The sequence below is a fragment of the Ruegeria sp. AI2 genome, from assembly GCF_056541275.1.
On record NZ_JBQFYB010000006.1, the window covers coordinates 57,672 to 112,178 of the forward strand.

General features: G+C 57.1%; 66 protein-coding genes (2 of these 66 running past the window's edge). 26 read left to right on the forward strand and 40 right to left on the reverse strand.

The window, feature by feature from the left end; genetic code table 11:
- The 4 genes in view from ACR0LL_RS12625 to ACR0LL_RS12640 are tightly spaced (at most 38 nt apart) and all read right to left on the reverse strand, a layout consistent with a single transcriptional unit that may run on beyond the window.
- Nucleotides 1-407, reverse strand: partial view of a MarR family winged helix-turn-helix transcriptional regulator gene (locus ACR0LL_RS12625; protein ID WP_267363106.1) — the 5' portion only. 34 nt of this gene lie to the left of the window's left edge; the window shows 407 of its 441 coding nt (coding positions 1-407); it begins with the start codon at nt 405-407; the stop codon falls past the left edge of the window.
- A gap of 12 nt (nt 408-419) precedes the next feature.
- Entirely contained in the window at nt 420-1,250 is an 831-nt protein-coding gene (locus tag ACR0LL_RS12630) for a carbon-nitrogen hydrolase family protein (protein WP_480587197.1), read from the reverse strand.
- Nucleotides 1,250-1,507 carry a glutaredoxin 3 gene (gene grxC, locus ACR0LL_RS12635; RefSeq protein WP_209507200.1) on the reverse strand — a complete coding sequence of 86 codons (258 nt, stop codon included), beginning with the start codon at nt 1,505-1,507 and terminating at the stop codon, nt 1,250-1,252. The genes ACR0LL_RS12630 and grxC overlap by 1 nt, the downstream gene beginning before the upstream one ends.
- A 38-nt stretch (nt 1,508-1,545) precedes the next feature.
- The gene (locus ACR0LL_RS12640) at nt 1,546-2,310 is read right to left on the reverse strand and encodes a double zinc ribbon domain-containing protein (protein WP_480587200.1); all 765 of its coding nucleotides are present in this window, start codon (nt 2,308-2,310) and stop codon (nt 1,546-1,548) included.
- Here ACR0LL_RS12640 and ACR0LL_RS12645 point away from each other — a divergent pair.
- Genes ACR0LL_RS12645 through ACR0LL_RS12655 form a run of 3 tightly spaced genes read left to right on the forward strand, consistent with a single transcriptional unit; the run spans nt 2,291 to nt 4,392 of the window.
- Complete coding sequence (locus ACR0LL_RS12645) at nt 2,291-3,121, forward strand: methyltransferase domain-containing protein (protein WP_480587203.1); 831 nt, start codon at nt 2,291-2,293, stop codon at nt 3,119-3,121. The genes ACR0LL_RS12640 and ACR0LL_RS12645 overlap by 20 nt on opposite strands.
- Before the next feature lie 57 nt (nt 3,122-3,178).
- Nucleotides 3,179-4,228 carry a ferrochelatase gene (hemH, locus tag ACR0LL_RS12650; RefSeq protein WP_480587205.1) on the forward strand — a complete coding sequence of 350 codons (1,050 nt, stop codon included), beginning with the start codon at nt 3,179-3,181 and terminating at the stop codon, nt 4,226-4,228.
- Nucleotides 4,216-4,392, forward strand: coding sequence for a hypothetical protein (locus ACR0LL_RS12655; protein ID WP_480587209.1), 177 nt, complete (start codon nt 4,216-4,218; stop codon nt 4,390-4,392). The genes hemH and ACR0LL_RS12655 overlap by 13 nt, the downstream gene beginning before the upstream one ends.
- Here ACR0LL_RS12655 and ACR0LL_RS12660 read toward each other — a convergent pair.
- Complete coding sequence (locus ACR0LL_RS12660; RefSeq protein ID WP_117870963.1) at nt 4,389-4,571, reverse strand: hypothetical protein; 183 nt, start codon at nt 4,569-4,571, stop codon at nt 4,389-4,391. The two genes, ACR0LL_RS12655 and ACR0LL_RS12660, sit on opposite strands and share 4 nt — an antisense overlap.
- 139 nt (nt 4,572-4,710) lie before the next feature.
- The gene (locus tag ACR0LL_RS12665; protein WP_267363097.1) at nt 4,711-5,310 is read right to left on the reverse strand and encodes a L,D-transpeptidase; all 600 of its coding nucleotides are present in this window, start codon (nt 5,308-5,310) and stop codon (nt 4,711-4,713) included.
- Nucleotides 5,311-5,479: 169 nt separating this feature from the next.
- On the opposite strand from ACR0LL_RS12665, the gene dalA reads away from it, so the two are divergent.
- Nucleotides 5,480-5,995, forward strand: coding sequence for a divisome-associated lipoprotein DalA (gene dalA / locus ACR0LL_RS12670; RefSeq protein ID WP_480587212.1), 516 nt, complete (start codon nt 5,480-5,482; stop codon nt 5,993-5,995).
- 54 nt (nt 5,996-6,049) lie between these two features.
- On the opposite strand, the gene ACR0LL_RS12675 is transcribed toward dalA, so the two are convergent.
- From ACR0LL_RS12675 to ACR0LL_RS12705, 7 genes are all read right to left on the reverse strand, one after another.
- The gene (locus tag ACR0LL_RS12675) at nt 6,050-6,514 is read right to left on the reverse strand and encodes a PTS sugar transporter subunit IIA (protein ID WP_480587215.1); all 465 of its coding nucleotides are present in this window, start codon (nt 6,512-6,514) and stop codon (nt 6,050-6,052) included.
- A gap of 57 nt (nt 6,515-6,571) precedes the next feature.
- Complete coding sequence (gene hpf, locus ACR0LL_RS12680; RefSeq protein WP_267363094.1) at nt 6,572-7,135, reverse strand: ribosome hibernation-promoting factor, HPF/YfiA family; 564 nt, start codon at nt 7,133-7,135, stop codon at nt 6,572-6,574.
- A gap of 252 nt (nt 7,136-7,387) precedes the next feature.
- Nucleotides 7,388-8,146: an LPS export ABC transporter ATP-binding protein gene (lptB, locus tag ACR0LL_RS12685; RefSeq protein WP_480474775.1), complete on the reverse strand. Its 759-nt coding sequence runs from the start codon at nt 8,144-8,146 to the stop codon at nt 7,388-7,390.
- Entirely contained in the window at nt 8,146-8,637 is a 492-nt protein-coding gene (locus ACR0LL_RS12690) for an LptA/OstA family protein (RefSeq protein WP_480587218.1), read from the reverse strand. The genes lptB and ACR0LL_RS12690 overlap by 1 nt, the downstream gene beginning before the upstream one ends.
- A 3-nt stretch (nt 8,638-8,640) precedes the next feature.
- Entirely contained in the window at nt 8,641-9,240 is a 600-nt protein-coding gene (lptC, locus tag ACR0LL_RS12695) for an LPS export ABC transporter periplasmic protein LptC (RefSeq protein ID WP_480587222.1), read from the reverse strand.
- Nucleotides 9,241-9,251: 11 nt separating this feature from the next.
- Nucleotides 9,252-10,220, reverse strand: coding sequence for a KpsF/GutQ family sugar-phosphate isomerase (locus tag ACR0LL_RS12700; RefSeq protein ID WP_480587224.1), 969 nt, complete (start codon nt 10,218-10,220; stop codon nt 9,252-9,254).
- Nucleotides 10,217-10,831 (reverse strand): ribonuclease D, encoded by a 615-nt coding sequence (locus tag ACR0LL_RS12705; RefSeq protein ID WP_480587227.1) that lies wholly within the window; start codon nt 10,829-10,831, stop codon nt 10,217-10,219. Before ACR0LL_RS12705 ends, ACR0LL_RS12700 begins: the two co-directional genes overlap by 4 nt.
- Before the next feature lie 133 nt (nt 10,832-10,964).
- On the opposite strand from ACR0LL_RS12705, the gene ACR0LL_RS12710 reads away from it, so the two are divergent.
- The 8 genes from ACR0LL_RS12710 (at nt 10,965) to ACR0LL_RS12745 (ending at nt 18,128) form a co-directional block, all read left to right on the forward strand.
- On the forward strand, nt 10,965-11,222 hold the full coding sequence (locus ACR0LL_RS12710) for a metal-sensing transcriptional repressor (RefSeq protein WP_480587230.1): 258 nt from the start codon (nt 10,965-10,967) through the stop codon (nt 11,220-11,222).
- 3 nt (nt 11,223-11,225) lie between these two features.
- Nucleotides 11,226-12,545, forward strand: a complete 1,320-nt coding sequence (locus ACR0LL_RS12715) for an MFS transporter (RefSeq protein WP_480587233.1) — start codon at nt 11,226-11,228, stop codon at nt 12,543-12,545.
- 51 nt (nt 12,546-12,596) lie between these two features.
- A complete protein-coding gene (locus ACR0LL_RS12720) occupies nt 12,597-13,025 on the forward strand; it encodes an Lrp/AsnC family transcriptional regulator (protein ID WP_480474766.1) in 429 nt (142 codons plus the stop codon).
- Between the two features lie 72 nt (nt 13,026-13,097).
- Nucleotides 13,098-13,796, forward strand: a complete 699-nt coding sequence (locus ACR0LL_RS12725; protein WP_480587236.1) for a transglycosylase SLT domain-containing protein — start codon at nt 13,098-13,100, stop codon at nt 13,794-13,796.
- 9 nt (nt 13,797-13,805) lie between these two features.
- Nucleotides 13,806-15,893 carry a flagellar biosynthesis protein FlhA gene (gene flhA, locus ACR0LL_RS12730; protein ID WP_480587239.1) on the forward strand — a complete coding sequence of 696 codons (2,088 nt, stop codon included), beginning with the start codon at nt 13,806-13,808 and terminating at the stop codon, nt 15,891-15,893.
- The gene (locus ACR0LL_RS12735; RefSeq protein WP_480587243.1) at nt 15,890-16,663 is read left to right on the forward strand and encodes a flagellar biosynthetic protein FliR; all 774 of its coding nucleotides are present in this window, start codon (nt 15,890-15,892) and stop codon (nt 16,661-16,663) included. The genes flhA and ACR0LL_RS12735 overlap by 4 nt, the downstream gene beginning before the upstream one ends.
- A complete protein-coding gene (locus tag ACR0LL_RS12740) occupies nt 16,660-17,748 on the forward strand; it encodes an EscU/YscU/HrcU family type III secretion system export apparatus switch protein (RefSeq protein WP_480587246.1) in 1,089 nt (362 codons plus the stop codon). The genes ACR0LL_RS12735 and ACR0LL_RS12740 overlap by 4 nt, the downstream gene beginning before the upstream one ends.
- Nucleotides 17,745-18,128 (forward strand): hypothetical protein, encoded by a 384-nt coding sequence (locus ACR0LL_RS12745; protein ID WP_480587249.1) that lies wholly within the window; start codon nt 17,745-17,747, stop codon nt 18,126-18,128. The genes ACR0LL_RS12740 and ACR0LL_RS12745 overlap by 4 nt, the downstream gene beginning before the upstream one ends.
- A 34-nt stretch (nt 18,129-18,162) precedes the next feature.
- Here ACR0LL_RS12745 and ACR0LL_RS12750 read toward each other — a convergent pair whose 3' ends face one another.
- From ACR0LL_RS12750 to ACR0LL_RS12790, 9 genes are read right to left on the reverse strand one after another with little or no spacing between them, the layout of a single operon-like run.
- Nucleotides 18,163-18,663, reverse strand: a complete 501-nt coding sequence (locus tag ACR0LL_RS12750; RefSeq protein ID WP_480474759.1) for a flagellar basal body-associated protein FliL — start codon at nt 18,661-18,663, stop codon at nt 18,163-18,165.
- Nucleotides 18,664-18,672: 9 nt separating this feature from the next.
- On the reverse strand, nt 18,673-19,404 hold the full coding sequence (flgH, locus tag ACR0LL_RS12755) for a flagellar basal body L-ring protein FlgH (protein WP_480483916.1): 732 nt from the start codon (nt 19,402-19,404) through the stop codon (nt 18,673-18,675).
- Complete coding sequence (flgA, locus tag ACR0LL_RS12760) at nt 19,404-19,820, reverse strand: flagellar basal body P-ring formation chaperone FlgA (RefSeq protein WP_480587252.1); 417 nt, start codon at nt 19,818-19,820, stop codon at nt 19,404-19,406. Before flgA ends, flgH begins: the two co-directional genes overlap by 1 nt.
- Nucleotides 19,820-20,605 (reverse strand): flagellar basal-body rod protein FlgG, encoded by a 786-nt coding sequence (gene flgG / locus ACR0LL_RS12765; protein ID WP_480483915.1) that lies wholly within the window; start codon nt 20,603-20,605, stop codon nt 19,820-19,822. Before flgG ends, flgA begins: the two co-directional genes overlap by 1 nt.
- Before the next feature lie 21 nt (nt 20,606-20,626).
- Nucleotides 20,627-21,337, reverse strand: coding sequence for a flagellar hook-basal body complex protein (locus ACR0LL_RS12770; protein WP_480587254.1), 711 nt, complete (start codon nt 21,335-21,337; stop codon nt 20,627-20,629).
- Nucleotides 21,337-21,609 (reverse strand): flagellar biosynthetic protein FliQ, encoded by a 273-nt coding sequence (locus ACR0LL_RS12775; RefSeq protein WP_480587257.1) that lies wholly within the window; start codon nt 21,607-21,609, stop codon nt 21,337-21,339. Before ACR0LL_RS12775 ends, ACR0LL_RS12770 begins: the two co-directional genes overlap by 1 nt.
- 4 nt (nt 21,610-21,613) lie before the next feature.
- On the reverse strand, nt 21,614-21,904 hold the full coding sequence (gene fliE, locus ACR0LL_RS12780; RefSeq protein WP_480483912.1) for a flagellar hook-basal body complex protein FliE: 291 nt from the start codon (nt 21,902-21,904) through the stop codon (nt 21,614-21,616).
- Nucleotides 21,905-21,915: 11 nt separating this feature from the next.
- On the reverse strand, nt 21,916-22,302 hold the full coding sequence (gene flgC, locus ACR0LL_RS12785; RefSeq protein ID WP_480587260.1) for a flagellar basal body rod protein FlgC: 387 nt from the start codon (nt 22,300-22,302) through the stop codon (nt 21,916-21,918).
- A gap of 12 nt (nt 22,303-22,314) precedes the next feature.
- Nucleotides 22,315-22,701 carry a FlgB family protein gene (locus tag ACR0LL_RS12790; RefSeq protein WP_480587263.1) on the reverse strand — a complete coding sequence of 129 codons (387 nt, stop codon included), beginning with the start codon at nt 22,699-22,701 and terminating at the stop codon, nt 22,315-22,317.
- A 132-nt stretch (nt 22,702-22,833) separates the two neighbouring features.
- On the opposite strand from ACR0LL_RS12790, the gene ACR0LL_RS12795 reads away from it, so the two are divergent.
- From ACR0LL_RS12795 to ACR0LL_RS12820, 6 genes are all read left to right on the forward strand, one after another.
- Nucleotides 22,834-24,126 carry a FliI/YscN family ATPase gene (locus ACR0LL_RS12795; RefSeq protein WP_480587435.1) on the forward strand — a complete coding sequence of 431 codons (1,293 nt, stop codon included), beginning with the start codon at nt 22,834-22,836 and terminating at the stop codon, nt 24,124-24,126.
- Nucleotides 24,127-24,214: 88 nt separating this feature from the next.
- Entirely contained in the window at nt 24,215-25,054 is an 840-nt protein-coding gene (locus tag ACR0LL_RS12800; RefSeq protein ID WP_480587266.1) for a flagellar motor protein MotB, read from the forward strand.
- 91 nt (nt 25,055-25,145) lie between these two features.
- Nucleotides 25,146-26,441: a flagellar hook protein FlgE gene (locus ACR0LL_RS12805; protein WP_480587269.1), complete on the forward strand. Its 1,296-nt coding sequence runs from the start codon at nt 25,146-25,148 to the stop codon at nt 26,439-26,441.
- A 33-nt stretch (nt 26,442-26,474) separates the two neighbouring features.
- Complete coding sequence (gene flgK / locus ACR0LL_RS12810) at nt 26,475-27,926, forward strand: flagellar hook-associated protein FlgK (RefSeq protein WP_480587272.1); 1,452 nt, start codon at nt 26,475-26,477, stop codon at nt 27,924-27,926.
- Between the two features lie 2 nt (nt 27,927-27,928).
- Entirely contained in the window at nt 27,929-28,936 is a 1,008-nt protein-coding gene (locus tag ACR0LL_RS12815; RefSeq protein WP_480587274.1) for a flagellin, read from the forward strand.
- The gene (locus ACR0LL_RS12820) at nt 28,933-30,027 is read left to right on the forward strand and encodes a flagellar basal body P-ring protein FlgI (RefSeq protein WP_267365189.1); all 1,095 of its coding nucleotides are present in this window, start codon (nt 28,933-28,935) and stop codon (nt 30,025-30,027) included. The genes ACR0LL_RS12815 and ACR0LL_RS12820 overlap by 4 nt, the downstream gene beginning before the upstream one ends.
- 53 nt (nt 30,028-30,080) lie before the next feature.
- Here the strand turns inward: ACR0LL_RS12820 and ACR0LL_RS12825 are convergent, their stop codons facing one another.
- The 7 genes from ACR0LL_RS12825 to ACR0LL_RS12855 form a co-directional block, all read right to left on the reverse strand.
- On the reverse strand, nt 30,081-30,725 hold the full coding sequence (locus ACR0LL_RS12825) for a DUF1523 family protein (protein ID WP_480587277.1): 645 nt from the start codon (nt 30,723-30,725) through the stop codon (nt 30,081-30,083).
- A 10-nt stretch (nt 30,726-30,735) separates the two neighbouring features.
- On the reverse strand, nt 30,736-31,002 hold the full coding sequence (locus ACR0LL_RS12830) for a hypothetical protein (protein WP_480483903.1): 267 nt from the start codon (nt 31,000-31,002) through the stop codon (nt 30,736-30,738).
- Between the two features lies 1 nt (nt 31,003).
- Nucleotides 31,004-32,341 (reverse strand): DUF6638 family protein, encoded by a 1,338-nt coding sequence (locus tag ACR0LL_RS12835; protein ID WP_480587279.1) that lies wholly within the window; start codon nt 32,339-32,341, stop codon nt 31,004-31,006.
- Entirely contained in the window at nt 32,338-33,114 is a 777-nt protein-coding gene (locus ACR0LL_RS12840; protein WP_480520049.1) for a hypothetical protein, read from the reverse strand. The genes ACR0LL_RS12835 and ACR0LL_RS12840 overlap by 4 nt, the downstream gene beginning before the upstream one ends.
- On the reverse strand, nt 33,111-35,042 hold the full coding sequence (locus ACR0LL_RS12845) for an AAA family ATPase (RefSeq protein ID WP_480587281.1): 1,932 nt from the start codon (nt 35,040-35,042) through the stop codon (nt 33,111-33,113). Before ACR0LL_RS12845 ends, ACR0LL_RS12840 begins: the two co-directional genes overlap by 4 nt.
- Nucleotides 35,043-35,097: 55 nt before the next feature.
- On the reverse strand, nt 35,098-36,216 hold the full coding sequence (locus ACR0LL_RS12850; RefSeq protein ID WP_480587283.1) for a hypothetical protein: 1,119 nt from the start codon (nt 36,214-36,216) through the stop codon (nt 35,098-35,100).
- A gap of 270 nt (nt 36,217-36,486) precedes the next feature.
- On the reverse strand, nt 36,487-37,566 hold the full coding sequence (locus ACR0LL_RS12855; RefSeq protein ID WP_480587286.1) for a hypothetical protein: 1,080 nt from the start codon (nt 37,564-37,566) through the stop codon (nt 36,487-36,489).
- A 286-nt stretch (nt 37,567-37,852) separates the two neighbouring features.
- Between ACR0LL_RS12855 and ACR0LL_RS12860 the strand changes: the two genes are divergently transcribed.
- On the forward strand, nt 37,853-39,328 hold the full coding sequence (locus tag ACR0LL_RS12860; RefSeq protein WP_480587288.1) for an NAD-dependent succinate-semialdehyde dehydrogenase: 1,476 nt from the start codon (nt 37,853-37,855) through the stop codon (nt 39,326-39,328).
- 169 nt (nt 39,329-39,497) lie between these two features.
- Here ACR0LL_RS12860 and ACR0LL_RS12865 read toward each other — a convergent pair whose 3' ends face one another.
- The 7 genes from ACR0LL_RS12865 to ACR0LL_RS12895 all read right to left on the reverse strand — a co-directional run bounded on the left by ACR0LL_RS12865 (nt 39,498) and on the right by ACR0LL_RS12895 (nt 46,816).
- A complete protein-coding gene (locus ACR0LL_RS12865) occupies nt 39,498-40,424 on the reverse strand; it encodes a DMT family transporter (protein WP_480587291.1) in 927 nt (308 codons plus the stop codon).
- A 170-nt stretch (nt 40,425-40,594) separates the two neighbouring features.
- Nucleotides 40,595-41,062 carry an Hsp20 family protein gene (locus ACR0LL_RS12870; protein WP_480587294.1) on the reverse strand — a complete coding sequence of 156 codons (468 nt, stop codon included), beginning with the start codon at nt 41,060-41,062 and terminating at the stop codon, nt 40,595-40,597.
- Between the two features lie 122 nt (nt 41,063-41,184).
- The gene (locus ACR0LL_RS12875; RefSeq protein ID WP_480587296.1) at nt 41,185-42,000 is read right to left on the reverse strand and encodes a trypsin-like serine peptidase; all 816 of its coding nucleotides are present in this window, start codon (nt 41,998-42,000) and stop codon (nt 41,185-41,187) included.
- Nucleotides 41,997-42,788, reverse strand: coding sequence for a trypsin-like serine peptidase (locus ACR0LL_RS12880; protein WP_480587299.1), 792 nt, complete (start codon nt 42,786-42,788; stop codon nt 41,997-41,999). Before ACR0LL_RS12880 ends, ACR0LL_RS12875 begins: the two co-directional genes overlap by 4 nt.
- A gap of 120 nt (nt 42,789-42,908) precedes the next feature.
- On the reverse strand, nt 42,909-44,222 hold the full coding sequence (gene glcF, locus ACR0LL_RS12885; protein ID WP_480587302.1) for a glycolate oxidase subunit GlcF: 1,314 nt from the start codon (nt 44,220-44,222) through the stop codon (nt 42,909-42,911).
- 4 nt (nt 44,223-44,226) lie between these two features.
- Nucleotides 44,227-45,327, reverse strand: a complete 1,101-nt coding sequence (locus ACR0LL_RS12890) for an FAD-binding protein (protein ID WP_480587304.1) — start codon at nt 45,325-45,327, stop codon at nt 44,227-44,229.
- A gap of 49 nt (nt 45,328-45,376) precedes the next feature.
- Nucleotides 45,377-46,816, reverse strand: coding sequence for an FAD-linked oxidase C-terminal domain-containing protein (locus tag ACR0LL_RS12895; RefSeq protein WP_480587307.1), 1,440 nt, complete (start codon nt 46,814-46,816; stop codon nt 45,377-45,379).
- An 80-nt stretch (nt 46,817-46,896) separates the two neighbouring features.
- Between ACR0LL_RS12895 and ACR0LL_RS12900 the strand changes: the two genes are divergently transcribed.
- Together ACR0LL_RS12900 and ACR0LL_RS12905 are read left to right on the forward strand one after the other, a co-directional pair.
- The gene (locus ACR0LL_RS12900; RefSeq protein ID WP_480587437.1) at nt 46,897-47,607 is read left to right on the forward strand and encodes a DUF599 domain-containing protein; all 711 of its coding nucleotides are present in this window, start codon (nt 46,897-46,899) and stop codon (nt 47,605-47,607) included.
- Between the two features lie 35 nt (nt 47,608-47,642).
- Nucleotides 47,643-47,990 carry a hypothetical protein gene (locus ACR0LL_RS12905; RefSeq protein ID WP_480587440.1) on the forward strand — a complete coding sequence of 116 codons (348 nt, stop codon included), beginning with the start codon at nt 47,643-47,645 and terminating at the stop codon, nt 47,988-47,990.
- Between the two features lie 3 nt (nt 47,991-47,993).
- On the opposite strand, the gene ACR0LL_RS12910 is transcribed toward ACR0LL_RS12905, so the two are convergent.
- The 4 genes from ACR0LL_RS12910 to ACR0LL_RS12925 form a co-directional block, all read right to left on the reverse strand.
- Nucleotides 47,994-48,479 carry a flavodoxin family protein gene (locus tag ACR0LL_RS12910; protein WP_480587310.1) on the reverse strand — a complete coding sequence of 162 codons (486 nt, stop codon included), beginning with the start codon at nt 48,477-48,479 and terminating at the stop codon, nt 47,994-47,996.
- Nucleotide 48,480: 1 nt separating this feature from the next.
- Nucleotides 48,481-48,951 carry a 23S rRNA (pseudouridine(1915)-N(3))-methyltransferase RlmH gene (rlmH, locus tag ACR0LL_RS12915; protein ID WP_480587312.1) on the reverse strand — a complete coding sequence of 157 codons (471 nt, stop codon included), beginning with the start codon at nt 48,949-48,951 and terminating at the stop codon, nt 48,481-48,483.
- A gap of 44 nt (nt 48,952-48,995) precedes the next feature.
- Entirely contained in the window at nt 48,996-49,355 is a 360-nt protein-coding gene (gene rsfS / locus ACR0LL_RS12920) for a ribosome silencing factor (protein ID WP_209599225.1), read from the reverse strand.
- Nucleotides 49,356-49,519: 164 nt separating this feature from the next.
- Complete coding sequence (locus ACR0LL_RS12925) at nt 49,520-50,872, reverse strand: mechanosensitive ion channel family protein (protein ID WP_480587315.1); 1,353 nt, start codon at nt 50,870-50,872, stop codon at nt 49,520-49,522.
- A gap of 116 nt (nt 50,873-50,988) precedes the next feature.
- On the opposite strand from ACR0LL_RS12925, the gene ACR0LL_RS12930 reads away from it, so the two are divergent.
- The 5 genes from ACR0LL_RS12930 to ACR0LL_RS12950 all read left to right on the forward strand — a co-directional run.
- Nucleotides 50,989-51,084, forward strand: a complete 96-nt coding sequence (locus ACR0LL_RS12930) for an isopropylmalate isomerase (RefSeq protein WP_245220657.1) — start codon at nt 50,989-50,991, stop codon at nt 51,082-51,084.
- Between the two features lie 43 nt (nt 51,085-51,127).
- Nucleotides 51,128-52,531 carry a 3-isopropylmalate dehydratase large subunit gene (gene leuC / locus ACR0LL_RS12935; RefSeq protein ID WP_480587317.1) on the forward strand — a complete coding sequence of 468 codons (1,404 nt, stop codon included), beginning with the start codon at nt 51,128-51,130 and terminating at the stop codon, nt 52,529-52,531.
- Nucleotides 52,532-52,568: 37 nt separating this feature from the next.
- Nucleotides 52,569-53,111: an HdeD family acid-resistance protein gene (locus ACR0LL_RS12940; RefSeq protein ID WP_209507240.1), complete on the forward strand. Its 543-nt coding sequence runs from the start codon at nt 52,569-52,571 to the stop codon at nt 53,109-53,111.
- A 41-nt stretch (nt 53,112-53,152) separates the two neighbouring features.
- The gene (gene leuD, locus ACR0LL_RS12945; protein WP_480483885.1) at nt 53,153-53,758 is read left to right on the forward strand and encodes a 3-isopropylmalate dehydratase small subunit; all 606 of its coding nucleotides are present in this window, start codon (nt 53,153-53,155) and stop codon (nt 53,756-53,758) included.
- A 333-nt stretch (nt 53,759-54,091) separates the two neighbouring features.
- On the forward strand, nt 54,092-54,507 hold the 5' portion of the coding sequence (locus ACR0LL_RS12950; protein WP_480483884.1) for a hypothetical protein. It continues 415 nt past the right edge of the window; only the first 416 of its 831 coding nucleotides appear in the window; its start codon is at nt 54,092-54,094; the stop codon falls past the right edge of the window.

Sequence of the window (54,507 nt, forward strand, 5' to 3'; positions counted from 1 at the left end):
AGCACTGGCAGTGTCGACCGAACACGGTCGTCCCCCAACTCTCCGACCACGCGGTTGATCAACGGAGCAATCGAGGAAATCGCCTGATCCCGCGCGCGTTTACCGGCGGGGCTGATCGCGACCATCTTGCGGCGGGCATCGTCCCAGTCGGGGCGGATGTGGATGTATCCGGCCCATTCCAGCTTGGCCAAGGTGTTGGTCATCGCCCCTCGGGTCACGTGGAACGTGTTGGCCAGCTGCGCCGGGCTGCGCTCATCCGCGACAAAAGCCAGGTGGTTCAGAACCGAGAAATGCGAGATTTCCATGCCCTTGGGCAGCACCCGGCTAAGCCGGTTCCGCAATAGCTGGTCGGCGGTCAGGATCTCGCTGAACAGCGTGACCGCAAGGGCATTGGTGTCGTCTGTCATTGTTCCGTTCTGTCAGGGTCCGTCGAAGGAACGGCGGTGGTGCAGTGAAGGGACACGTCGCCGTGCCTCAGTCACAGAACTATCATCCAAATCGAAAATGTGAATGCCTGGATCGGTCCCTGCGTCGATCAGCACCTTTCCCCACGGGTCGACGACCATGCTGTGACCGTGAGTATAGCGTGTTTTACCGCCGGTTTTTGGATGTTCGCCTGTTTGGGCCGGGGCCAGCACCCAGCACCCGGTTTCGATTGCACGTGCGCGTAGCAAGGCTTCCCAATGCGCGGCACCTGTGACCGGCGAGAACGCGGCCGGGACGGTCAGAATGCGCGCGCCCGCCTGCGCCAGTGCCGCGTGCAAATATGGAAAGCGGATATCGTAACAGATGGTCAGACCAACCTTGCCGAAATCCGTTTCGGCGATGACCGCTTTTTCGCCTGGGCGGTAATTCTTTGATTCGCGGAACGTCTCGGTCTCGGTGACCTGCACATCGAACATATGGATTTTGTCATACCGCGCCACGATCTGACCTTGCGATCCGATCATAAAGCAACGATTGGCAAAACGACCGTCATTGTCATGAGTCTTGAGCCCCAACGAGCCGATCAGAAGCCAAACACCCAGATCAGCGGCCTGTTCGCGCAGGCCCGCCAAGGTGATGTCATCTTCTTCATGTTGTAAAACCGCGCGCTGCCGTGTGGTGCTTGTTGAAACGCAATTCGTAACCTCTGGCGTCAGAACAAAGCGAGCGCCCTTTTCTGCCGCTTCGGCCATCATGCCTCGGACCATCCCGAGGTTTTCTGCCGGATCGTCCGACGAGGTGATTTGCAGCAGCGCGGTTTTCATCAGGCCGCAAGCAGAGGGTCAAGCTTGCCCTGACGCTCCAACTCGTACAAATCATCGCAACCGCCGACATGCGTAGCGCCGATGAAAATCTGCGGGACCGTGCGTTTACCCCCGGCACGTTGAATCATTTCAGGTTTGCGTTTGGGGTGCATCAGCACGTCGATTTCCTTGAACTCGACACCTTTCTGCTTCAGCAGGCGTTTGGCCGCATGACAAAAGCCGCACAGTGGCGATGTATAGATCTCTACCGACTTCATTTTCCGTTCCCTTTGGATTTCGCGCAATCTTGGGCGAATTAGGCATCCTTGGCAACGCGCGCCAGAGCCAACACGAAAATATGATTTGCCCCCGCCGCCTGACAGACCCGAGTGCATGCGGCCAGTGTTGCCCCGGACGTCATCACATCGTCCACCAGCAAAATGTCCCGGCCAGTTAGATGGCGGGCTTTTCGGGGGTGAAGGCATATCGCGTCGCCCAAAATCTGTGCCCGCTCGGCAGCTGTTTTGCCGTCCAGCACCGGCGTCTTTTTTTTGCGAATCAACAGATCGGGTACACATTCCAATCCTGTCTCGCGCGCCAGGTTCTGCGCCAACAGAGCTGACTGGTTGTATCGCCTTTTGACCAATCGTGACCAATGCAGAGGAACCGGAGCAATCACCATATCCGGTCGCAGCAGTGGGTGCCCTGCCTGCGCCATCCACTGCGCGGCAGGGCGGGCCAGTTCAGGCCGATCTCCGTGTTTCAGCGCCAGGATCAGTGACCGCGCCTTGCCGTCATACAAAAGCGCGGCGCGGCCTGCCCTCCAAGGGCGCGCGGTCTTCAGGCAATCATCGCACTCGGTCCGAAACTCGTCCTGCCCCCCGATCAGGGGCAGACCGCAACTTTCACAGACCGTGCCGCCAATGAATGGCGTTTCCCGCCAGCATGGGCCACACAGGCCAAAATCGGACTCGGTCAGGTCGCCGCACCCCATGCAACGTGGTGGATAAATCAGCGCAAGTGCGGTTTGAATCCGTTGCGCGATGCGATACTTGCCAGCTATGAAACTGCCCGAACCCACTGCACCCTCACTTTTTGACCGTGCCGCCATTCTGCGTCATCGCAGCCGCGTGCAGGATAACGCCCTTTTTCTGCACCGCGCCGCGATGGACGAGGTTCAGGATCGGCTCTCCATGGTTAACAAAACCTTTACGGCGGCAGCGATCGTGACCGCATTCCCGCAGCTTTGGACGGACGCGTTTCCCGAAGCCTCGATCATAGCGGACAACGATGTGCTGGCACTGCAACCCGGCGCCCATGACCTTGTTATCCACGCCATGACACTGCACTGCGCAAACGATCCGGTGGGTCAGTTGATCCAATGCCACCGCGCGCTGAAACCCGACGGGTTGTTGCTGGTTGTTTGTCTGGGCGGCGAAACGTTGCACGAATTGCGCTCGGCGTTGGGTCAGGCAGAGATTGACGTTACCGGTGGCCTCAGCCCCCGCATCGCCCCGATGGCCGGGTTGAGAGACTTCGGCGGTTTGTTGCAGCGGGCCGGTCTGGCCTTGCCCGTCGCAGACTCGATGCCACTCACGGCTGAGTACCGTGACATCTGGCACCTGATGCACGATCTGCGGCATATGGGTGAGGCCAATGCGTTATCCGGGCGACTGAAACACCCGACCAAACGCGCAGTATTTGAGGCCGCGCAAAACATTTACGCGTCTCATTTCACCACAGGATCGGGACGTCTGGCAGCCACGTTCGAACTGATCTGCCTGACCGGATGGTCCCCCCACGACAGTCAACCCAAACCACTGCGTCCTGGGTCAGCGCAAGCACGTTTGGCTGACGCCTTGCGCGCGGACGAGGGCAAACTGCCCGATTGACGCGCGACCAAATCCCCTTATTTCAGGCCCTAACGCAAGAAATTCAGGAAGCCTCATATGTTTGATGCCACGCGACCCGCTCACGCTCCTACGGATCACCCCAAGATCAGGATGGGGCGCGTCGGCATATTGCTGGCCAATCTGGGCACGCCAGACGACTACACATATTGGCCGATGCGCCGATATCTGAATGAGTTTTTGTCGGACCAGCGTGTCATCGATTATCCAAAGTGGAAATGGCAACCGATTCTACAGGCGATCATCCTGACCAAGCGACCTTTCAGTTCCGGCGAGGCATACAAATCGATCTGGAACCTGGAAAAGGGCGAAAGTCCGCTGATGACCATCACCAAGGACCAGACCGCCAAGTTGAGCCAGACGATGCAGGCACGATACGGTGATCAAGTCATGGTCGATTTCTGTATGCGTTACGGCAACCCATCGACCAAATCCAAAGTGCGCGCGATGGTAGCGGCAGGGTGCGATCGCATCTTGTTTTTTCCGCTTTACCCTCAATACGCTGGCGCAACGACGGCCACCGCCAACGACCAGTTCTTTCGCGCACTGATGGACGAAGCCTGGCAGCCCGCGACGCGAACCGTTCCGGCCTATTTCGATGAACCCATCTATATCGATGCGCTGGCACAGTCTGTTGAACGCGCATACGAGGCTATGGAGACAAAGCCCGACATTCTTGTCTGCTCATATCACGGGATGCCCGAGCGGTATCTTCAGCAGGGCGATCCCTATCACTGCCAATGCGCTAAAACGACGAGGCTGTTAAAGGAGCGGCTGGGCTGGACAGATGATCAATTGGTATCGACCTTCCAGTCGCGCTTCGGCCCCGAAGAATGGTTGAAACCTTACACGGTGAATCACGTGGCCGACCTGGCGAAGCAAGGCAAAAAGAACATTGCAGTTATTGCCCCGGCGTTTTCTGCGGACTGCATCGAAACGCTTGAAGAGATTAACGAAGAAATCAAAGAGAGCTTCGAAGAAGCAGGCGGCGAGACGTTTACCTATATTCCATGCCTTAACGATAATGATGCCCATATCGCAGCACTTGGAAAAGTGATCGAAGACAATCTGTGCGGGTGGCTGGCGTAAAGCGTTTCCAGAACGCAAGCCGCATCTCCTATGAGATCGTCAAGCTCGGCTTGATACTGGCGCGTCAGTATCCTCCGGCGCGCAACAGGCTTGAAGACCTGTTGGAACTAAAAAAGGCGGTGGATTGCTCCACCGCCTTTTTCATGAATTCCGTGTCGGATTAGCTTGCAGCAACAGCAGCAGCAACAACGACCAGCAGGATCAGCGGCAGCAGAATGCCCTGCGACGAACCCTGAGTTTCTTCAACAACAACTGGTGCTTCAACAACCGGCTCTTCCAGGTTGCCAGCATATGCAGTCGAAGCTGCTGCAGTCAGAGCTGCGGCGAGAACGAGTTTCTTCATATTAACCTCCAGAATTTGCACGGTTCCAATACCCGGAGCCGCACATCTAAGACTTACCTCGTAGTTTTTTCTAACCAGCATTAGAGCGGGAATGCAATTGCAACTTGACCGGTGAGCGGGTTCGTACACGAAAATGTCGTCAAATTAGCAACACTTGCGTGCCAACCTTCGCCATCGAAAACAGCTCGGCGATGTCTTCGTTGAAAAGGCCGATGCAGCCGTTCGAAGATCTGCGGCCTATTTTGCGTGTATCGTGCGTCCCGTGAATGCGATAATACTTCCAGCTAAGGTATAAAGCGTGTGTTCCCAATGGGTTATCAGGACCCGGAGGAATGTAGTCCGGCCATTCCGGATTTCGCTTCTTCATCGACGGCGTCGGAGACCAGCTTGGGCCTTCGACCTTGCGGATTACGCTGGTACGCCCGCGCCGGGTGAGTTCTTCGGTCAGTGGAACCGACGATGGGTACAATTTATAGACTGTTTGGTCATCCGACCAGTAATGCAACGCCCTTGAGACGGTGTCGACCAAAATAGCGCCATTTCTGGTGTTCGAGAAATACGGTTGCCAATCCAGTGCCCGGAACCCGGATACGTTGCGGCGAACCGCCGGTTCGGTCTCGGGTGCGGGGCGCAGCGGGTCGCCCGGGATATATTGTGCCAGTGCCGGTGTAGCCAGAGTGGCGGTAGCCCCTGCCAGAAACCCTCTGCGGGTGGGCGAATGAATGCGCTTTTTGACCATGACATCGGGTCCTGTGTTTAGGTTAGGTCTGAAATCAGAGGTATTCTATTGCCAGAATGCTTCAGTCGCAAACCAAACCGGCAGAATCACGCAAGTTATGACCATTGCGCGTTTGCTCAGAACAAGCAGGCGCGCTATGCCGTATTGTGATACAATAATCAGGTCGAACATGACGCGCATCGTTTCTTTACTGTTGATTTGCTTTGTCGCGCTTGCGGCATGTACCAACACTGGCTCAACCACTCTGGGATCTGATGGTCGCCCATTGCCGACCGTATACAAGATCCGCGGCAATCCGGAAAAGCTGCAGTTCCGCATGCTTGATTCGGTCAATGCTTTGCGTCAGTCTCAGGGACTGCAGCCCGTACAGCTGAACGCACAGCTGAACGCAGCGGCAGCGACTCATTCGAAGGATATGTCGCGGCAGAACCGGCCCTGGCACTTTGGGTCAGACGGTTCATCACCGATCGACCGGGCAGCGCGTGTCGGCTATTTCGGAACGTTCCTGGGGGAAGCCATTTCCGAAACCTACGAGACCGAGACGGAAACACTTGCCGCATGGATGCAGGAACCTGGACCAAGGGCTGTCATCATGGACGCCAAAGCCACCCAAATGGGATTCGCCTGGCATCAGGAAGGCGGTGGTAAAATCTGGTGGACGCTGGAAATGGGAACCGGTGGTTGATCCGGTCAAATGAAAAGAAAGAAGCCCCCGGTTTTCGGGGGCTTTTTTAGTTAATCAGGCGGCTTGCATAGACTGCGCCTCAGTCAAGATCGCATACAGCTTTACCGGATCAGGGTTGGCCCGGAGCTTGGTGCAAACCGAAGTATCCCGCAATGTGCGAGACACCAGCGCCAGAGCTTTGAGGTGATCAACACCCGCCTCTTCCGGTGCAAACAGCGCGAAGGCAATGTCCACAGGCTGGCGATCAACCGAACCGAAATCGATGGGCTTCTCAAGCATGACAAAAACACCTGAAACCGAATCAAGATCGGGCAGGCGCGCATGCGGCAGCGCCACACCATGGCCGACACCGGTCGGTCCAAGGCTTTCCCGCTCCAGCAGCAAATCAACTGCTTCCTGAGGATCGATACCTAGCGTCGCCGCGGCGACGTCACCGATTTCCTGAAACAGCCGCTTCTTGCTGGAAGCCGCGGACAATACACGCACCGCTTCGGGCTTCAGTATGCTCGAAAGCTCCATGATCACGCTCCATGGCACGCACCCGCATCAGCGGGTGCAGCCCCGTATCCTTGCCTGTTACGGATCAATCCAGCCGATATTACCGTCTTCGCGACGATAAACGACATTCAATCCGTCCTTGTTTTCATTTCTGAACACCAGTACTGGCGCACCGGCAAGTTCCATTTGCATAACGGCCTCTCCAACGCTCAAAGATGGGATTTTTGTTTCCATCTCAGCCACAATCATTGGCTGAAGCGATTCGGGTTCATCGACCGACTCCGATTCATTAGAAGCGAGGATATAAGAGGACGCCCCAAAGAGTTCAACCGGTTCGGCCCGATCCTTGTGGTGGTCCTTCAGGCGGCGCTTGTAACGACGCAACTGTTTTTCCATTTTATCACAGCATGCCTCAAATGCCGCGTAGATCTCGGTTGCATGGGCCTTGGCCTGCGCCGTCAGGCCAGTGGACAGGTGCACCGTTGTTTCGCATACATATTCATGCGCCGAACGGGAAAAGACGACGTTAGCATCCGTAGGCCGCTGCGCATACTTGCCCACGACCTCATTCAGTTCGGTCTGCACGTGTGTCTGCAACGCCGCACCGATGTCGATCTGTTTTCCGCTGATTTGGTAACGCATGTGATCTCCTTCACAATTCACACCCATTCTGACGCCGCGAAACGCGGCGAGCTTGTTTTTATCGGGTGGGGGGTAGAGACATTTTCCGCGGTTGCCTTGTTTCCAGCCCTTCGAAGAAGGGACATCGAGATCCAGACTGGAACCGGGTAAATGCCATAAGCCAATTGAGGCAAGAGACGAGGGAAGAGTCAATCAAAACAGATGTGTATATACGCGATTTCCGCCATGCAATTGGCACAACTCCGCGCAAGGTTATGAAATGCGGAAATTCTCGCCCAGATAGACGCGGCGCACATTCTCGTTTTCGACAACCTCATCAGGTGTGCCGGACATCAAAACCTGACCGTCATGCAGGATATAGGCCCGGTCGACAATTTCCAGCGTTTCCCGGACGTTGTGATCGGTGATCAGCACACCAATACCGCGTTTTTTCAAATCCGCGACCAGATGGCGAATATCCCCGACACTGATCGGGTCAACGCCTGCAAACGGTTCATCCAGCAGCAGGTATTTGGGGTCTGCGGCCAAACAGCGCGCGATCTCGACCCGGCGGCGCTCGCCGCCTGACAACGCCAGAGCCGGGGCCCGGCGCAAGTGTTCGATCGAGAAGTCAGACAACAGCTCTTCCAAACGCTCTTTGCGCTTATGCGCATGAGAGACCGTGATATCCAGAACGGCAGCAATGTTGTCCTCGACGCTCATGCCGCGAAAGATCGACATCTCCTGCGGCAAATAGCCGATCCCCATCCGTGCCCGCCGGTACATCGGCAAAGTAGTCACATTCTGGCCGTCTATCGTGACTTTTCCCGCCTCTGGGAACACAAGGCCCGCAACTGAATAGAACGTTGTGGTTTTACCAGACCCGTTCGGCCCCAGCAGCGCCACCACTTCGGACCGACCCAACGTCATCGAAACATCGCGGATCACCGTCTTTTTTTTGTAGGACTTCCGCAGCTTCTCGATGCGCAGCCCGGAACTGCCCTCGGTCAGTTTCAGGTCGGGACGCGCCATCAGTTGTTTCCCTGCTGCAAGATCGTTTTGACCCGCCCGGTCATTGTCGCAGTGCCCGATGTCAGGTTGGCGTTCATCTGATCGCCACTGATGATGCTGGGGCCCTGTGTCAGCAGGACATTGCCCTTCATGACAATCTCACCCGAGCCGATCTTGTATTCAGCCCAGTCGCCTTCCGCTGCATCCGGCGGGCTGACCAGAACCACATTCTCGGTCGCCTCCATTCGCTCGATCGCCGAGCGTTCCTGATTGTAGATAACCAGCACGCGTTCGGCTGTCAGGCGCATTTCACCCTGTACGACGATGACATTCCCGATGAACTCGGCCGATCCGTCCTCTTGATTTACGTTCAGGGTTTCCGATGTCACCTCGATCGGCAGGCTCGGATCGGCATTCGCGGACCCAAAAGCCACCTGCGCCTCTTGCGCAGTCACGGGCGCGGCGCCCGCGATCAAGGCGAGGCACAAAGGAACAAATCGAAAATCGAACACAAGTTATCTTTCTGCTTTTTCAGGCTCGTATACCAGCTTCACACCATCTGTAAAAACAATATGGACCGGCCCGTCCGTTTTTTCAGTGCCAAAGGTCATACGCCCCGCGGAAAAGTTACCGATCGGACCGGTTCCGTTCACCTGCCCCGGCGTATCGCCCCGGACTTCGTCCAACGAGGTATTGAGCAGATCCGTCGTAACCTTGAGCCCATCCGCCGTGGTGATGACCACGTCACCAACAAAGGTTGCTGTTCCACTATCCGGACGGATCAGGCCGGAATTCGAATCCAGCGTAATTGTGCCGCCATTGAGCAGCCCAAAGCGGCCGCGAAACTCGGACGCGGTCGGAACCGACGCCTCGGTGCCCTGCGTGGCTTGCACCGCCTCGATATGCACGGTCTCTCCCTTGCGGGTCGTTCCGCGGTAATCCGGCCGCGTTACCACCTGTTGTGCCAGTCTCTCATCAATGTCTTTCTGCGCGAAAGGCACGGAAACGTTTGTTTCAATGCTGCGGGACAGCAGGAATACCGTGGATAACATCACAATAGCCGCAAGCGGCAACAGCACCTTCAGGCACTGCACCATGCGGGAATATCTGTCCACCTCAGCCTCCCTCAGCCCAGACCGACACGCAGGCAATCGTGGATGTGAAGCAGCCCCAAAGCCTGACCTGATGTCGCCTCGTCAACCACGAAGAGCGAGGTGATCTTACGGTCATTCATGATTGCAACCGCTTCTTCTGCCAACGCATCCGGGGATATGGTTGTGGGGTTGGGGGTCATGACCTGCTCGGTCGTTTTGTTCAGCAGCCCATCCATGTGGCGCCGCAAGTCACCGTCTGTAATGATCCCTGCCAATTGACCCTGCGGGTCCGTTACGCCAGCAACACCAAACCCCTTCTGGCTGATTTCGATCAGCGCATCGCTCATCGGAGTATTTGCCGCAATCAGAGGCAGGGCCTCTCCGACATGCATCAGATCCTGTACTGTGCTCAGCCGAGCACCCAGTTTGCCACCGGGATGGAAGGCACGGAAATCCTCGGGCCGGAAATCGCGGTATTTCATGAGGGCAATCGCCAGTGCATCCCCCATGGCAAGGGTCAGCGTTGTCGAGATCGACGGCACCATACCAAAACCGCAGGCCTCGCCCATCGACGGGATCAGAAGATGTACGTCGGCCTGTTTCATCAATGTGCTGTCAGGTTTGCTGGACAATCCAATCAGCGGAATGCCAAAGCGGCGCGTAAAGGCCAGCAGATTGGCAAGTTCCGGTGCCTCGCCCGAATTCGAAATCGCCAGAACCACATCACCCTTGGAGACCATGCCCAAATCGCCATGGCTGGCCTCTGCCGGATGCACGAAATAGGCAGGCGTTCCGGTGCTGGCCAGCGTGGCCGCAATCTTGTGACCTATGTGGCCTGACTTGCCGATACCGCTGATGATGATGCGCCCGGTGGCCTGAAGGATCAGCTGCACGGCTTCGGCAAAATGCGCGTCCAGACTGTCGGCAAGTACGTCCAGCGCGCGGGCTTCGTCAGTCACCACCTGACGGGCGGTTTTCAGGAATGCTTCGGTATCGGTCATGAGTGCGCAAAGATATCCGTTTCGGGCCAACCGGCGAGGTCCAGTTTCGCACGCATCGGCAGGAAGTCAAAACAGGCCTGCGCCATTTCAGCCCGGTCCTCGCGAGCCAGCCGGATGTTTAGCGCATCGCGCAGCTGATGCAGATAGAGAACGTCTGACGCAGCATAATCCAATTGAGCGTCCGTAAGTGAGACTGCGCCCCAGTCGCTCATCTGTTGCTGTTTGGAAATATCGACACCGATGAGTTCCTGACACAGGTTCTTGAGCCCGTGCCGGTCGGTATAGGTCCGCACTAGCCGACTGGCGATCTTGGTGCAATAGACCGGCGCGGCCAGAACGCCAAATGTATGGTACATGGCGGCGATGTCGAAGCGCCCGAAATGAAACAACTTCAGTACGTCAGGGTTTTCCAGCATGGCGCACAGGTTCGGCGCCTCAGCCTGGCCTTTTTCCACCTGCACAATATGGCTGTTGCCGTCACCACCCGACATCTGAATCACGCACAAGCGGTCACGATGCGGGTTCAGACCCATGGTTTCACAGTCAATGGCCACAACAGGGCCCAGATCTAACCCGTCCGGCAGGTCGTTTTTGTACAAATGGTTCGCCACCCGACTATTCCTTTGTGCGGTATCGCCTCCGAGATAGGCGGTTTGGTCCATAAACTCAACGCCGTCCAAAAGTCGCGGGCAAATCCCCGCACCCGGATTGACAATATCCCCATGGGGGGGATAGGGATAAACCATGACAATTGCACCCCGCGAGTCGCATCCGCATATCACGGCAAGGCTGAAACGGGCCCACGGGCATCTGGCAAAGGTCATTGCCATGCTTGAAGGTCAAGCACCCTGTTCAGACATTGCCCAACAGCTGTTTGCCGTTGAAAAAGCGGTTACCAATGCCAAGCGCGCCTTGATCCATGATCACATCGACCATTGCCTGTCTTCTGATGGCGATAGCGGCGGGATCGAGGATTTCAAAGCCATCACGAAATACCTCTGAACCATGCTGAGCATTCTAAAAAACCGGACCTACCGCCACCTGTTTGCCGCCCAGATCGTCGCCCTGACCGGAACCGGGCTGGCTACAGTCGCGCTGGGGTTGCTGGCCTTTGATCTGGCCGGAGACGCTGCTGGCCTTGTGCTGGGCACCGCGCTGACGATCAAGATGGTGGCCTATGTCACCGTGGCCCCACTGGCGGCTGCTTTTGCCGAACGGCTGGACCGTCGGAAGATGCTGGTTTTTCTGGACCTGATCCGCGCCGCAGTCGCCGTATGCCTGCCTTTCGTGACCGAGGTCTGGCAAATCTATGTGCTGATCTTCGTGCTACAATCCGCTTCGGCAGGCTTTACGCCTGCCTTTCAGGCAACGATCCCGGACGTCTTGCCGAACGAAAACGAGTATACCCGCGCTTTGTCACTGTCACGTCTTGCCTACGACATGGAAAGCCTGCTGAGCCCGATGTTTGCCGCGGCACTTCTGTTGCTGGTCAGCTTCAACAGCCTGTTCTGGGGCACAGCGCTGGGGTTTGTTGCTTCGGCATTGCTGGTGGTCTCGGTCGCCCTGCCTTCGCCCAAGCCCAGCAAACCACGCGGGATTTATGACCGCACGACACGCGGAATTCGCATCTATCTGAAAACCCCCCGGCTGCGCGGGCTGCTTGCGCTTAACTGGAGCGCCGCGGCGCTGAGTTCGATGGTGATCGTCAACACAGTGGTCATCGTGCGGGCCACCCTTGGCCTGTCAGAAAGCGCCGTGGCCATTGCACTGGCCGGATTTGGGGGTGGGTCGATGCTGGCGGCGTTCACTCTGCCCCGCGTGCTGGATCGGATCGAGGATCGCAAGGTTATGCTGTTCGGAGCTATTCTTGCGTCGGGCGCTATGGCCGTCGCCTCGGTTCTGACCGCGACGATCCCACTTACGCTGAGTGTCCTTGCCGTTTTTTGGGCCTTTACCGGCTTTGGGTATTCTACAACCCTTACGCCTTCGGGTCGTTTGTTGACCCGTTCGGCCCATCCCGAAGACCGCCCAGCTGTCTTTGCCGCACAGTTTACTCTGTCACACGGTTGCTGGTTGGTGCTGTATCCGCTGGCTGGGTGGATAATGACCGTTTATGGGCCGACTGTCGCGCTCGGCAGTATGTCTATTCTGTCCATGGCAGGCGTAATTGTGGCAGTCAGCCTTTGGCCGCGTGACGATCAGGAACCGGTTGTTCACAATCACCCCGATCTACCAGCAGATCATCCGCATCTGGCCGGGGCGGGCCCGCACGCGCACCCGATCATTATCGACGACCTGCACCCGCGCATGCCGCGTGAGCCTTGAGAAAGGATGTCCATCTGATCTAAACCCGGACTTGCGCAAACCGGAGCCCCAATGGACCAGCTAGACCGCCGTATCATCGCCGCCCTGCAAGCCAATGCACGTGCCTCGACCACGCAGATCGCGGCCTCGCTGGGTGTGGCCCGCACGACCGTGCATGAACGGATCAGTCGTCTGGAACATCGCGGCGTAATCACGGGATACACCGTGCGCCTTGGGTCCACAGAAGACACGCCCAAAGTGCAGGTCATCGTCATGCTGGAAGTGCAGCAGAAGGAAACCAACCGGATCCTTAAACGGCTCGAGGCTTATCCCGAGGTCAAACTGTGCCTATCGATCAACGGCGAATTCGATCTGATGCTGACCGCAGATGCCCCGAGGCTGGAGGATCTGGACATTCTGGTGGACGATCTGGCGAAGATCCCCGGCGTCCTGCGCACCAATACAAGCGTTGTTTTCGGGCGCAGGATCGACCGAAACTGAGGCTGCGATAACCCTCTGTAAACCGATCGGTGTCTAGCTTGGCCGGGAACACCAGAATCCCGGACCGGCAGAATGCCAATTCGCAGAATACCGATTGCTTTCATGATACTGCATGTGCTGTTGGCGCAGGTGGGTTCTGCCATGCACGCAGCACCGACAGGCGGGCTTTGTGATCAGGCCGCGCGCCGCGCGGCACTGTCCGAAGATGTTCCACTGGACGTGCTGCGTGCCATAACCCGCGTTGAAACCGGGCGAATAGTTGACGGGCTGTTGCAGCCCTGGCCCTGGACAATAAATGCCGAAGGTCAGGGGTATTGGTTCAAGTCCGAGGCCGAGGCCAAGGCCTATGTTTTCAAAATTTTCAAAGCAGGCTCTCGCAGCTTTGACGTCGGGTGTTTCCAGGTCAATTATCGCTGGCATGGCAAGGCCTTCCGCTCGATCGATGCGATGTTCGATCCGGATGCGAACGCAACCTACGCCGCCCGCTTCCTGAAAGACCTTTATTTCGAGCTTGGTTCGTGGCCGGCTGCGGCCGGGGCTTATCATTCCCGTACGAATGCTCTGGCCGAGGCTTATCGTGGCCGGTTCCAGACAGTTATGGCCCAGTTGGATAACCCGTCCTCACAGGGGTTTTCTGGTATGTCACGCGATCCGTTCACAAGGGCCGGAGCGCCCTTGATTCCGATGCTAGTGGCCGCACCCGCCACCACTGCCCTGGGCTCTCTGGTCCCGACCAATAGCACAGCAACTGCTTTCATCCCTTTCAATTAGGAAACCTGCGTGCCCCAGATTGACATCCGGTCCCTGTTTTCGCCCACTGTCCTGTTGGCACTGGCGCTGATGACCGTCATCGTCATGATGATCCTGCCCATGCCTGCCTGGGTGCTGGATGTGGGGCTAGCCGCCTCTTTCGCGCTGGCCATCCTGATTTTCACTCTGACGCTTTTCATCGAACGTCCGCTGGATTTCTCGTCCTTCCCAACGATCCTGCTGGCATCGCTGATGCTGCGCCTGTCGCTGAACGTCTCGTCGACCAAACTAATCATCGGTCAGGGGCATACTGGACCCAACGCAGCTGGTGACGTGATTGAAGGGTTCGCCAATTTCGTCATGGGCGGCAGCATCTTTCTGGGTCTTGTGGTTTTCGGCGTGCTGCTGATCGTGAATTTCATGGTCATCACCAAAGGGGCCGCCCGTATGGCCGAGGTCGGCGCGCGCTTTGCCTTGGACGGGATGCCGGGCAAGCAGCTTGCCATCGACAGCGACATGTCAGCCGGGGCCATCGACCATCAGCAAGCCAAGGAACGGCGGGAACGCGAACAGCAGGAAACGACATTCTTCGGCTCGCTCGACGGTGCGTCAAAATTTGTCAAAGGTGATGCCGTTGCCGGCCTTCTGATCACTCTTTTGAACCTTGTTATGGGTTTGGTCATGGGGGTGATCGTGCACGGAATGCCGGTGGCTTCGGCGTTCGAGACTTATGCAATCCTGACCGTCGGTGATGGTCTGGTCTCGCAAATCCCTGCGGTTATCATCTCGATTGCCTCTGCATTGCTGCTGGCGCGCGGCGGAACACAGGGTGCCACCGACAATGCCATTTTCTCCCAACTCGGGCGGCATCCGGCTGCGCTGTCTACTGTGGCGGTTCTTATGGTTCTGTTTGCGCTGGTGCCCGGCCTGCCTTTCCTGCCGTTCATCCTTGGTGCAGCTGTGCTTGGTTATGCGGCCTACAGAATTCGGAAAAAGCAGAAAGAAACGGACCCGTCATTGCATTCGCAGGCGACCGAAACCGAGGTGTCGGTCTCGCAGGCTATTGGTGATATTCTGGATCTGGATGACGTGCACCTTGAATTCGCACCCGATCTGGTAAGCTTGGTTTTGAATCCCGCAACCGGGTTGGATGCCCGCATCGCCAATATGCGCAACTACGTGGCGTCTACCTTCGGATTGATCCTGCCCGAAATTCGCCTGACTGATCGAGCCGACCTGCCAACCGGAACCTATGTGATCAAGGTTCAGGGGGTCGAACAGGCGCGCGGCGTTCTGAACCCCGATCTGGTTCTGGCTCTGGTTCAGGACGGGTTCGATCTGTTGCCCGAAGGCAATGACGTGTCCGAGCCGGTTTACGGCGCGCCTGCCCGCTGGATCCTGCCCAAACATCAGGAGGACGCAGCGCTGAACGGGGCCACTATCGTCTCACCGCCAGAGATCCTGGCCACGCATCTGCTAGAGATTATCAAGCAGAACTTCTCGCGCTTGCTGACGTTGAAATCCCTGCGCCGCCTGCTGACCGAAATGACCCGCCTGAGCGACCCAGTTCGGGCTGAGGCAAACCGCAAGTTGCTGGATGAATTGATCCCCGACAAAGTGCCAATGGACACATTGCACGCCGTTCTGCGACTGCTTCTGGAGGAACGGGTTTCGATCCGGAACATGGCCCTGATCCTTGAAAGCGTTGCCGAAGCACGGCTGACAACCACCCAGCCTGAAGGCATCTGCGAATTGGTGCGCCAGCGTCTCGGATTTCAACTGATCGCCGATATGAAGCGTGAGGATGGCTCAATCCCGCTGATCCAACTGGCCCCCGAGTGGGAGGAAACGTTCACCACCTATCAGGTCGACGCGCCCAGCGCCGGACTGGATGTCGCGCTACCGCCGAACCTGTTTAACAAGCTAGCCGACGGCATGGTCAGCAGTATCGCCAGATCTGCTGATAACGGTCTGTTTCCTGCTGTCGTGACCTCGTCCCGGCGACGCCGGTTGTTGCGTACGATCATGCATGCACGCGGCGTTTCAAACCCGGTCCTTTCTTTTGAGGAAATCGGGTTGGAAGCCAAACCCGCGCTGGTAGGAACTGTTCCCGCGTGATCGCTCTGCCGCCAGAATTGTTGACGCAGCTGGCCGAACCGCTCTGGCAGGCCTTTGCGGTTTTTCTGCGCGTCTCTGCCTTGGTTTCACTGCTGCCTGCTTTCGGCGAACGCAGCATTCCAACACGGATGAAACTGGGGATATCCGTCGCCTTTACCCTGATCATTTTTCCGGCAACCAAACCTCTGGACCTGTCTCTCAACCTGTGGACGCTGGGGCGGTTGGTTGGGACAGAAATCCCGATTGGGCTGGCGCTTGGAACCGGGCTGCGGCTGTTTGTTTTGGCGCTGCAAACCGCCGGATCCATTGCCGCGCAATCCACGTCATTGTCGCAATTGCTGGGTGCGGCGGCCACTGATCCTGTTCCGGCAATGGGATACCTGCTAACGATCGCGGGGCTAACGCTTGCCGTCATCATGGGCTTGCACGTACGGGCCGCGCAATTCCTGATCCAGAGTTATGCCCTATTCCCCATGGGGTTGGTGCCAAGCTCAGCAGATTTGTCCCATTGGGGTGTGCGACAAATCTCACGCAGCTTTGGGTTGGCCTTCTCGCTGGCAACGCCATTCGTCATCGCCTCGTTGATCTACAATCTTGCACTTGGGGTTATCAACCGGGCCATGCCGCAATTGATGGTCGCCTTCGTGGGCGCGCCAGCAATAACATTTGCCGGGCTGTTTCTGCTGTTTGCGGGCGCACCATTGATCCTCTCTGTTTGGTCTGACGCGCTGATTGTCTTCTTCATGAACCCGATCGGAGGCCCGCGATGAGCGGTGCCGATGACGACAGCGACAAGTCATACGAGCCGACGCCGCAAAAGCTCCAGAAAGCCCGTGAAAAGGGTGAGGTTCCCAAGTCCAACGACTTGTCGGTAGTCGCGGCATATACCGGACTGCTGATCGCATTGTTGGCAGCAGGTCAGTACGCCGTCGCGCAATTGGGAACTCTGTTCATGGTCCTGATCGACCAATCCGACCAGATCGCGAACCTTCTGAACATGGGACCTGCGACAGCGACGGTTGCCGGAATTCTGAGTGGCGCGTTGCCACCCATTGCCGTGCTTTTCTGCCTGCCTGCGGTGGCCGTTCTGCTAAACCTGATTGCCCAACGCACGCTGGTGTTCGCCCCCAGCAAACTGAAACCAAAGCTTTCGCGGATTTCCATTGTTTCGAATGCCAAAAACAAGTTCGGGCGCGGTGGCTTGTTCGAGTTCGCCAAGAGTGCAACCAAACTGGCGATTTACAGCCTGTGCCTCGCACTTTTCATCAAGTCGAATCTGGCCGAAATTCTGTCTGCCAGCGCGGCCCCGGCAAAGTCATCCATACTGCTGATGACGAACCTGTTGTTTCGCTTCCTGTTCATTGTGGTTGCCATCGCACTCGGCATCGGCGTTATCGACTTTCTGTGGCAATACGCCGAGCACATGCGCAAGAACCGCATGTCGCGCAAAGAGATCCAGGATGAAACTAAGGACGCCGAAGGCGACCCGTATGTAAAGCAACACCGCCGTCAACGTGCGCAAGAGATCGCCTCCAGCCAGATGATGGCAGATGTTCCGGGTGCGGATGTTGTTATCGTAAACCCCACCCATTTTGCCGTTGCACTGAAGTGGTCCAGGGCTACTGGCAGCGCACCTGTTTGTGTCGCCAAAGGTGTGGATGCAGTAGCTGCTTCCATCCGTTCTGCTGCGGCTCAGGCCGGCGTTCCGATCCGCTCGGATCCTCCGACGGCGCGTGCGCTTCACGCAACTGTCGACATCGGGCAGGAGATCGCCGAAGAACATTTTCGCCCCGTTGCCGCTGCAATCAGGTTCGCCGAAGCGATGCGGAAACGTGCAAAGGAGCAGATCCGATGAAGGACACTCAGTTAAGCGGGCTGGACAAAATAGCCGACGTCGCTTTCCAGAAGCAATTTCAGACACTCCGCCCAATCCTCGAGGCCGAGGCCAGAATTCAGAACCAATTGGCGAAACTGGATCATCAGCTTGACCAGGTGCGCAAAGCCAGCGGTTGGACAGAAGGATATCAGATATCCGGGGCCGACATTCTTTGGAATGGCTGGGAATCTGCCACGCGCCGCGCGTTGAACATGCGACTTGCCCAAACGCGCGCTCAGAAACTGGCCGGTCTGGAGGCGCTCAGAATTGCATCTGGCCGCAAACAAGCCGTCGCAACCCTGCGGGATCAGCAGCTGAAAAGCCATCGGCAGGCCGTTGCTCGAAAGCAAACCCGTTAATGCTGACCGGAGCCGCGCCGTGAAGCGACCTTCGTCAGGTATCTTGACGGTTCACGCTCATGATCAGCACTTTTGAAACATCTTCACCCAGCTCTTTTTTCGCCACTTCCAACAAGGACTTACGCAAGACATCCAGATTCCGGGATTCTGTGAAAGTCCCATCAAATCCCCCGGTATTTGCGTGATCAAACAGAACCTGAAGAAAGCCATCCCGCAACTTGGGCTCAATAGAATAAAAAGTTTCTTCAATTGCTGTGTTCGCCTCAAGACTGAGAGACAAAGTGACCATCGCTTCGATTTCGTCATCCCCAACCACCGGAACGACAAAATGTTTGGTCAACTTTAGATACCCATAGGCTGGCTTTTTTTCCTTGGACTTTTCAGACTTCTCGTGACCGGCCTTCTCTTCTTTTGCCACTTCTTTTTCGGCGGCTGTTTTGTCGGGCTTGCCCGAAGGTGACAGAAACAGCCCGGCACCGACACCCGCACCCAGGCCGACAATCAGGAAAACGACTGGAACCAGTTTTGCAATCACGGTCGTACCTCAGAACGGCAAGAGTGAATCAAGAACTTGCTGGCCGTATCGGGGTTGCTGGACATCCGTAATCTGACCTCTTCCACCATAAGACACCCGCGCCGAGGCGATCTTGTCGTAGGTGACTTCGTTTTGTCGCGAGATATCCTGAGGGCGGACATACCCGGCCACCAAAAGCTCGCGCAGCTCAAAATTGACCCGCAACTCCTGCGAGCCGGAAATCGAAAGAACCCCGTTCGGCAGAACATCCAGAACCGTCGCGGCGACACGCAGGGTTAGTTTCTCGTTTCGCCTCACAGATCCCCGCCCGGAACTTGTGGAATCCGCTTCAATGGACACGGCTTCATCCAGCGATGCCCCGTCAGGTAAGTGTTTTTGCACGCGCTGGGGCAAACCAAAGAGGCCAGGAACCTCAAGGTTTTCCGAGCCTGATCTGGACCGTCTGGTGTTGTTTGATATCTCAGCTTTTTCATCCAACTCGATGACTACAGTCAGGATGTCACCTTTCTTGATCGCTCGCTGATCGCCCAGCAAGGATTGCTGCCCTCCGCTCCAAAGAGATGAGCGGTCAACGGTGCGTTGTGGTTGCGTGTGCAAGGGCAGACCCGGCCACAGCATGGCAACCTGCTCGGGAGATTCTTCGTTTGGTGTAAAACTCGGGGGCTTGCCAAGATGATCCAGACGACCACACGCGGCCAAAGACAAAGCTATGAGAAGGAGAGTTTTCGACAGTCCGGTCATTACTTAACCTCGACTTGGCCATCCGCGCGGATTTGGCCGGTTACAGTTGTTCTGGACGACAGGTTCATGACCCGGATGCGATCCCCTGCAGCGCCACGCCCCAAGGCGCGGCCTTCCGCGGTTATCGACAAGGCTTGGCGGTCGAATATCAGGACGACCAGATCGTTGCGGTCAATGATGGCGGGGGGGCCTACATCAACTTCTCGGACCGGCCTGCCGGGATACAGTGCCACCCGCGCCTCTTGCCCGATCAGAAAATCAGGGTCAGTCACCGCGCCTAAGACATCCGTCGGGCTTGTTTTCAAGTCAGTTGCAGAAATGATTTCCTTGGCCCGGATCGTGCGGGTTGGAACCACAATGTCAGCCTGAGCTGTGATTGGAGCCAGTAGTGCCAAACATATGCCGATCCCTCGCATCATCGCACCTGCGTTGTCGCGCTCATCATTTGATCCACAGCCGAGATGACTTTGGCATTCATCTCATAGCCGCGCTGCGCCTCGATAAGTTCGGTTACCTCGCGCACTGCATCGACCGAACTGTCTTCCAGATAACCCTGCCGCAATGTGCCCAGCCCATCACTTCCCGGAGTTCCCAGCACCGGGGCACCCGACGCTTCGGTCTCCTTGAACAGATTGCTGCCAATGGCTTCCAGCCCCTTGGCGTTCGAAAAGCTGGCAAGGACAAACTCACCCAGCAACTGCCCCTCGGGAGAGTCGTCGAAATAAGCATAGACCTCACCCGCGGCATTGATCGAAATTGACCGTGCGTCGTCGGGGACGGTGAGTTCCGGCGAAACCGCATAACCATCGGAGGTGACAATCAGACCCTCTGCCGACCGCTTGAGGCTGCCGTCACGCGTATACGCGGACTGACCGCTGGGCAGCGTGACTTCCAGATATCCGCGCCCCTCAATCGCCACGTCCAGATCACTGCCGGTGGCTGACAAAGCACCTTGTTCCAGTTGCACAGTAACAGCTGCGGGCCGCACGCCCAGACCAAGTTGAATACCCGTCGGTAATACTGTTCCGTCCGAGGCGTTTACGGTTCCGGCGCGCGCCATCTGTTGATAATGCAAATCGGCAAATTCGGCCCGGCGGGCGTTGTAGCCGGTGGTGTTCATGTTTGCCAGGTTGTTCGAAATCGTTTCGACCCGCATCTGTTGCGCGGTCATTCCGGTGGCGGCAATTTTCAGGGCTCGCATGTCAAACTCTCCTTTTACCGTTCAGCGCATCAGCGCCTTGAGCGCCCCGCGCACGCGTTCGTCTTCGCTGTCAAGAAAGCTTTGTCCCAGCTCATAGGCGCGCTGGATTTCCACCAAGCGGGTCACCTGCTGCATGGCGTTGACGTTTGAACCTTCGAGAAAGCGATGCAAAACAACGGGTTCATCAACCGGGTTTATCGCACCATTGGCACGAAACCGCGTATTTCCTTCGCGGGCCAGCTCCTGCGGATCAGCGACATTGAAAACGCCCAACTGGCCCAGAAACTGGCCGTTGACACTCAACGTTCCATCACTGCCGACATCAATCGTTGCTGCATCGGGTGGGATAAAGACCGGGGCACCGTTGGCATCCAGAACGCGTGCACCATCCATCGCAACCAGATCGCCTTCGGCATTTGGCGAGAAGCTGCCCGCACGCGTCAGCCGGTTGCCATCCGGGGTTTCAACCATGAAAAACCCGTCCCCTTCGATGGCGAAATCAAACTGCCCTCCGGTTTTCGTAAGCACGCCTTGTTGCAACGATGTGTTGCGCGCCTCGGCCCGGCTCATGGAGAGGGACGGATTGTTCGGCATGTCCCGAATGTACTCCGAAAACACCAGCCCCTGCTGGCGATATCCGGTCGTGTTTGCGTTTGCGATGTTATTCGCCACCAGCCGCATTTCGTTCATCAGCCCGGACTGGCGGGACAGGGTGACGTAAGCCGTGTCCATCAGCGGCCTCCTGCAATCAAGGGAACAAGCGTTCCGGTAAAAAACGTAACAAGGTTCTGAGTCATGAACCCCATCGAAATCCAGAACACGACGACAATGGCGATCAATTTGGGAACGAAGGTCAGGGTCATCTCTTGTATCGAGGTCAGCGCCTGGAACAGACCGACAATCAGGCCAGAAACCAGAGCAACGGCAAGGATCGGGACGGATGTAATGACCGCAACCCACAACGCCTGACGAACGATGTCATAAAAAAGCCCTTCGCTGAGCATCGGGTCAGACCGGCATTCTTAGGATTTCCTGATAGGCTTCGACCACTTTGTTGCGGACGATCACTGCGGTTTCTACCGCCAGTTCGGTCTGGGCCAGCGCCTGAACCAGTGCATGGGGATCAGCCTGACCGACCATCGCAGACTGAGACATCTGTTCGCTGTGTCTGAGCGTGGCTGCAAAGTCCTGAAAGGTCGCCCTCAATCCTTGTGCCGCCCCGCCATGATCGGGATCGGCCTGTGTGGCAGAGCGTGCGCCGGCATAATTCTGCGCGGCGTTGAGTGATCGGATATCCATTCTGGCAGTCCTTATTTTCTGAGCAATTCCATCAGCGACGACGACATCTGCCGCGTCTGATCAAACATCTTTAGGTTGGCCTCATAACTGCGCTGGGCTTCCCGGGCGTCCGCGATTTCAATCATCAAATCGACGTTTGAGCCTTGGTAGTGACCACTTTCATCTGCCAACGGATGACCGGGGTCGTAGATGCGGCTCAGCGAACGCTGGTCAAGCGTCACACGGCCAGCCTGCACCATGTCCCCACCGGTTTTCTGCACGGTTTCAAACGGTACGGTTTTGCGTCGATAGCCGGGCGTGTCCGCGTTCGAGATGTTTTCGGACACATGCCGCAACCGCGCGGATTGCGCGCGCAAAGCACTGGCTGACGCAGTAAGGGAATGGGAAAAATCGCTCATACCTGTCGCCCCTTATCCGCGACCCAAACTGGTGCGCAGAATGTCCATTGAGGATTTGTAGATCGCCAGCGCTCGGTCGTGCTGTCGTTTGACCTCGACCGATTTAAGCATCTCTTCCTCAAGCGACACACCATTGCCATTGGGATCACCTGATGGGACAGCTTCAACCTCAGCCCAGTTTTGCGCACCCATACGGCCGTGCAGATGGCCCGGCCGCGTGGCGTCCATGGTCACGTCATGCCCGGTGGTTTCGAAAGCTTTCTGAAAGGCCTCGATATCGCGCGGCTGATAGCCCGGCGTATCGGCATTCGCCATGTTGCGTGCAATGACCGCCTGCCGTTGCCCGGCATGGGTTGCCATTGCGTACGCTGTCTTAAAGACGTTCAGGTCATAGAACATCGGGGCTTCTCCCTCGATCAATTTCAATCAAGGCTTAACCCCGATTCCTTTAGAAACCGTTTTCAGAACTCAGTTGGAGACTCCACGATGTCTGATCTCGACCCGGTACTTCTGAAACACGAATTCGACAGGATGACCGCAGTTCGTCATGTGGGACTGGTTACCGGCGTCGCGCAGGGTCTGATCGAAATCGGTGGTTTGTACACGCATGCCCGGGTCGGGGATTTGCTGACATTGCGGCGGCGCGTCGGGTCCGATCTTGCGGGCGAGGTGCTTCATGTCGGTTCTGGCCATATCAAAATGCTCCCCAATGCGGCCCCCGATGGGGTCAGCCTAGGGGATCGCGTCTACCTTGACCCATCACCGGATTTTGCACCGGGATTGCACTGGCTTGGACGGGTAATCGACCCCTTTGGCAGGCCCTTGGATGGAAAACCGTTGCTGAGCGGATCGCAGACGCGCGATATCATGCAGGCCCCTCCACCGGCCGTGGCACGCAAACCATTGGGGCAGAGGATGGCCACCGGCTTGTCGGTTCTCAACACTGTGTTGCCCGTCGTACGCGGGCAGCGGGTGGGGTTGTTCGCCGGTTCGGGTGTTGGAAAATCGACCCTGCTTTCCACACTGGCCCGGTCCATGCAGTCCGATGTCGTCGTAGTCGCTCTGATCGGCGAGCGCGGACGCGAGCTGAATGAATTTGTCGCGCAGGCCATTGGCCCCGAAGCCATGAAACGCACAATCGTGGTGGCCGCCACCTCTGACCAGTCGGCATTGGCGCGCAGGCGGTGTGCCTGGTCGGCCATGTCGACAGCCGAGTATCTGCGGGATCTGGGTCTGAACGTTCTCTTTCTGGCTGATTCCGTGACCCGCTTCGCCGAGGCGCATCGTGAAATCGCTGTTTCTATGGGGGAATCCCCGTCTTTGCGGGGATATCCACCCTCTGTCACCCCCCTGATCGCCAGTCTTTGCGAACGCGCAGGTCCCGGAACGCAGGAACAGGGGGATATTACCGCGGTATTCAGCGTTTTGGTGGCCGGCTCGGACATGGATGAACCCATCGCTGACATTCTGCGCGGCGTTTTGGACGGGCACATTGTACTCAGCCGCGACATCGCCGAACGAGGGCGTTTCCCGGCCATTGACGTCAGCAGATCTGTGTCGCGGAGCCTGCCGGGAGCCGCATCCGAGGCCGAGAACCAGATGATCACAGAAACCCGAAAACTCGTGGGCAGTTACGAGCAGTCCGAAGTGATGATCAAGGCCGGGCTGTACGCCGAAGGGTCTGATCCGCTGCTGGATCAGGCCGTTCGCGTTCACGAGGAATTGGACGCCTTTTTTGCCAAACCGGAAGCTGAGGGAATCGAAAACAGCTTTAACCGTTTGTCATTGATACTGCGCCGTGCATCGATCAGCTTGCCACGCTAGGCAGAATTCCAAACAGTTTTAAGTATTAAGGCCACCTTAAGACCTGCGCTGCTAGGCAAAAAGTCGGGTGATAATATAGGTGGTGGAGATGGGTGCGCAGACCAATGCGGCGCCAATCATCATCAAGAAGAAGCGTGTGTCGGGTGGTGATGGTCACCACGGCGGTGCGTGGAAAGTTGCATATGCCGACTTTGTCACGGCCATGATGGCCTTCTTCATGTTGATGTGGCTGCTGAACGCGACAACTGAACAGCAACGCAAAGGGTTGGCGGATTACTTCGCCCCGACAATCCCCCTGAGCCCCGAATCCGGCGGTGGAGACGGTGCCTTTGGCGGCGACAGTATGTTGTCGGAAAAAACATTGCTGCGGGATGGTGCCGGGGCCAGCACCAAACACGCAACTGAATCCCGTCAGGCACGCGGGTCAACCGGTTTGGATGCCATCGGTGGTGGCAAAGGTGACACCGAAGACTTCTCGACGCTTGAAGCTCAGCTTTTGGGGCGAACCGGTGAAAGCGAGGTGTCGGATAAGCTTCTCAGGCATATCGTGACACGCGTCACCGACGAAGGATTCGTTGTTGAGCTATTCGATACGGACACCCAGCCACTGTTCGACCCCGGTTCCGGGAAACCAACCGGGATCTTGCGGGCGCTTGCTTTGATCATAGCGCGTTCTTCGGATCTCGTGACCAACCCGATTGCTGTCACAGGCCATGTCAGCGCATCTCCTGTTGTGCAGGTTCGCAATACCGTCTGGGAACTGTCCACTGCCCGGGCGCAATCAGTCCGCCAGCTGTTACAGGACAAAGGCGTAGCGGCAAGCCGGATGGATCGCGTCACAGGTCATGCTGACCGAAAACTCTTCACCGACAATCCGATGGCGGTTCGGAACAACAGAATCGAAGTGATATTTCTACGTCGACCCTAAAGGATAGAACGCATTTTACCTGTTAGCGCGCTGTTAAGGGGCAGCGCGTTACCTGTTGCATCGAAGCTTGACGCAACAGAAGGGCGCGCCAATGACAATTTCCTCTTCGCTGAATGCCGGTGTGGCGGCGTTGAAGGCCAACGCCAACAGGCTGGCAACGATTTCCGACAACATCGCAAACTCTTCGACCTACGGATACAAACGAGTGGAAACTGACTTTCATTCGATGGTCACGTCTGGCCAGGGTGGCAGTTACTCGGCAGGGGGCGTGCGCACGACCAGCCAGCGCATGATTGATCAGCGCGGATCACTGGTGACCACCAGCAACTCTACCGATCTTGCAGTGCGCGGACGCGGCATGTTGCCGGTGCGATCCAGCACGCAGGTCGGCGCGAATTCGAACGAGATGTTGCTGACGACCACGGGTTCCTTCCGGACCAACGACGAAGGATACCTGGTGACCGAATCCGGCCTTGTTCTTTTGGGATGGCGTGCTGCGGCAGACGGGTCCATCCCGCCCGTTCCACGCGACACGCCCGCCTCGCTTGAACCAATTCAGTTGAGCGTCAATCAGTTGTCCGGTGCACCGACGACAAAGATGAACCTGCGTATGAACCTTCCCGCAACGGCAACAGATGCGGGTGCGCCGGGCGACACACAGCCATTATCGGTCGAGTATTTCGACAATCTCGGGAAATCCGAAAGTATTGATATTCAGCTGATCCCGACCGTTCCCGCAACTGGCAGCAGCAATGAATGGACCATGGTTCTGCGCGATTCAGCATCCGGTGGTGCGATTATCGGGGAATACACTTTGACCTTTACCGACAATCGAACGGCTGGTGGCACGCTGGCCAGCGTCATTCCTGTATCCGGTGGCGCTTACGATCCGGTAACCGGCAGTGTCATGGTCAATGTCGCTGGCGGCCCGATGGAGGTCAGTATCGGACTGATCGGCGATTCCGATGGCATTACTCAGCTGTCCGATACCTTCGCGCCAGTTTCGATCACGCGGGACGGCTCTGCCGTTGGTACGATGACCAGCGTTCAGGTCGATGAAAGTGGCTATGTCTATGCATTCTACGATACCGGCGTCAGCCGCCGAATGTTCCAGATCCCGCTGGCCGATGTTCCTAACCCCAATGGCCTGACGGCACTGGACAGTCAAACCTACGCGCCATCCCGCGAAAGCGGCACGTTCTTTCTGTGGAACGCGGGCGAAGGCCCAACCGGTGATATCGTTTCCTTCGCACGCGAAGAATCCACCACGGATGTGGCAACCGAGCTGACATCCCTGATCCAGACACAACGCGCCTATTCATCCAGCGCCACGGTGATCCAGACGGTGGACGAGATGCTTCAGGAAACGACCAACTTGAAGCGCTGATCCAGGCACTGATCAAAGGAAAGGAGCGGCCTCATGAATATGTCGACGGCACTCAATAACGCATTGGGCGGGCTGACAGCGGCCAGTCGCGGGGCCGCTGTGGTGTCGGGGAATATCGCGAATGCCCTGACACCGGGCTATGCGCGCAGGTCCCTTGAACTGGCGACAAGCCCCATATCTGGCAATGGCGTGCGTACGGTTGGGGTGATCCGGCATCAGGACCCGGTTCTGACGGCCAACAGACGGTCGTCAGACGCCGAGCTTGCCTTTCAATCCGCCATTTCGGATTTCCGTTCACGGTTCGAAAACCTTGTAGGAACAGCAGACGGCACGCCATCCCTTGCCAGCCGCATGTCTGCCTTGGATAACAGCTTCATCACCGCAGCCAGTCTCCCCGACTCGATCGAAAGGCTTGATCAAGTGGCGCGCGCGGCGCGCGATCTTACGGCAGAGCTTAACGCGGCTTCTGAGGGTGTGCGACAGGCACGCTCGGACGCGGACCGCAAGATAGGCGCTCAGATCGAAAGCCTGAACCTGGTTCTGAAAGATATCGAAGTTCTGAACGCAAAGATTCCGGCCATTCAAAATTCCGGCGGCGATATCGGGGCCTTGCTGGATCAACGGCAAGTCCTGATCGATCAGGTCAATACTTTGATCCCGATCAACGTTGTGCCACGTGCCAACGATCAGGTATCCCTCTATTCAGACGGCGGGTTGATACTTCTTGAAGGTAAGGCGTCCGAGTTCACCTTTTCCACGACCGGTGAGACGAAACCCCACATGACGGTTGCAAATGGTCTGCTGTCCGGATTGGCTATGAACGGCAATCCTGTACGCACCAGCGGGGACACTGCGCAAATCCGCGGTGGCGCGTTGATGGCCCAGTTTTCAATTCGCGATGAATTGGCGGTTGAGGCGCAGCTGCAGCTTGATACCGTTGCCCGCGATCTTATCGAACGATTTGAAACGCCGGGCTTGGATCCCACGGCACTTGCGACAGATTCCGGTCTGTTCACAGACAACGGAAATCGGTTCGACCCGACAACCTTTGTCGGGCTGTCATCGCGCATTTTGGTGAATTCGGTTGCGGACCCCGACAACGGCGGGAACAGCTGGAAGCTCCGCGCCGGGCTGGGTGCCGCAACGCCGGGCGATCCCGGACAAGCGTCGCAACTGCGTGCTTTCGGTGCCATTCTGAATGATGCGCGCACCGTACCTGGCGGGCTGTTTGGCACTGGAAACATGCGCGCCGCCGAGTTGACCGAGGCGCTTATGTCGAAAGCCGGGGCGCAATCCCACGCTGCAGAGCAGCGGAAGGTTTTTGCCAGCAACAGCCAACAACAAATGTCACAGATTGAGGCCGAACAAGGCGTCGATACGGATCAGGAATTACAGCGCCTCATGCAGATCGAACAGACATACGCAGCAAACGCGCGTGTCATTTCGGTCGTCGATGAGCTTATGGAAACGCTTCTGAGGTTATGAGCATGAACTTGACTGCTATCGGCGATCTGGCGCGCGGTATGACCCTTCGCACCCGCGCCACTGAAATCAAAACACAGATTGAAACCCTCTCTTACGAGATGTCCACCGGCAAAGTGCAGGATATATCTGGTCGGCTTGGCGGAGATTACTCTCAAATCCTGGATCTGGACCGCTCGCTTGCCAGGCTCGACGCCTTTGGCATCGCCACAGCCGAAGCGGCCCTGTTCACGGATGCCATGCAGTTGAGCCTGAAGACATTTGGAGATTCGGTTGGCGAAATGACCGCGTCTCTGTTGGCCTACGGAACGGCCAATCAGCCGGTAAATCATGCGCAGGCGTCAGATCATGCCAGGAATGAGCTCGACACGATGGTATCGGCGCTCAACACGCGAGTTGGTGGGCGCAGTCTGTTTTCGGGTACAGCCACGGATGTCTCGCCACTGCCCTCGACTGACACGCTGTTGGCCGCGTTGAAGACACAACTGACGGGGGCTGTGACCGTCGCCGACATACGCTTGGCTGCCGACACATGGTTCAATAGCCCTGCCGGGTTTGACGCCATGATTTATCAGGGTGCGAGCACCACACTCTCTCCTATGCAGATCTCGGAAAATGAAAGCGTTACGCTGCCACTCACGGCAACCGACCCGGCATTCAAGGCGGCCCTAAGGGATGTTGCAATAGCGGCATTAGCCACCGACAATACGTTGGCTCTTTCTTCCGACCAGCGCACCGCCCTGTTCACCCAGCTGGGTGTCGATCTGGCGAAAGCACAGGATGCCACGGTAAACCTGCGGGCCCAGGTCGGCAGCGCCGAGGCCCGCATCGAACAGGCCGCCACGCGAAATTCGATGGCCCGAACCAGTCTGGAATTCAGCCGGAACGAACTGATCGCGGCCGATCCTTATGAAACAGCCGCGAAATTGCAAACGGTGCAGTTTCAGTTGGAAAGTCTCTATTCGGTAACCGTTGGCAATGCGAACCTTTCGCTGGTGAATTTCCTGAGATGAGGGCGCTGATACTTCTCCTGATCCTTGTTCCCGGTATGGCCTGGGCGGGGGCAATCCGCCTCAAGGACCTTGTCGATTTCGACGGTGTACGGGGTAATGATCTTGTGGGTTATGGCCTGGTTGTCGGTTTGAACGGAACCGGCGACGGATTGCGCAACTCCCCTTTCACCGAAGAGATCATGTCCAACATCCTGGAGCGTTTGGGTGTCAACGTAACGGGCGAGGATTTCCGGCCCAAGAATGTGGCAGCGGTTTTGGTGACAGCCAGTCTGCCGCCTTTCGCCAGAGTCGGCGGCCAAATTGATGTAACGGTTTCGGCGATAGGCGATTCAAACAGTCTGTTGGGTGGGACACTGGTTATGACCCCGCTAAACGCAGCAGACGGGCAAATCTATGCGGTTGCACAAGGCACAATCCTTGCAGGTGGCGTTTCCGCTGAAGGAGAGGCTGCGTCGATCGTGCGCGGGGTGCCAACCTCGGGTGTAATCCCGTCCGGCGCGCGTGTTGAGCGTGAAATTGAGTTCGACTTGTCAACTTTAACCCAAATGCGCCTTGCGTTGAGAGAACCCGATTTCACCACGGCAGCGCGTATCGAATTCGCCATAAACACCGAGTTCAACAGAGCTGTGGCAATCATGCGCGATTCAGGCACGGTTGAACTCAACATTGCTGCAACTCAGGCAGTGTCGACGGCCCATGCCATTGGGCGTATCGAGAATATTCTGGTCGAGCCGGAAGCAAAGGCGCGTGTGGTGGTCGATCAGCGGTCTGGCACCATCGTAATGGGGCAGGAAGTCCGGATATCGCGTGTGGCTGTCTCTCAGGGTAATCTGACCCTGACGGTTCAGGAAGCACCGATTGCCGTGCAACCCAATCCGTTTGCCAGGGGCGAAACAGTGGTCGTTCCGCGCACTATTGCAGGGATCGAAGAGGAAGAAGGAACCGGCCTTGCCGAAATCCCCGAAGCTACGACCCTGTCCGAGGTTGTCGCAGGCCTGAACGCGCTGGGGGTATCACCCCAGGATATGATCGATATCTTGAAAACCATCAAAGCGGCGGGCGCTTTGCACGCAGAATTTGTTGTCAGGTAGCCGATATCTTTGGTCCAACGGGTGTGCCACAAACACGCCCGTGACGTTAAGGCCTATTTCGATTTCCAGCTGTCCAGCCAGCGCTGAAATCTGTTTCGGCGTTCTTCAATCGCGTCTCCGGCCGCATAAAAGCCGTCTTCCACATTCTCGATCATCGGATCAATTCGGGCCTTTCGGAACCTGCGCCAGCGCACCCAAACCGCCCAGACCAGCGCGGCGAAAATTGTCAGGAAAATGATGTTGAACCAGGGAATAACCTGCACATCCGGCCCGTCCACATGTTTGATGAAAATGGCGTTGGGAAAGATCGACATGAACTCGTTGCGCCACCCGTAATGGGTCACGACCACCCATTTCGGGTTTTCCTTGGTCGATTTCGCATCATTGGCTTCGGTGTAAAGGTTCGCCGTGTCGAACTTGAAGTAGGGTGGCCACCCCCACCCGGTATCTTCGTTTCGGTACACGATCGGCTTGCCATTTTCGCGCACAGCCTGAATGAATTGCACATCCCGGTTGGACAGGCTGGTGGATTGGTCTTCGGGTTCGGACCAGAAAATCCGTGTCCAATCGTTCAGATCCTGCCGCTCTTCGTAGGTGTTTACGATACGCACAACATCATGTTGCGGCAGCGAGTATTGCAGGACCGCCGCGATCGTTCCCCAGAAGATGATGATGAACGCCCATTTCACGTAGGCCATGCCTAAACCCTCACATGTAATTCACGATGTAGATCAGCGCGCCAATCGCCACCCATGGCACAATATAGACACCCAGGATCAGTTTGCGCCGGAACGAATTGTCATACACATGCAATCCGCGTTCGACAAAAGCGTCCTTGTTGCCTGTCTTGCCCTTCTCATCCCACCAGCTTTCCAGTTTGCGACGGCGTATCCCGCGCGAGTAGAAAGACAGCGCGACATAGGCGATCGACTGGATCACCAACAAGATCAGCAAAAGGCGCAATAACCCGAACATTTCAGCCTTTCCTTACCGAACCCCACGGACCGACCCGCGCGATTATGTCATCGCTGACCCGGTCTTCTCCGCTCATATCCGGCTCATGGCCGAACAGCGCGGCACGGGCCCCTTGCTTGTCCACCTGATACTCGCGCGCGAGGAAGTCGGCAACATAGGCTTTCTTGCTCTCGGGCCATCTGGAATAGGTGCTATAGAACAGCTCTTTGTGGCAAATGAACATCTGGCGCGGGTCCAGCGGGGCCAGTTCGGCCAGCAGCATGTTCACCAGATCACGGTTCGGCGTGTCAGCGGCGCGCAAAGTGTAGAAATAAGCCGGATGATCGGACGTGATACGCGGCCACGGCCCCCCGTCGCTTGCCCAACGCAAAAGTTGCGCAAGGCCGTGATAAGCTTCGGGCAAGCGATCCGAGTGATTGCGCGCCAACCGCCGCATGTCGCTTCGGTCCAGTCCGGTAAGGTCGACATCTGCATCCGCCGCCGCATCGACAGTCAGGAAATCCATCTTCTGTTGCAGGATTGCGGCGGCATCCACGCCGCGCGCCTTGACGATGGGTTCGACCAGATCATTGTAATCCAGAAACTTTGCAATCTGGTTTCGCTGCAACGGGTCAAAGGTGTATTTGATCGGCAGGTCGTCCGGTTTGTCGCCCATACAGATGGCCGCAGGGTGATCCACATCCGGAAACAGATAGAGCCCGCCGAAATGCGCCGTCCAGAAGTTGCGTTGTTCAAAATCCGTGTGGCGCAGATGGACGGGGTTGCGCGTGACGTCGCCGGTTTCCTTGGCGGTCTCGATCATCCTGGCGATCAGCACATCGTCGAACCAGGCGTCCTCGGCGGTTTTGAACTGTTCGACCATGCCCGCCAGCTGCTGCGCCTTGCGCAAGGTGCCGCCTGCGGTGTCGGCCTCAATCTCAATTTTACGCAGATTAAACAAATCACGGGGACTGCTGAGCTTGAAGACCGAGTTCACCAACTCTCCGGCCACAGCATCTGTGGCGGTCAGGGCAAACAACTGCGCCTCGTTCATGTCGATGAATTCGCGCAGAATATCGCGCGAGGTCGAGAATTTGACGTTCAGCAACGGTGCGCGTTTCTGCTCGGTCGTCAGCAGGATAAACTGCCGGTTGACCCCGTTGGGGTTAAGGTAGAGCTCGTCCTCCAGCTCAATCCCCACCTCCGGCGAACAACCCGAGATATCGACATGGAAATCCGAAAGCTGTGTGGTCTTGCCCGCCAGATGCTGCAGCGCGCGGTTATACCGCTCGACTAAGGCCGGGCTGGAGATGTGGACGAGGTTGCCAAACATCAGGCCTTTTTCGATGAGGCGGATCATGCTCTTTTCTCTCTAAGGAAAATCGGCGCAAATGACTTATTCAAGTCACCGACCACATCACCTTCCGGCCAGTACATCTGATTTCGCTTTATTCGACTTGTCGCACTGTCCGGCAAAACCAAAAACACGAACTCTGCACAGATGTTTTTTAGCCACTTTACGGCAGACAGCGTCCAGTCCATCCAAGTCTCAAAGGGATTGGTGTCATCATTTTCGCCTTTTGGTAGCGTTCCTACGCGGAATCGTTCATCAAAAACCACCCGTTCACCCGCGAGGGCGAAGGAGTTACCTTCCGTCTTATGAATAAAGAACGTGAGATCTAGGTCATCTTCCAAGCTAGAAACACTTTTTCGCGCAGCGGTCAGCGAGTAGTGGTTAGTGCATTCGCTCCGTAGGGTACGAGCGATGCGATAGCCATCATCGCTTTGCAGTTTTTGGAACTGGTCAAGACTATTGGTCGAAAAGTTCTTAATGATTAGATCATCGGTCTTATTCCACTTTTGCTTTCCCTTCAAAAGCTCAACAACTTCAAAGAGTTTCGCGGAAAGAGTCCTAGCTAAAAACATCTTTGTGCTGAGTGAAACCAGATAAGCAGGTTTTGGGTCGGAGATTTCGCGGGCATTCAATGAATACAATCTGAGAAGCGTGTTCACCTCATTGTAAGCGCAAAGAAGAAGAGACATGAATGCTGCCTGATCAGCAGGCACACCTTTAAGGTGCCGCCCCTCGATCAGCATTTCATCGAAACGGAGAAACCCTTTTACTTCCGTCACCCCTTCCCCTCCAGAAACCGCCGCTTGGCCTCTTCCATCCGGCCCATCTCACGCACCGCGTTTTCGATGGCGACCTCGTCGCTCTTGTCGGCATAGCGGAATTCGCTGTCGGCGTAGCGGTTGATCTCCTGCATCACCATTTCCACCGTGATCGGCTGGCGCAGGTCCTCGATCATCGCCTTCTTGGTATCGTAGTCGCGGAACAGGAACAGGTCGGGGTTCTCCATCCATTCGTCGGGCAGTTCGAAATCCATCGCGCGGACCTTGACCGCGTCGGTGATGTTCTTAATCGCGCGGCCGGTGAACCGCTCATCCGCTTGCTGGATCGCCTTGAGGTAGGTGCCCAGTTTGGCGATCGTGTCCATCTGACCGATATCGCCGGACACCCGGTCATAGACCTGCAGCAAAGCGTCCTCATGCGGGCGGGAGTGGCTTTCGAAACTGGCGGCGACGGCCTTCTTGATTTCCTGCGCGGCATAGGCCTCGTGTTCGCCCAGTGGAATGTCGTGATTGCGGCCCATCAACAGGTGCAGGATGTCGATGTAATCCTCACGCGTTTGCGGCCCGTCCACCAGAAACCGCGCGCCCGCCCGCTGGCGCAGGGCGTCGTCCACATTCTCGGGGTAGTTCGAAAACATGCCAAAGGTGCAATTGCCGCGCACGACGGTGTTGGCACCGGCAAAGCTCTCCATCAGAACGGCGGTGATTTCCAACTGCCCGGCTGACGACTGCCGGTCACCGCGCTTACCCGCCAGCTGGTCGATATCGTCGATGGTGCCAAAGCCGATGACCGAGGGGTCGATGATCGTGTTGATAAACGCCTTTGCGTTCTGGCCGGATTTGCCCTGATAGCTGTCGATATTGTCGGTGCTCAGGTTCTGATAGCGGAACGGATAGCCTGCGTTCTGGCAATACTCGTTGATCAGCCCGGCCATCATCTGGATCAGCGTGGTCTTACCGGTGCCCGGCTTTCCGTCACCCATGAAGGTAAAAATGAACCCGCCAAGTTCCGCAAACGGGTTCAGGCGGCGGTCGAAATCATAGGCCATCACCATCTTGGCCAGCTTCATCGCCTGATATTTGGCGATATGGTTGCCGACCACTTCGTTCGGCTTCTTGAACGTCATGGTCAAGGTGGTGGATTTGGCCTTGGAGGCCGGCTCGAACCCCCGGATCGTCAGATCGTCGGCTTCTATATGCCAGGCTGCGTTCTGGAACGGGGCCAGGTAACCTGCGGACGCTGCGCGCAGGGCTGACTTCTCCATCAGTTGCTCGGCATAGGCACTGGTGGCGGCGATCAGATGGGCATCGTCCGAGGCGTATTTGGCCAGCGTCTGGTCCAGTTCCCACAACGCGCCGTGCAGGGCGAGCTGGCCGTTGTCTGTCAGGACCTCTTCGATCTCACCAATATCAACCGTGGTCTCACCCAGATGCGAGGATAACAGATAAGCCAGCGCATTGCCGAACGTGTGTAACGTGATCAGCGCTTCGGCTGTCAGAACCTCTGAAAACTCGGTCTTCCGCGCGGCAGGCAGATCCCCGGCAAGGTTTGCGCGTTTCAGATCGGCAAGTGGGGTCTGTTCCGCATAAGTATCGGCCACGGCCAAAGCGATTGCGATGGCGCGGCGGATCGCCTGTTGTGCAGTTGCCTGCGGCGGCGAAACCAAGGCGTCACCATCGTCCGAGGCTTCGATCCGTTCAACCAGATGCACCCCGTCTGCGCGCACGGTCCGGCGTGTCACCAACCCCGGTGTCGTCGAGCGAAACCGCCGACCAGTCGAAACACCTGGTGAGCGTTCAACGGTAGATTCCACGGCTTTGGCGATCCGCGGCGCGTGTTCGAACCCGTTCAGCAAAGCGGTTGCTGCCGGATAATGCTTGCGAATGTCGTCTTCGCGCAATTCCATCTGATCTGACGTCAAACTCATCTCAAAAACCGCCCTTGCTTCATCTTTTCAAAAATACTCTCGCCGAAGGCGAAAATTAGTACCTCAATACCTGCCCGGCATTGCTGACGACGAACTTGCGCACATCGGCAAAGCCCGGCGGGTTACGTTCAGCCAGCACCTGAAACGGGCGCTGCGGCAGGATGATCGAGCGTTGGGTGCGGGTGGTCCCGGTCTCGGCCCCCTGCCCGCCGAAAGGATCCAGCGCAAAGACCTCGCGCTCGACAGTTGAAAACCAGCCCGCGCGCTCCTCGATGACCTCTTCGCTGTGCAGCTCTTCGGTGGTCCAGGCCAGCGCCCAATCCTGACCTTGCGGCGATTGCGCATCCTCCAACACCTGCCGCAAAGGGCCGGATTGTTCGGTATAGGCCGAGGAATACATCGGCCCCACATGGATTCGACGCAGGTGTTTGGGATGCAGGTCATCGAAATCCTGATCAAAGCCCTTGGCGATGGTCACCAGTTTCAGCCCGCCCAAGGATTGCGCCATCAGATGGGCCTGCACTTCGGGCCAGCGGCGTTGGTCCTTGGGCAGGGCGGTTTTGCCTGTGTCCTCCAGCTGCATCAGATATATGACGGGCAAGTTGACCTGACTGTCATAGACCGCCCAGTGGACCATGAACTTGCGCCGTTCGCCCTCATTCCCGATCCAGTGACATTCGGGATCGTTGCGCGCCCAGAACAACTGACCCTTAAGCAACTCTTCGTAATAGAGCCTTTGCGACAGCGCAAACTGCAGCTTGGTTGGAATTTCCCGGTCGCCAATGATCGTGCGGACCATGTCGGTTTTCAGGTCATCTTCCGAGGGCATATTCGCCAAATGCACCTGCGCCTGTTGCGCGTCATTGGCCATGGTCAGCAACTCGGCAGCCACCGGAAACCCGCTGTCGCGCTTGTCCATGGCGAGGCTGCCAAAGAACCGCCCCGTATCGCGCCCAACCAGCAGGTATTTCATGCTAAGCGCGCGAAAGGTGTAGAGCAGCCCCGAGAGGTAGCGCGACACGATCCGCACCTCTTGCTTGCTAATCGCGCCCTCGGCCTCCATCGTCGCCGCCACGCGCAACAGGTGGACGGTGATCACCTCGAATTTGCGGAAATACCGGCGCGAGGCGAAAGTGTCGGTCAGGCCAACATGGTCTTTGGTGGGGTTACTCATTGGCAGATTTATTACACCCGTTTGTGCGGCATTGCTGAAACCGCCAAGGCAAAAGAAGAACTTCCGAGATTAGATACAATCCGAAAATCATCAGCCCGAAGATTATGCTCCCAGGCCCAATGTAAACGGCGAGGAAACCTAACAGTTTATATACTCCACCTTCCGCATTCACCCTGTCGAAAAGAAGAGTGAGACCATATATCGGGATCGGCCAAATCACGAGAAAGAGGCCAATCCCAAGCAACATACGGTCTTTTCGGTTGAACCACCTCATCCGCCATACAAATTCTTATCATGCTTCTCGACAATCGAGGCAAACCGGCGGGCAAAGCGTTCATCCGCCTTGGCCTTTTTCTCCAGCACGTCGCGAGCAAAGACCATGTGGTCCTCGTGTGCCTCAAGCATGTCGGCCATCTTCTGGTTGGTCGCGGTGCCGATGGCGGCCATCGCCGTCTGCGCCTCTTGGTCCGTCTGCACGCCGATCTCGTTGATGCGGTGGGCCACGTCCTGCTGCTGCGCGGTTTTCAGCGATTTTGTCAGGGCGTCATACAGCACCACGCGTTGTTGCGTGTCTGTCTGCAGCTTGTTGATCAGCACCATCTGCGTCGCCGCCTGGTTCTGGAGTGAATCGACCCAGGTCTTACCCTTTTCGATATAACGCTCCAGCGTCTGAGACTTGGCCAACTTGACCTGCTCTTCCTGAACCTTGGCGTTGTATTGCTTGTTCAGCTCGGCCAGCTGAGTTTCCAGCTGGGTGCGCGCGGCGGCGTCCTGTTCAACACTGATCTTGTTTTCCAGCGTGATAATCGCCGGGTCCATGCCCTGGATCTCGGCCCGCAGTGCTTCCAGTTCGGCCACGGTTGCCTCGCGATCGTCCAGCGTGCCTGTCAGGTTATCCTCGACCTTTACACGTTGCTCTTCCAGCACGGTCAGCTGCCCCTGCAGCAGCTTGACGATCACATCGGATTTGGCGATCAGGTCCTGCAATTTGTCGTCGATATTGGCCGTTCGCATCCGCTCTTGCCGGAGCGACTCGGATTTTCCCTTGGAAAAGATGCCAACAAACGACTCCCACCCGGTTTTCGAGCGCATGTCGTCGAAATCCTTGGAAAACGCGTTGGTAACATCGTCCAGACCCATGATCAGCTCGGCGATGTTGGCGTTCATCACCTCGGTGTGGGCGTGAACATCCTCAAGCGTGGCATTTTCGATGTCGATATCGGCCTCGGCCGTTCCAATCTTGGCCCGCGCCGCTTCGATCCGCGAGGTCAGCCCCTCAATCTGCGACTGGCTTTCGCGCACTTTCGTTTGCGTTTCTTTGATAAGCGCTTCGAATTGCTGGTTCGACATCTCTGCTGTCCTTTTTTTCTTTAATTACCCAATAAGATAGGAAATGTTACGGTCATTTACATCCCCTTGAGTCCAAAAATCACGCAAACTCTGGCAAACTTGGGGTGGAAAGGAAAGCCACGTGATCGCAACCTGACGTAGAACTCAACGCTGCGGCTATGCTGCAACGATTGGGTCTGAAAATAATTTGATCAAATCTGGGCTGATCGACCCGCATCGGTGGACATAGACAAAGCCCTCAACACCTGATTGGGTGCGGCAACTCAACTTCTGCGCGGAGAATGACATGCTGGACGCAACGACCGATCTGAAATCAATTCTGAAGAATCCTGACTTGCTTGTAACCAAAGCCTATATCGGTGGTCAGTGGGTGGATGGTGACAACGGAACTTTCGACGTGACTAACCCGGCCCGGGGCGATGTGGTGGCCAAAGTGGCCGATGTCAGCCGGGCGCAAGTCGCCGGAGCAATTGCACAGGCCGAAGCCGCGCAAAAGGAATGGGCCAAGTTGACCGGCAAGGAACGAGCGGTGATCCTGCGGCGCTGGTTCGACCTGATGATGGAGAACGCCGAAGATCTGGGCAAGATCCTGACCGCGGAGCAGGGCAAACCACTGGCTGAGGCCATCGGAGAAATCGGCTATGGTGCCTCCTTCATCGAATTTTTCGGGGAAGAAGCCAAGCGGGTGTATGGCGAGACCATCCCCGGGCATCAGCGCGACAAACGGATCATGGTGCTGAAACAGCCCATTGGTGTGGCGGCTTCGATCACACCCTGGAACTTTCCCAACGCCATGATCACTCGCAAGGCAGGACCTGCGCTGGCGGCGGGGTGTGCTTTTGTTGCCCGCCCGGCGGCAGAAACGCCACTTTCCGCGCTGGTTCTGGCGCTTCTGGCGGAACAAGCCGGCGTGCCAGCTGGTGTGTTCAACGTGGTGCCTTCTTCCCAGGCCAGCGAGATCGGCAAGGAGTTCTGCGAAAACCCCGGTGTACGCAAGCTGACCTTTACCGGCTCGACCGAGGTGGGGCGCATCCTGCTGCGGCAAGCTGCTGATCAGGTCATGAAATGCTCGATGGAACTGGGCGGCAATGCACCCTTTATCGTGTTTGATGACGCGGATCTGGATGCTGCAGTCGAAGGCGCGATGCTGTGCAAATTCCGCAATAACGGCCAGACCTGTGTCTGTGCCAACCGCATCTATGTACAGGCCGGTGTTTACGACGCGTTCGCTGCCAAACTGAAAGCGGCGGTCGAAGCCTTGAAAATCGGCGACGGTCTGGCCGAGGGCACCACAACCGGCCCGCTGATCAATGCCGATGCGGTCGCCAAGGTGGAAGAGCATATCAAGGATGTCACGGACAAGGGCGGCGCCGTTCTGACCGGCGGCTTGCCTCACGATCTGGGCGGTACGTTCTTTCAGCCGACCATCGTGACCGGAGTGACTCAGGACATGATGGTGGCGCAGGACGAAACCTTTGGCCCGCTGGCCCCGCTGTTCAAGTTCGAGGATGAAGATGACGTGATCGCAATGGCGAATGACACAATCTTTGGCCTGGCCTCGTATTTCTATGCAAAAGATCTGAGCCGCGTCTACAAAGTGGCCGAAGCGCTGGAATATGGCATTGTCGGCGTGAACACCGGCATCATCTCGACCGAGTTGGGCCCGTTCGGCGGCGTCAAGCAATCCGGTCTGGGTCGCGAAGGCAGCCACCACGGCATGGAAGACTATCTTGAGATGAAATACGTCTGCATGTCGGTCTGATCTGGCGGCCATCGCCTTGGGGCGGTGGCCATTCTGCCCACAGGCGAGGCGTTGTTCCGGTCAAACGGGCCGGTGACGGCTGGGCAATGACCTTATTTCACCAAGCATGAATTCCCTGCGGGCAAGCTTCGCGGGGAGTTTTCGTATAGGGCCCGATCCGATCCCAAACTTAGGTCTTTTCGTCTTTCGCTATCACGGTCGTTACGGTGCGCGTCACCCGACTTCTGGTGATTGCAATCGCCCCTATGACCAAGGCACAGGCTATGGCTTGCGCAGTTGTGATCGCTTCTCCAAACGCGAAGAACCCGACTGCAAACATCGTGGGCAATTCAATGCTTCCGACAACCGCAGTTTGAGAAGCTCCGATCAGCGGCGAACAGATCGTGTAAACAAGCTGCGGCACAAGCGCCGTGACCAACCCAATTCCAATGATCAGAACCCATTCGGACTGACCTTCAGGAAACAGCGTGGAAACGTCTGCATTCAGCATCAAAGGCAAAAGCCCAAGAACCGATCCCAGAGACACCGAGGCGATACGTGCAAGTGGCGCAATTCGTGACAACCTGTGGACCAGAACAGAAATCCCGAAGCCAAAACCAAATGGCGCCGCCAGAGAGATTAGAAGCGTAGGAATGTGCTCGACCGGAACGGATGCTGGCGAGCCTGCTATGATGGCAGCCAGAATGATGAGACCAGACGCAAGAAACGCGCGCCTTGTGGGTGTATCGGCGAACAAGACCCACGCAATGATCAACGTGAAAACCGGATATGTCATATAGAGCACACCCACCGTCGATGCGGGCAGTGTCTTTAGGGCTGTGACATATCCGATCCAGCCAAGCCCCATCACCACTCCGACCGCAAGACCCCAACAAATCTCGCGCCAGGCTGTTCGATGTACGACGAGAACTGGCAGTAACAAAACCGCCGGAACGATGTAGCGGTAGAATGCGACGGCGAAAGGTGCGACGCCCTGCTCGGTCAATCCCCTGCTGAAATAGGGAACAAGCCCGAAACAGACTGATGCGAAAAGTACGCCGACAACCGCAAGCGATTGGGGAATAGCTGGTCTGGTCTGCGTGTATGCCGTCGACATCTGCAAATTCTAGCACAGGTTCACGACGAGTGTAGCCGAGTTTACCGGGCCCACGCTTTGATGTGCAAAGGCGCTTTCATCAAAGAACAACGCCCCGCGTCTGGAGGAACGCGGGGCGCGGGTGTTGCGGCAGTCCGGGAGGAGGAGACTGCCGCTAGGCTTTCAAAGCCTCAGTTCACGGCCTTGGCGTCAACCACATCTTTTTCGATGGCTTTGGCCGAGGTAATTTCGACCCGGCGCGGTTTCAGGGCCTCGGGCACTTCGCGCTTCAGGTCGATGTTCAGCATTCCGTTTTCATGGCTTGCGCCGGTGACACGGACGTGATCGGCCAGCGCAAAACGACGCTCGAACGCGCGGGTTGCGATGCCGCGATGCAGATAGCTGCGGCTCTTGTCCTCGGATGCCTTCTTACCGGCAACAACCAGCGAGTTTTCTTTCACTTCAACGGACAGGTCGCTTTCCGAAAAACCGGCGACGGCCACCGAGATACGGTACGTGTCGACATCGGTTTTTTCGATGTTGTAGGGCGGATAGCTTGGCTGTGCCACATCATTGGTCAGAACGCGATCCATCATGTCGGCGATCTGGTCAAAGCCAATGGTGGCGCGGTGCAGCGGTGCAAAATCAAACGTACGCATGTGTCATATCCTCAGTCTTGAGCGATTCACGATCTGGCCCTCCGGCTGGACGGACCAATGTTGATGACGGACCCCGTTGTGGCGATCCGATATCAGTGACATGGGAAGCGATTTGACCGAGTTCAACCCCCGCCGGAGCTGATGAATTTCGCACCAGACCCGGACGTGCCGGACCCAGCCTGTAACCGGCGGATCGTAGCCGTTGGTTTTGGCGCATCGCGCCGCATGATAGACTTGAGTTCGGCCACTATCTCGTCAAGCTCCATGCCGAACCCCACCTTTCTGCGACCGTTCGTGCCTACCGCTGAAACCACGGACAAAACCTGCCAACGCGAACCGTTTTTTGCCAGAATGGCGGATCCGGAAGACCCAAAGGTGACGTCGCAATCAAAAGTGATCAGGCCCTGCCTGCGATCCAATACGCGGCATGACCTTTCCCGCGTGATCGCCTCGGATCGTCCGCGCCCATACGAGGCTACGCTGATCTCGTTTCCCGAAACTCGCCCGCTGTGCAACACGAAAGGATCGGCAATCGAATACGGGATGGGCTCATTCAGCCGCATCAGGGCGACATCCATCCGAACGCTTTCGTGCGAAAGCGGGTTATTTGAAGCGTAGCCGGGCAGAACGGCAATTTGCGTAATCTGACGCTCGGCCAACGCGCTGCCGTTGCTCAGACCCGCACGAAACGTGATGTCTTCGGGTGCGTATGTTTCCCCGGTACGGCGGTCCACAGCACAATGGGCAGCGGTCAGCACCATGTCCTGCGCGATCAGCGTACCTGTGCAATAGGACTCTTCGCGCACATCCAGCCGCCCGATTGCTTCCCAACCATAAAGGTCGTCCCGGTCTGTCAGCTTGCGTTTGTTGGCTTGCGCATGGGATGCGGTCGCCAGAACACTCAGGCCCAAAAGCAGACTTAGAAAGACCTTGGTCATGGCCGGATAAACCTTGCACCGACGTTCTTGCCCGTCCCTGAACCGGAGGTCGACAATCCAAATCCGTGCCCGGCAGACAGCTCGTCGCGCAGCAATTGCAGCGTATGTTCAACCGCAGTCCCGATCGCAACGCTCTGGCCATCCATGCTGGCCTTTGCCGCCACAACCGACACGATCTGAGGGCGTGCGCCTGTAAAGGAAAAAACCGGTGCTCCTGAAGATCCGAAGTCGACGTCGCAGGACATGATCATAACGCCTGCCTGCCGGTTCATGACCGAACAAACCTGTTGCAACGATGGCGCTTCTGACCGGTCATGTGCATAAGACACCACGCCTACTTCCGCACCCCGGCGCGGCTGATCTCCTGATTCAAACGGAATGACCGATGTGTTGCGGATCGGCTGCCAAAGCTCGATCAGGGCGACATCCGCGCCGACACGGTCCGTCGACGACTCGGCACTGAATTGATAATCCGGGTGAATTACAGCTTGTCTTGCCGTTCGATAAGCCAAAGCGCGGCCCAGCCGCCACCCGGCCAGAAATTCGATATCGGACGGGTTCACCCGCTGCCCGGACACCTTGTCGAACAGGCAGTGCGCCGCTGTCAGCACAAGGGTCGGCGACACAAGCGTTCCGGTGCAAAACCCTTTTCCGGCAATATCCAGACGCCCGACAGCCATCCATTCGCGCCCGGAATCCGAGGTCTCCAGGCTTTCCAGCCTGGTGTCCTGTGCTGTAGCCGCCATCGGCAAAGCACAAAGAACAATCGCCTTAATCCATTTGCGCACTCGGGTCTCCGGGGACTCACTCTGAAGCTTTTGTCCTACGTGTCACGTTGGGCAAAAATAGGGCGATCGGTGTTCAGGTGAATTTCCTGAGGAAATGATGCGGGGCGGCATCAGAGTGGCTTATCGCAAAATTGGAACAGAACCTCCTGCCCCCTGCAACGCGGGTGGTTTCGGCCCCCCTGTTGCCCAATCCAGCAACTCGACCGTATGAACGACTGGCACTTGGGTGCCGGACCCGATTTGCATCATGCAACCGATATTGCCTGCTGCGATGATATCAGGTTTCTTGACTTCAAGTGTCCTGATTTTACGCTGCTTCAACTGACCCGAGATTTCCGGCTGCATCAGGTTGTAAGTCCCTGCGCTACCGCAGCACAAATGGCTGTCGGCGGGCTCGACCACTTTGAACCCAGCACGTTTCAGCAGGTCTTTGGGATAGGTCTTGATCTTCTGCCCATGCTGCAGCGAACAGGCTGCGTGATACGCAACTGTAAGGTCCTGATCACGCCCTTCGGGTAGACTCAGCTTCATAACCAGCTCACTGATATCCATCGCGATACCCGAGACCCGCGCAGCATCGACCGAGAGCGCGTCGTTCCGGAATATATGCCCGTAATCCTTGACCGTCGTCCCACAGCCCGAGGTGTTGATCACGATGGCGTCCAATCCGTCGCCGTCCATCTCGCGAATCCAGGCCCTGATATTGGCGATTGCGGCTGCGTGGCTGTCTTTCACCTTGCCCATGTGATGGGTCAGCGCTCCACAACATCCAGCACCCTCAGCCACCACAACCTCACATCCCAGCCGGGTCAGCAGACGGATCGTGGCGTCATTAATGTCAGTATTCAGCGCTTTCTGAGCGCAGCCCGTCATCAGGGCCACCCGCATTTTCCGCTCGCCTTCGGGCGCAAAGCTTTGAGGGTCATCGTTACGGCTGACCGGCGGAATGTTCTTGGGCGCCATGTCCAGCATGGCACGCAAACGGGCATCTGGCATCAAAAACCGGAACGGGCGACCCAGTTTCGCCCCGATCAGCGCCCAGCGAAAGCGCATCGGATAGGGCAGGATCTGTGCCAGGACCCAACGCAAAATACGATCCGCCAAGGGGCGTTTGTAATTCGCCTCTATATATTCACGCGCGTGATCGACCAGATGCATATAGTGCACACCTGATGGGCAAGTGGTCATGCAAGCCAGGCAGGACAGGCACCGGTCGATATGCTTGACCGTCTTTTCGTCGGGCTGCCGCTCGTTTTCGAGCATATCCTTGATCAGATAGATGCGCCCGCGCGGACTGTCCAACTCGTCGCCAAGAACCTGATAGGTCGGACAAGTCGCCGTGCAGAATCCGCAATGGACGCAATTTCGCAGAATTTCGTTCGCGCGCTTGGTTGCCGGGTCTTGCAGCTGCCGTTCTGAGAATGATGTCTGCATAAACCTATCCCATCAGCCCCGGATTAAACAATCCACGTGGGTCAAACTTAGCGCGCAACCCCTTTGTCAGGCTCGAGACGGCCGCGTTCTCCGGTTGAAAACGCCCCAGTCGCGCGACTGTTTCTGCATCCGCTCGTACAAGTGTCGCGTGGCCGGAAAACACACCTAGACGCGCGCGCAGATCCGTACCTTTCGGGACGCGCAGCCAGACAAGCCCGCCGCCCCAGTCAAAAAGCAACTGATCCGCTTCGGCACGCGCTGAAACTTCGGCCGCATCTCCGGGTTTTACTGAAAGCCGCCAGACATCCCCGTCCTGCCCCTGAAACGGATGAGCATCGCGGATATCAGCCCAAAGCGTGTCTGCATCCGCTTCCTCTGAAATCTCTCCAAACCGGGACAGTTCAGCCGCCAACCTGCCTGTGCGATATGCGACCGCGTCCGTGAAGCCTTCGACCCTAAGCAGGGCTTTCCCGGCGTGAGGATCATACGCGGCCCCCGTTACTTCGAACGGCGATCTCAGTGCGGCGGACAGAACCCGAACCGCAGTTCCAGCATCCCGGACCCCAACAGATAATGTTGCCACCCGTTCCGGTTTTGGAAGCACCTTCAGCGAAACTTCGGTCAAAACTCCTAAAGTACCCCACGACCCGCCCATCAATTTGACCAGATCGTACCCGGTGACGTTCTTCATCACGCGGCCACCGTTCTTGATCACCTGCCCGCGCCCATCGACATAGCGTACCCCCAGCAGAAAATCCCGGCAGGCTCCGGCCTGAATCCGTCGCGGGCCCGAAATATTGGCGGCGACAACGCCGCCAATGGTCGGTTCACCCTGTGTTCCCAGCAATCCGCGATGATCCATCGGCTCAAACGCCAGGTGCTGGCCCTCTGCTTCCAGCGCCGCCGTGATCTCGGCCAAGGGCGTCCCTGCCCCTGCAACAAGGGTCAGCGCCCCGGGTTCATATAGCGTAATACCGCGCAAAGCTCCGGTTTCGATTTCCGCATACGGGCTGGCAATTCCACGCGTCCCGCCACCGACAACGCGTACAGGGTTTTCTAACCCGGCCACCAGCTTTGCCAGATCGGCCTCAGTCTCAGGTCTCATCGGCTTCATCTTTTCCAAAATACTCCGGGGGCAAGGGGGCAGCGCCCCCTTATTCTGCAGCCATACGCCGCGGCTCCGACACGTCGAGCGGAAACACTTTGGCCGCGTTCAGCAGCCATTTGGGATCGAAAACGTCCTTAACCGCCATCTGCGCCTCAAGGTCGGCAGGTGAATATTGATGAGACATCAGATCCCGCTTTTCGATCCCCACACCATGTTCCCCAGTCAGACAGCCGCCCTCGTCAACACACAGCTTCAGAATCTCTGCCCCAAAAGCTTCGCATTTTTCCAGATCGCCGGGTTTGTTGGCATCGAACAAGATCAGCGGATGCATATTTCCGTCGCCCGCGTGGAACACATTTCCGACCGGCAACCCAAACTCCTCACTCAATTCTCCGATACGACGCAGAACGGTTGGTAGGGCTGACACCGGGATCGTGCCATCCAGACACATGTAATCGTTCAATTGTCCCATGGCACCGAATGCAGATTTCCGACCCAACCAGATCTTGGCGCTTTCCTCGGCCGTCTGGCTTTCGCGCAATTCAACCGGGTCATGGCGTTTCGCTATCTCGATGATTTTCGAAAGCTGAAAATCTATTTCAGCGTCAGACCCCTCCACTTCGACGATCAGCAGCGCGTTGCAATCGGGATACCCGGCATGGGCAAAGTTTTCGCAGGCCCTGATGCACAATGTATCCATGAACTCGATCGCGACCGGCAATATGCCCGATTGGATGATGTCCGAGACACACTGCCCCGCAACCTCATTGTCATTGAAACCCATCAGGACCGGTCGTGCGCCCTCGGGCTTGCGAAGAATACGCAGCGTGGCCTCGGTCACCACACCCAGTTGACCTTCGGACCCACAGATGACGCCTAACAGGTCCAGACCTGGTGCATCCAGATGCGCACCACCGATTTCGACAACGCTGCCGTCCATCATGACCATGGTCACGCCCAACAGGTTGTTTGTTGTTACCCCATATTTGAGGCAATGCGCTCCGCCCGAGTTCATCGCGATATTGCCAGCAATGGCACAGGCCAGCTGTGAAGACGGATCGGGGGCGTAGAAGAAATCCTTTTCCTCGACCGCACCGGTAACGCTTAGATTGGTGCGACCCGTCTTTACTTTGATGAAGCGGTTGTCATAGTCGATTTCCAACACCTCATTCATCCGTGCGACGCCCAGAATGACGCAATCCGCCGTCGGCAAGGCTCCACCGGCCAGTGAAGTTCCCGCCCCGCGCGGCACCACAGGCACGTTTTCGTCATGACAAATGCGCAGAACATCCGAAACCTGCTGTGTGCTTGACGGCAGCACGGCCAGCATTGGCGGGCATTTATAGGCCGTCAAAGCGTCACACTCGTAAGCGCGGGTTTCGGAGGGGTCATGGATGATCGCATCTTCGGGCAGAACCCGCGACAGCCGCGCAACAAGCGCAGATTTCCGGCTCAGAACATCCGGGCTTGGCTTTGGCATCTCCATGGCATTCCTCCTTTTGGTAAAATTATATTACCAATTTATCGCACTGGCAAGTTCCCATGCCCGGCCTTACTGTCGCGGCCATGACCTGGATCGAACGTGCCGCTCTTTTTGCCCCTCTAGACTACGCATCATTGCTTTTGCTGCTGGTTGCGTGGCTGTGGATCGGGTGGAAAATCGAACATCCATCACCGCAGAGGCAATCCGTAGCCCTTATGATGGACGATTACCGGCGCGACTGGATGCGCGAGATGGTGACCCGCCAACCGCGCATGTTCGACGCGCAAGTCGTGGCGGCCATGCGGCAGGGCAGTACATTCTTCGCGTCGACCACGATGATTGCCATCGGGGGCGGGCTGGCCTTGCTGGGCAACACCGAAAGGCTGGCAGGCGTCGCAATCGACCTCGCCATCGGCAGTGTCCCGGCAATGGTCTGGGAGATCAAAATCCTTTTCGTCGTATTGCTGCTGGCCAACGCATTTCTGAAATATGTCTGGGCGCACCGCCTTTTCGGATACTGCGCCGTGTTGATGGCTGCAGTTCCCAATGACCCCGAAGACCCGCAAACCTATCCCCGCGCCGGTCAGGCGGCTGAGATCTGTGTCACCGCCGCGCGCAGCTTCAACCGCGGTCTGCGCGCAACCTATTTTGCACTGGCGTCGTTGGCATGGTTTCTTGGACCTGTCGCGCTCATTTTGGGTACAGCGGTCACGTTTGGCGTCTTGTATCGGCGCGAGTTCGCCTCACACTCCCGGGAAATACTGATGGCCCGAGCCGCTAGCACGGATACGTGATACCGATGCGCTATCCCACTGGTTACACTGGTGCGATGCGATACTTGATTCTCTTCGCCTTACTGGCCAGCCCTGCCCTTGCCGACCCGCCAACAATCGAACAGGTCCTCACCAGTGCAAACAGTGATACATGGCGGTTCGATGTGACGATCCGGCATCCCGATACGGGTTGGGATCATTACGCCGACGGCTGGCGTGTTCTGGATATGGATGGAAACGAGTTGGGAATGCGCGTCCTGCTCCATCCTCACGAAACCGAACAACCCTTTACCCGCTCTCTGGGCGGGGTGGTCATTCCCGATGGCATGCCCCAGGTGCAAATTCAGGCGCGGTGCATCGTCGATGGATGGAATGAAGGCACCACAGTGGTCAAACTGGATTGACCCTCAGAAAATACCCATGGCCAGACCGGCACTCAAAGCGGCTCCTGTCTCGCGGCATTGATCCAGTTGGTCTTGCGGGATTGTCTTTTCGGCCAAAATGGCCTCGGGCGTTTGCGCATGAGTACAGATGATCAGCGGAGGCTGAACAGCTTTCAATCGCCAACCGGTGGCTATCCGTGCGATCTGACGGGCGGCATTCTCGCCATCCGATCCTGCGCAAATCATCTGCGCATAGGGTCGGCCTTCTAGCTTTCCCAGCACCGGGTAGTAGCAGCGGTCAAAGAATTCCTTCATCAAACCCGAAATTGCCGCCAAATTTTCTGGCGCGCAAAAGATGTAGCCATCGGAGGCCAACAGATCTTCCGGCCCGGCTTGATCGGCTGGCATAAGCTTTGTGTCAGCCTCACCTCGCGTCGCTTCGGCCGCCGCTTCGGCCATCTGCCGGGCACCGCCTGTGCGGGAGTGATAAACGATCAGAAGCTGCGCCATGTCAGACCCGGTGATAGGGGCCACCTGACAGAATGGTCGCGGCCCGGTAAAGTTGCTCGGCCAGCATCACACGGGCCAGCATATGGGGCCAGACCATCGACCCGAATGAAATGGAAAAATCCGCCTCGGCCCGCAGAACTGGGTCAATTCCATCCGCACCACCGATCACAAATGCCAGATCCTGCCGACCGGCATCGCGCCAATCACCCAGCTTCTTCGCGAAATCGGGCGAGGACATGACACGCCCCCGTTCATCAAGCGTGCACAACACCGCCCCTTTGGGCAGGGCCTTACGCAGCAGCGCGGCCTCGGCCGCCATGCCTGCGTTTTTCTTGTCTTCAACCTCGATCACCTGCGCAGGCCCAAGGCCCAGCGCACGGCCGGTCCGGTCAAATCGGGTCAGGTAATCGTCAAGCAGTGTCTTCTCGGGTCCGGCGCGCAATCGCCCGACCGCAACTATGCTGATACGCATATCTCTCTCGCCTCCGGCCTGTTAATGCAGGCCGGGATAGCGCCTCAGTTCGCCGAGGCGCTGCCGCCCTGAGGCAGCCACATCTTTTCCAGCTGATAGAATTCACGCACTTCGGGGCGGAAGATATGGACGATGACGTCGCCCGTATCGATCAGCACCCAGTCGCCGGTATCCTTGCCTTCGACCTTCGAGGTGAAACCGAATTCCTGCTTGATGCGATCCGTCAGCTTTTCCGCCATGGCCGACACCTGACGGGTCGACCGACCCGAGGCAATCACCATGTGATCCGCAACCGATGACTTGCCCTGCAGGTTGATCTGCACGACGTCTTCGGCCTTGTCATCGGAAAGTGAGGAAAGGATTCGTTCAAGCAGCTTGTCGCTGATTGACTGAGAGTGGGCCATTATGTTGACCCCATCATCGGCGGGCAAACCCGCCTGTGTATGTAGAGACAGGACATAGTCCTCCTTTGTTGCGCGCCGCGAAACCCCGGCGCCGGGGTACTAATAAGGTAGCAAGGGGAATGCAACATTTCAATGAATGCACGCTGCAGGGCGTACACAGACGCTTACTCTGTGATGATCTGTTGCGCAGTTGCGCCGTCCGGCAGCAACCGGATCTCGCGCTGTGGGAAGGGGATCGAGATACCTTCTTCCTTGAATGCGTCCCAAAGAGCCAGATAGACATTGCCCCTAATATTGGTCAACCCCTTTGTCGGGTCGCTGATCCAGAACCTCAGCACATAATCCACGCTGCTGTCACCAAATCCGGTGATGTGGCAAACCGGTTCATGTTTGCCGCCGCTCAGGACCCGGGCAACCGCCTTTACCGCCCTGATTGCGGTTGCGCGCACTTTATGCGGATCGTCGTCATAGCTGGTACCAAAATCCAGATCCAATCTCACGAACCGGTCAGAATGCGACCAGTTCACCACCTGGTTGGTAATCAGATCTTCGTTTGGTATCAGGTACTCGCGCCCGTCCCGCGTTACGACAGACACGTATCGCGCGCCAAGCGCATTGATCCAACCGAACGTATCCCCCAACGAGATCACATCGCCCGGCTTGATCGAGCGGTCCATGAGGATGATGATCCCCGATATCAGGTTCGACACCACTTTTTGCAGACCGAACCCGATACCCACGCCGATAGCGCCGGACAAAAGCGCGATACCGGTCAGATCGAACCCCAACGTTCGGATCGAAGCCATAAAGACTGCTCCGTAAAGCAGAACCTGTATGCCTTTTGACAGCAGCACCTGCATGGACGGAGTTATGTCGTCATTGCTTTGCAATGCGCGTTCGGCTGCGCGCGTGCCGATACGGGCCAGTGTCAGCAGGATGCCAATCAGCAATGTGGCCTTGAGAATCCCAAGAGCCGAAATATGCAGGTCCCCGATGGAAATCGCGACACCGTCAAGAAAACCCGCGACATCATCCGTCAGATTCAGCGCGACAAGCGTTGCGTAGATCCACATTGCCCATTTGAATATCCTGCGAAGCGTGCGGTTTTGGACCAGTCTGGCGACCAGTGCTATCGCCAGCCATGCCGCCGCCAATGTGGCTATCACCCCGATGATATAGCTGCGCGACGGCCAGGTGAGTTGCTGCATGGTCAGATACAATGCCCACGAAAGCAGGATGAAGTAGACCAGCGCCAACCGCCGCATCAGCTGTACCAGAACCCGCAGCCGCCATTTCGGCCATCCCGTGCGTGAACGAGCCCAGGCATCCCATCTAGACTGGGTCAGGAATTTCAGCAGCAAAGCCAGCGCCCACAGCAACAGGATGATGAGCAGTTGATATTGTCGCCAGCCCGGCGTGACGATCAGATCAAGCAGCCTCTCGAATTGCGCGGAAAAAGCCGCAACCATGTTGTTATAGAGGTCGGTCAGCGTACTTGGGATCAGGTCTTGGTTCATGCACGTCTCCTGCGGGGCCAGCTTGGACAGCAATGCAGGGCGATGCAAGCCTGACACTGGTTTTGAACCTTGATTGCCGGAAGGGCGCGGTATATCTGAACCGCATGAGACTCAATGTGGCCCAACTTCAGAATCTGGAAGATCGCGCGCGCTTGCGTGAACGGTTCTTTGGCGCTGCCCGCACGGTTCTGGCGCGCCTATCCGTCGCCTGAGCAAACTCGCCAGCTATTTCTCATTACATACGGGAGAGGACCGATGTCCCCCAAGACACTCTATGACAAGATCTGGGATGCCCATGTCGCGCACGAAGCCGATGATGGAACCTGCCTGCTTTATATCGACCGCCATTTGGTGCACGAAGTCACCAGCCCGCAGGCATTTGAAGGGCTGCGCATGGCAGGCCGTAAAGTGCGCGCGCCGGAAAAAACCATCGCTGTACCGGACCACAACGTGCCGACCACACCGGACCGCGTGAATGGGATCGAAAACCCGGAATCACGCATTCAGGTCGAGGCGCTGGACAAGAACGCCAAGGATTTCGGCATTCACTACTACCCGGTGAATGACGTGCGCCAGGGCATTGTCCACATCGTTGGCCCGGAACAGGGTTGGACCCTGCCGGGTATGACCGTTGTCTGCGGCGACAGCCACACAGCGACCCACGGTGCATTCGGCGCGCTGGCCCACGGCATCGGTACGTCCGAGGTTGAGCATGTTCTGGCAACGCAAACGCTGATCCAGAAGAAGTCCAAGAACATGAAGGTGGAAATCACCGGCAAGTTGCAACCGGGCGTGACCGCCAAGGACATCACTCTGGCTGTGATCGGTGAGACCGGCACCGCTGGCGGTACCGGCTATGTCATCGAGTATTGCGGCGAAGCAATCCGTGATCTGTCGATGGAAGGACGCATGACCGTCTGCAACATGGCGATTGAAGGCGGGGCTCGTGCCGGTCTGATCGCGCCGGATGAAACAACGTTCGAATATGTCAAAGGCCGCCCGCACGCGCCGAAAGGGGCGCAGTGGGAAGCGGCTCTGACATGGTGGAAAACGCTTTACACCGACGAAGACGCGCATTTCGACAAGGTCATCACTCTGCGCGGCGAAGACATCGCGCCGGTCGTGACCTGGGGCACTAGCCCCGAGGACGTTCTGCCGATCACCTCAACCGTACCGAACCCAGAGGATTTCGAAGGCGGCAAAGTCGATGCAGCCCGCCGCTCCATCGAATACATGGGGCTTAAAGCCGGCCAGAAGCTGAGCGAAGTTGAGATCGACACCGTCTTTATCGGCTCGTGCACCAACGGCCGGATCGAGGACCTGCGAGCCGCCGCCGAGATTCTGAAAGGCAAAAAGATCAAGGACGGCATGCGCGCCATGGTCGTTCCGGGCTCGGGCCTCGTCCGCGCGCAGGCCGAAGAAGAAGGTCTGGCGGATATCTTCAAAGAAGCCGGTTTCGAATGGCGTCTGGCAGGATGTTCGATGTGCCTGGCGATGAATCCCGACCAGTTGAAACCGGGTGAACGCTGCGCCGCGACTTCGAACCGCAACTTCGAAGGCCGTCAGGGCCGGGGCGGGCGTACCCACCTGCTGAGCCCGGCAATGGCCGCCGCAGCGGCAATCACAGGACGGCTGACAGACGTTCGTGAAATGATGTAAGATACCCTCATAACTGGATATTTGAGGGATTGAAGACATGAGTGACTGGACAAAATGGCTATTGCTTGGACTTCTGTCCATCGTGTTCGGCATCTTTGTGCTGGGCGCACCGGTCGTGGCATCAATTACCGTGACGGTGGTCACAGGTGTATTGCTGTTGATTTCGGGCGCATTGCAGGTTGTTGGCGGCTTCACAGTTGAAGGGACCGGCAACAAGATACTGTCACTTATCATGGGTGTCGTGATGCTGTTTCTGGGCTGGTCCTTTCTGGATCACCCACTGCAAGGAACGCTGACGCTGGCAACCGTCTGCCTGATCCTGTTCATGGCTGGCGGCATTGCCCGCGTGATCCTGTCGTTCCAGATGCGCGGAACACAGTATTTCTGGGCGACGCTGGTCTCGGGCATCATGTCGATTGTCCTGGCGATCCTGATCTGGCGCTTTGCTGCAATGGACCCTTCAGTGCTGCTGCAATTGCTGGGCATCCTGCTGGGGATCGAGATGATCTTTAACGGGCTCGGCCTTGTCTTCATGGCGTTCTTCGTCAAGGACGCACCAAAAGAAACGAAACAAGCTTAACGCGGGGTCTGGGCGCGGCCCTCTCCCGCAGGAGTGTGAACATGGATAAGTTTGAAAAAGTCCACGGGGTGGCCGCCCCAATGCCGCTGATCAATATCGACACCGATATGATCATCCCGAAAGTGCACCTGAAAACCATCAAACGGTCGGGCCTGGGTGTCGTTCTGTTCGACGAGATGCGCTATCACGATGACGGTCAGGAGAATGAAGAATTCGTCCTGAACAAGCCCGCCTATCGCGAGGCCGAGATTCTGGTTGCTGGCGACAATTTCGGCTGTGGGTCCTCACGCGAACACGCGCCCTGGGCGATCAAGGATTTCGGCATCAAGGTCGTGATCTCGACCAGTTTTGCCGACATCTTCTTCAACAACTGTTTCAAGAACGGCATTCTGCCGATTGTTGTCGGGGCAGAACACCACGCGATCCTGATGGATGATGCGCATAAAGGCGAAAACGCCCGCATGACCGTACATCTGGAAGACCAGCAGATCACCACATCGGACGGCGTCGTGATCGATTTCGAAATCGATCCTCACCGCAAGCACTGCCTGCTTAATGGTCTGGATGATATCGGGCTGACGATGGAAAAAGATCATCACATCGACAAGTTCGAGGATCACGCCAGTCAGGCCCGCCCCTGGGTGTGATTCTGGGGACGAATCTGTGGATACTCAACCTGACGGGGTCGCCAAGGCGGCCCCGCTCGCATTCTTGGGGTTGATTTTTCGAAAACCACAACATGTGGGTATCAATTTGAGATACACGTCGGATTTGCGTCGAAAATGATGCAATACCGCACCAGTTGCGCCATCTTTTTGCCCGAAATCCCGTGTTTTCTGCACCTCGGCTTGAGCAAAATGCCGCTTATCGTTCATGTTGACGCTGAAGAGGCATCCGTCAACGTCAGACGAAGCGACGGGCACAAGTTGGAAACAAGTCGACAAAGATCGGCTGATCCGGTTTGAAAAAGGGTTCGGATAGTGATTGCGCGCACAACAGGGGCGGCGATACGCGGTATACTTGTTGCACTTATGGTGCTGACACCTGCGTTGTACCTGCCTGTCTCATCTACGAACGGGACCGAGATTCTGGTCTTTCTCGCGATCCTCGCGTTTATCCTGACCTTTGCCGAATACAATTCTGCCTTTCCCAGCTTTATCGAATTCCGCGACGCGCCCCCGGTCAATCGCCTTCGGTTTGTCGGCCTGATGTCGATGGTCACCTTTCTAACGCTGATCTGCAAAAACGCCTTTGAACCAACGCAGTTGACCACATTCTCTTATTCGGTTGGTTTGGCTGTCGCAAATGTGGTGGACTTCCCCTATTCTCCGGTGCGCCTCATCGTGTTGATGTTGCCCCCGGATGCCAGCCACGCCTTGATTGAACTGGTCCGCAT

Bases quoted from the DNA above. Each gene is read 5' to 3' on its own strand.
- glcF (WP_480587302.1), bottom strand. From the start codon at position 44,222: ATGCAGACATCATTCTCAGAACGGCAGCTGCAAGACCCGGCAACCAAG.
- ACR0LL_RS12645 (WP_480587203.1), top strand. From the start codon at position 2,291: ATGAAACTGCCCGAACCCACTGCACCCTCACTTTTTGACCGTGCCGCC.
- flgA (WP_480587252.1), bottom strand. From the start codon at position 19,820: ATGCGAGGGATCGGCATATGTTTGGCACTACTGGCTCCAATCACAGCT.
- ACR0LL_RS12665 (WP_267363097.1), bottom strand. From the start codon at position 5,310: ATGGTCAAAAAGCGCATTCATTCGCCCACCCGCAGAGGGTTTCTGGCA.
- ACR0LL_RS12770 (WP_480587254.1), bottom strand. From the start codon at position 21,337: ATGGACACGGCTTACGTCACCCTGTCCCGCCAGTCCGGGCTGATGAAC.
- ACR0LL_RS12900 (WP_480587437.1), top strand. From the start codon at position 46,897: ATGACCTGGATCGAACGTGCCGCTCTTTTTGCCCCTCTAGACTACGCA.
- ACR0LL_RS12745 (WP_480587249.1), top strand. From the start codon at position 17,745: ATGAAGGACACTCAGTTAAGCGGGCTGGACAAAATAGCCGACGTCGCT.
- ACR0LL_RS12925 (WP_480587315.1), bottom strand. From the start codon at position 50,872: ATGAACCAAGACCTGATCCCAAGTACGCTGACCGACCTCTATAACAAC.
- leuD (WP_480483885.1), top strand. From the start codon at position 53,153: ATGGATAAGTTTGAAAAAGTCCACGGGGTGGCCGCCCCAATGCCGCTG.
- ACR0LL_RS12775 (WP_480587257.1), bottom strand. From the start codon at position 21,609: ATGCTCAGCGAAGGGCTTTTTTATGACATCGTTCGTCAGGCGTTGTGG.
- ACR0LL_RS12835 (WP_480587279.1), bottom strand. From the start codon at position 32,341: ATGATCCGCCTCATCGAAAAAGGCCTGATGTTTGGCAACCTCGTCCAC.
- ACR0LL_RS12815 (WP_480587274.1), top strand. From the start codon at position 27,929: ATGAACTTGACTGCTATCGGCGATCTGGCGCGCGGTATGACCCTTCGC.
- ACR0LL_RS12660 (WP_117870963.1), bottom strand. From the start codon at position 4,571: ATGAAGAAACTCGTTCTCGCCGCAGCTCTGACTGCAGCAGCTTCGACT.
- ACR0LL_RS12630 (WP_480587197.1), bottom strand. From the start codon at position 1,250: ATGAAAACCGCGCTGCTGCAAATCACCTCGTCGGACGATCCGGCAGAA.
- dalA (WP_480587212.1), top strand. From the start codon at position 5,480: ATGACGCGCATCGTTTCTTTACTGTTGATTTGCTTTGTCGCGCTTGCG.
- ACR0LL_RS12850 (WP_480587283.1), bottom strand. From the start codon at position 36,216: ATGAGTAACCCCACCAAAGACCATGTTGGCCTGACCGACACTTTCGCC.
- ACR0LL_RS12905 (WP_480587440.1), top strand. From the start codon at position 47,643: ATGCGATACTTGATTCTCTTCGCCTTACTGGCCAGCCCTGCCCTTGCC.
- ACR0LL_RS12720 (WP_480474766.1), top strand. From the start codon at position 12,597: ATGGACCAGCTAGACCGCCGTATCATCGCCGCCCTGCAAGCCAATGCA.
- leuC (WP_480587317.1), top strand. From the start codon at position 51,128: ATGTCCCCCAAGACACTCTATGACAAGATCTGGGATGCCCATGTCGCG.
- ACR0LL_RS12805 (WP_480587269.1), top strand. From the start codon at position 25,146: ATGACAATTTCCTCTTCGCTGAATGCCGGTGTGGCGGCGTTGAAGGCC.
- ACR0LL_RS12675 (WP_480587215.1), bottom strand. From the start codon at position 6,514: ATGGAGCTTTCGAGCATACTGAAGCCCGAAGCGGTGCGTGTATTGTCC.
- ACR0LL_RS12790 (WP_480587263.1), bottom strand. From the start codon at position 22,701: ATGTTCTATGACCTGAACGTCTTTAAGACAGCGTACGCAATGGCAACC.
- ACR0LL_RS12740 (WP_480587246.1), top strand. From the start codon at position 16,660: ATGAGCGGTGCCGATGACGACAGCGACAAGTCATACGAGCCGACGCCG.
- ACR0LL_RS12830 (WP_480483903.1), bottom strand. From the start codon at position 31,002: ATGTTCGGGTTATTGCGCCTTTTGCTGATCTTGTTGGTGATCCAGTCG.
- flgK (WP_480587272.1), top strand. From the start codon at position 26,475: ATGAATATGTCGACGGCACTCAATAACGCATTGGGCGGGCTGACAGCG.
- fliE (WP_480483912.1), bottom strand. From the start codon at position 21,904: ATGGATATCCGATCACTCAACGCCGCGCAGAATTATGCCGGCGCACGC.
- grxC (WP_209507200.1), bottom strand. From the start codon at position 1,507: ATGAAGTCGGTAGAGATCTATACATCGCCACTGTGCGGCTTTTGTCAT.
- rlmH (WP_480587312.1), bottom strand. From the start codon at position 48,951: ATGCGTATCAGCATAGTTGCGGTCGGGCGATTGCGCGCCGGACCCGAG.
- flgC (WP_480587260.1), bottom strand. From the start codon at position 22,302: ATGAGCGATTTTTCCCATTCCCTTACTGCGTCAGCCAGTGCTTTGCGC.
- ACR0LL_RS12875 (WP_480587296.1), bottom strand. From the start codon at position 42,000: ATGACCAAGGTCTTTCTAAGTCTGCTTTTGGGCCTGAGTGTTCTGGCG.
- ACR0LL_RS12845 (WP_480587281.1), bottom strand. From the start codon at position 35,042: ATGAGTTTGACGTCAGATCAGATGGAATTGCGCGAAGACGACATTCGC.
- ACR0LL_RS12825 (WP_480587277.1), bottom strand. From the start codon at position 30,725: ATGGCCTACGTGAAATGGGCGTTCATCATCATCTTCTGGGGAACGATC.
- ACR0LL_RS12870 (WP_480587294.1), bottom strand. From the start codon at position 41,062: ATGCGTACGTTTGATTTTGCACCGCTGCACCGCGCCACCATTGGCTTT.
- hemH (WP_480587205.1), top strand. From the start codon at position 3,179: ATGTTTGATGCCACGCGACCCGCTCACGCTCCTACGGATCACCCCAAG.
- ACR0LL_RS12795 (WP_480587435.1), top strand. From the start codon at position 22,834: ATGACCGCAGTTCGTCATGTGGGACTGGTTACCGGCGTCGCGCAGGGT.
- rsfS (WP_209599225.1), bottom strand. From the start codon at position 49,355: ATGGCCCACTCTCAGTCAATCAGCGACAAGCTGCTTGAACGAATCCTT.
- ACR0LL_RS12800 (WP_480587266.1), top strand. From the start codon at position 24,215: ATGGGTGCGCAGACCAATGCGGCGCCAATCATCATCAAGAAGAAGCGT.
- ACR0LL_RS12820 (WP_267365189.1), top strand. From the start codon at position 28,933: ATGAGGGCGCTGATACTTCTCCTGATCCTTGTTCCCGGTATGGCCTGG.
- ACR0LL_RS12725 (WP_480587236.1), top strand. From the start codon at position 13,098: ATGCCAATTCGCAGAATACCGATTGCTTTCATGATACTGCATGTGCTG.
- ACR0LL_RS12715 (WP_480587233.1), top strand. From the start codon at position 11,226: ATGCTGAGCATTCTAAAAAACCGGACCTACCGCCACCTGTTTGCCGCC.
- ACR0LL_RS12860 (WP_480587288.1), top strand. From the start codon at position 37,853: ATGCTGGACGCAACGACCGATCTGAAATCAATTCTGAAGAATCCTGAC.
- ACR0LL_RS12895 (WP_480587307.1), bottom strand. From the start codon at position 46,816: ATGGAGATGCCAAAGCCAAGCCCGGATGTTCTGAGCCGGAAATCTGCG.
- flgG (WP_480483915.1), bottom strand. From the start codon at position 20,605: ATGCGAGCCCTGAAAATTGCCGCCACCGGAATGACCGCGCAACAGATG.
- ACR0LL_RS12890 (WP_480587304.1), bottom strand. From the start codon at position 45,327: ATGAGACCTGAGACTGAGGCCGATCTGGCAAAGCTGGTGGCCGGGTTA.
- ACR0LL_RS12855 (WP_480587286.1), bottom strand. From the start codon at position 37,566: ATGTCGAACCAGCAATTCGAAGCGCTTATCAAAGAAACGCAAACGAAA.
- ACR0LL_RS12700 (WP_480587224.1), bottom strand. From the start codon at position 10,220: ATGACCGATACCGAAGCATTCCTGAAAACCGCCCGTCAGGTGGTGACT.
- lptB (WP_480474775.1), bottom strand. From the start codon at position 8,146: ATGGCGCGTCCCGACCTGAAACTGACCGAGGGCAGTTCCGGGCTGCGC.
- ACR0LL_RS12940 (WP_209507240.1), top strand. From the start codon at position 52,569: ATGAGTGACTGGACAAAATGGCTATTGCTTGGACTTCTGTCCATCGTG.
- hpf (WP_267363094.1), bottom strand. From the start codon at position 7,135: ATGCGTTACCAAATCAGCGGAAAACAGATCGACATCGGTGCGGCGTTG.
- ACR0LL_RS12710 (WP_480587230.1), top strand. From the start codon at position 10,965: ATGACAATTGCACCCCGCGAGTCGCATCCGCATATCACGGCAAGGCTG.
- ACR0LL_RS12910 (WP_480587310.1), bottom strand. From the start codon at position 48,479: ATGGCGCAGCTTCTGATCGTTTATCACTCCCGCACAGGCGGTGCCCGG.
- ACR0LL_RS12865 (WP_480587291.1), bottom strand. From the start codon at position 40,424: ATGTCGACGGCATACACGCAGACCAGACCAGCTATTCCCCAATCGCTT.
- flgH (WP_480483916.1), bottom strand. From the start codon at position 19,404: ATGACCGGACTGTCGAAAACTCTCCTTCTCATAGCTTTGTCTTTGGCC.